The 40,669-nt window shown below is 66.7% G+C and carries 37 protein-coding genes; 23 read left to right on the top strand and 14 right to left on the bottom strand.

The features are described 5' to 3' along the window. Positions 1–117: 117 nt before the first annotated feature. Genes flgG through flgB form a run of 6 tightly spaced genes read right to left on the bottom strand, consistent with a single transcriptional unit; the run spans position 118 to position 3,616 of the window. Entirely contained in the window at positions 118–906 is a 789-nt protein-coding gene (flgG, locus tag ACI3K3_RS19400) for a flagellar basal-body rod protein FlgG (protein WP_404916640.1), read from the bottom strand. Between the two features lie 10 nt (positions 907–916). Next, positions 917–1,684, bottom strand: a complete 768-nt coding sequence (locus ACI3K3_RS19395) for a flagellar basal body rod protein FlgF (protein ID WP_404916638.1) — start codon at positions 1,682–1,684, stop codon at positions 917–919. A 29-nt stretch (positions 1,685–1,713) separates the two neighbouring features. Continuing rightward, positions 1,714–2,526, bottom strand: coding sequence for a flagellar hook-basal body complex protein (locus tag ACI3K3_RS19390; protein WP_404916636.1), 813 nt, complete (start codon positions 2,524–2,526; stop codon positions 1,714–1,716). A gap of 21 nt (positions 2,527–2,547) precedes the next feature. Then, positions 2,548–2,856, bottom strand: coding sequence for a flagellar hook assembly protein FlgD (locus ACI3K3_RS19385; protein ID WP_404916634.1), 309 nt, complete (start codon positions 2,854–2,856; stop codon positions 2,548–2,550). Next, positions 2,853–3,266, bottom strand: a complete 414-nt coding sequence (gene flgC / locus ACI3K3_RS19380) for a flagellar basal body rod protein FlgC (RefSeq protein ID WP_404916632.1) — start codon at positions 3,264–3,266, stop codon at positions 2,853–2,855. Before flgC ends, ACI3K3_RS19385 begins: the two co-directional genes overlap by 4 nt. A 2-nt stretch (positions 3,267–3,268) precedes the next feature. Then, positions 3,269–3,616 (bottom strand): flagellar basal body rod protein FlgB, encoded by a 348-nt coding sequence (gene flgB, locus ACI3K3_RS19375; protein WP_404916630.1) that lies wholly within the window; start codon positions 3,614–3,616, stop codon positions 3,269–3,271. A gap of 213 nt (positions 3,617–3,829) precedes the next feature. Here flgB and ACI3K3_RS19370 point away from each other — a divergent pair, with 213 nt between their 5' ends. From ACI3K3_RS19370 to ACI3K3_RS19335, 8 genes are all read left to right on the top strand, one after another. After that, on the top strand, positions 3,830–4,522 hold the full coding sequence (locus ACI3K3_RS19370; RefSeq protein ID WP_404916628.1) for a MotA/TolQ/ExbB proton channel family protein: 693 nt from the start codon (positions 3,830–3,832) through the stop codon (positions 4,520–4,522). Then, complete coding sequence (locus ACI3K3_RS19365; RefSeq protein WP_404916626.1) at positions 4,519–5,010, top strand: hypothetical protein; 492 nt, start codon at positions 4,519–4,521, stop codon at positions 5,008–5,010. The genes ACI3K3_RS19370 and ACI3K3_RS19365 overlap by 4 nt, the downstream gene beginning before the upstream one ends. Then, a complete protein-coding gene (locus tag ACI3K3_RS19360) occupies positions 5,007–5,516 on the top strand; it encodes a flagella basal body P-ring formation protein FlgA (protein WP_404916624.1) in 510 nt (169 codons plus the stop codon). Before ACI3K3_RS19365 ends, ACI3K3_RS19360 begins: the two co-directional genes overlap by 4 nt. A 113-nt stretch (positions 5,517–5,629) precedes the next feature. Then, positions 5,630–5,932: a flagellar biosynthesis anti-sigma factor FlgM gene (locus tag ACI3K3_RS19355; protein WP_404916622.1), complete on the top strand. Its 303-nt coding sequence runs from the start codon at positions 5,630–5,632 to the stop codon at positions 5,930–5,932. Beyond that, a complete protein-coding gene (locus ACI3K3_RS19350; protein ID WP_404916620.1) occupies positions 5,929–6,300 on the top strand; it encodes a flagellar protein FlgN in 372 nt (123 codons plus the stop codon). The genes ACI3K3_RS19355 and ACI3K3_RS19350 overlap by 4 nt, the downstream gene beginning before the upstream one ends. Positions 6,301–6,402: 102 nt before the next feature. Then, complete coding sequence (locus ACI3K3_RS19345) at positions 6,403–7,290, top strand: lytic transglycosylase domain-containing protein (RefSeq protein ID WP_404916618.1); 888 nt, start codon at positions 6,403–6,405, stop codon at positions 7,288–7,290. 35 nt (positions 7,291–7,325) lie between these two features. Further along, positions 7,326–9,422, top strand: coding sequence for a flagellar biosynthesis protein FlhA (locus tag ACI3K3_RS19340; RefSeq protein WP_404916644.1), 2,097 nt, complete (start codon positions 7,326–7,328; stop codon positions 9,420–9,422). Next, on the top strand, positions 9,419–10,165 hold the full coding sequence (locus tag ACI3K3_RS19335; protein ID WP_404916616.1) for a sigma-70 family RNA polymerase sigma factor: 747 nt from the start codon (positions 9,419–9,421) through the stop codon (positions 10,163–10,165). Before ACI3K3_RS19340 ends, ACI3K3_RS19335 begins: the two co-directional genes overlap by 4 nt. Before the next feature lie 154 nt (positions 10,166–10,319). On the opposite strand, the gene ACI3K3_RS19330 is transcribed toward ACI3K3_RS19335, so the two are convergent. From ACI3K3_RS19330 to ACI3K3_RS19320, 3 genes are all read right to left on the bottom strand, one after another. After that, positions 10,320–11,186 (bottom strand): SMP-30/gluconolactonase/LRE family protein, encoded by an 867-nt coding sequence (locus tag ACI3K3_RS19330; protein WP_404916614.1) that lies wholly within the window; start codon positions 11,184–11,186, stop codon positions 10,320–10,322. A gap of 113 nt (positions 11,187–11,299) precedes the next feature. Further along, on the bottom strand, positions 11,300–13,099 hold the full coding sequence (locus tag ACI3K3_RS19325; protein WP_404916612.1) for an IlvD/Edd family dehydratase: 1,800 nt from the start codon (positions 13,097–13,099) through the stop codon (positions 11,300–11,302). A 21-nt stretch (positions 13,100–13,120) separates the two neighbouring features. Then, positions 13,121–14,272 (bottom strand): aldose epimerase family protein, encoded by a 1,152-nt coding sequence (locus ACI3K3_RS19320; RefSeq protein WP_404916610.1) that lies wholly within the window; start codon positions 14,270–14,272, stop codon positions 13,121–13,123. Positions 14,273–14,450: 178 nt separating this feature from the next. Between ACI3K3_RS19320 and ACI3K3_RS19315 the strand changes: the two genes are divergently transcribed. Further along, a complete protein-coding gene (locus tag ACI3K3_RS19315; protein WP_404916608.1) occupies positions 14,451–15,767 on the top strand; it encodes a sugar MFS transporter in 1,317 nt (438 codons plus the stop codon). 207 nt (positions 15,768–15,974) lie between these two features. Here the strand turns inward: ACI3K3_RS19315 and ACI3K3_RS19310 are convergent, their stop codons facing one another. After that, the gene (locus ACI3K3_RS19310; protein WP_404916606.1) at positions 15,975–16,718 is read right to left on the bottom strand and encodes a FadR/GntR family transcriptional regulator; all 744 of its coding nucleotides are present in this window, start codon (positions 16,716–16,718) and stop codon (positions 15,975–15,977) included. A 130-nt stretch (positions 16,719–16,848) separates the two neighbouring features. Between ACI3K3_RS19310 and ACI3K3_RS19305 the strand changes: the two genes are divergently transcribed. From ACI3K3_RS19305 to ACI3K3_RS19255, 11 genes are all read left to right on the top strand, one after another. Further along, positions 16,849–18,375 (top strand): aldehyde dehydrogenase (NADP(+)), encoded by a 1,527-nt coding sequence (locus ACI3K3_RS19305; protein ID WP_404916604.1) that lies wholly within the window; start codon positions 16,849–16,851, stop codon positions 18,373–18,375. 81 nt (positions 18,376–18,456) lie between these two features. Beyond that, positions 18,457–19,461, top strand: coding sequence for an AraD1 family protein (gene araD1 / locus ACI3K3_RS19300; RefSeq protein WP_404916602.1), 1,005 nt, complete (start codon positions 18,457–18,459; stop codon positions 19,459–19,461). Between the two features lie 3 nt (positions 19,462–19,464). Continuing rightward, a complete protein-coding gene (locus tag ACI3K3_RS19295) occupies positions 19,465–20,391 on the top strand; it encodes a Gfo/Idh/MocA family protein (protein ID WP_404916599.1) in 927 nt (308 codons plus the stop codon). Positions 20,392–20,414: 23 nt separating this feature from the next. Continuing rightward, positions 20,415–21,980, top strand: coding sequence for an alpha-N-arabinofuranosidase (locus ACI3K3_RS19290; protein ID WP_404916597.1), 1,566 nt, complete (start codon positions 20,415–20,417; stop codon positions 21,978–21,980). Beyond that, positions 21,977–22,876 (top strand): 2-dehydro-3-deoxygalactonokinase, encoded by a 900-nt coding sequence (locus tag ACI3K3_RS19285; protein ID WP_404916595.1) that lies wholly within the window; start codon positions 21,977–21,979, stop codon positions 22,874–22,876. Before ACI3K3_RS19290 ends, ACI3K3_RS19285 begins: the two co-directional genes overlap by 4 nt. Next, on the top strand, positions 22,873–23,505 hold the full coding sequence (locus tag ACI3K3_RS19280; protein WP_404916593.1) for a 2-dehydro-3-deoxy-6-phosphogalactonate aldolase: 633 nt from the start codon (positions 22,873–22,875) through the stop codon (positions 23,503–23,505). The genes ACI3K3_RS19285 and ACI3K3_RS19280 overlap by 4 nt, the downstream gene beginning before the upstream one ends. Before the next feature lie 60 nt (positions 23,506–23,565). Next, positions 23,566–24,552, top strand: coding sequence for an arabinan endo-1,5-alpha-L-arabinosidase (locus ACI3K3_RS19275; RefSeq protein ID WP_404916642.1), 987 nt, complete (start codon positions 23,566–23,568; stop codon positions 24,550–24,552). Positions 24,553–24,654: 102 nt separating this feature from the next. Continuing rightward, positions 24,655–26,079: a family 43 glycosylhydrolase gene (locus tag ACI3K3_RS19270; protein WP_404916591.1), complete on the top strand. Its 1,425-nt coding sequence runs from the start codon at positions 24,655–24,657 to the stop codon at positions 26,077–26,079. Between the two features lie 203 nt (positions 26,080–26,282). Beyond that, positions 26,283–29,111 (top strand): TonB-dependent receptor, encoded by a 2,829-nt coding sequence (locus ACI3K3_RS19265; protein ID WP_404916589.1) that lies wholly within the window; start codon positions 26,283–26,285, stop codon positions 29,109–29,111. Between the two features lie 160 nt (positions 29,112–29,271). Beyond that, the gene (locus ACI3K3_RS19260; protein ID WP_404916587.1) at positions 29,272–31,347 is read left to right on the top strand and encodes an MGH1-like glycoside hydrolase domain-containing protein; all 2,076 of its coding nucleotides are present in this window, start codon (positions 29,272–29,274) and stop codon (positions 31,345–31,347) included. A 119-nt stretch (positions 31,348–31,466) separates the two neighbouring features. Beyond that, positions 31,467–31,622, top strand: a complete 156-nt coding sequence (locus tag ACI3K3_RS19255; protein WP_313441782.1) for a hypothetical protein — start codon at positions 31,467–31,469, stop codon at positions 31,620–31,622. Here ACI3K3_RS19255 and ACI3K3_RS19250 read toward each other — a convergent pair. Beyond that, positions 31,619–33,679: a protein-disulfide reductase DsbD family protein gene (locus ACI3K3_RS19250; RefSeq protein ID WP_404916585.1), complete on the bottom strand. Its 2,061-nt coding sequence runs from the start codon at positions 33,677–33,679 to the stop codon at positions 31,619–31,621. The genes ACI3K3_RS19255 and ACI3K3_RS19250 overlap by 4 nt on opposite strands. Positions 33,680–33,776: 97 nt before the next feature. Between ACI3K3_RS19250 and ACI3K3_RS19245 the strand changes: the two genes are divergently transcribed. Both ACI3K3_RS19245 and ACI3K3_RS19240 read left to right on the top strand, forming a co-directional pair. Next, positions 33,777–35,450 (top strand): alkaline phosphatase family protein, encoded by a 1,674-nt coding sequence (locus ACI3K3_RS19245; protein WP_404916583.1) that lies wholly within the window; start codon positions 33,777–33,779, stop codon positions 35,448–35,450. Next, a complete protein-coding gene (locus ACI3K3_RS19240; protein ID WP_404916581.1) occupies positions 35,447–36,691 on the top strand; it encodes a UbiH/UbiF/VisC/COQ6 family ubiquinone biosynthesis hydroxylase in 1,245 nt (414 codons plus the stop codon). The genes ACI3K3_RS19245 and ACI3K3_RS19240 overlap by 4 nt, the downstream gene beginning before the upstream one ends. A 263-nt stretch (positions 36,692–36,954) precedes the next feature. Here ACI3K3_RS19240 and ACI3K3_RS19235 read toward each other — a convergent pair whose 3' ends face one another. From ACI3K3_RS19235 to hemC, 3 genes are read right to left on the bottom strand one after another with little or no spacing between them, the layout of a single operon-like run. After that, positions 36,955–37,923, bottom strand: a complete 969-nt coding sequence (locus ACI3K3_RS19235; RefSeq protein ID WP_404916579.1) for a hypothetical protein — start codon at positions 37,921–37,923, stop codon at positions 36,955–36,957. Between the two features lie 19 nt (positions 37,924–37,942). Continuing rightward, positions 37,943–38,656, bottom strand: coding sequence for a uroporphyrinogen-III synthase (locus ACI3K3_RS19230; RefSeq protein WP_404916577.1), 714 nt, complete (start codon positions 38,654–38,656; stop codon positions 37,943–37,945). Positions 38,657–38,664: 8 nt separating this feature from the next. Then, complete coding sequence (gene hemC, locus ACI3K3_RS19225) at positions 38,665–39,609, bottom strand: hydroxymethylbilane synthase (RefSeq protein ID WP_404916575.1); 945 nt, start codon at positions 39,607–39,609, stop codon at positions 38,665–38,667. Between the two features lie 60 nt (positions 39,610–39,669). Here hemC and tsaD point away from each other — a divergent pair. After that, positions 39,670–40,669: tRNA (adenosine(37)-N6)-threonylcarbamoyltransferase complex transferase subunit TsaD (gene tsaD, locus ACI3K3_RS19220; RefSeq protein ID WP_404916573.1), on the top strand; the 1,000-nt coding region annotated here is incomplete at its 3' end.

Below are 40,669 nucleotides of genomic sequence, written 5' to 3'. Positions count from 1 at the left end.
GGGCGGGCAGGGTAGGCTCGAAGCCGGAAGGCTTGGGCGGCTTTTTCGCCAGCGCGGGGGGCGCAGCAAGCACTGTAAGCGCCGTCCCCGCCAGCAGGAGTGCGCGCGCGAGCATAGTCACAGCGTCTGGTTCGCGTTGCGCAGCATCTCGTCTACCGAGGAGATCATCTTCGAGTTGATCTCGTAGGCGCGCTGGGTCTCGATCATGTCCACCAGCTCCTCGACGATGTTGACGTTCGAGCCTTCGAGCATCCCCTGCCGGACCATCCCGCGCCCCTCTTCCCCGGCGATGCCGAGCTGCACCGGGCCACTGCCGGCGGTTTCGCGCAGGAAGTTGTCCGAAGCGGCCTGAAGCGCTGCCGGATTGGTGAAATTGGCGATGGTGATCTGGCCCAGTTCGGTCGGGTCGGTCTGCCCGTCCACTTGCGCCGATACGGTGCCGTTCTCGGCCACCGTGATCGCGGTCGCGCCTTCCGGCACGGTGATCGCGGGTTGCAGGAGGTAGCCCTGCGAGGTCACCAGCTCACCCTGCGGGGAGCGGGTGAAGTTCCCGGCGCGGGTATAGGCCAGCTCGCCGCCGGGCAGGGCGATCTGGAAATAGCCCTGCCCGTCCAGCGCGAGGTCGAAGGTATTGCCGGTGCTCTGGAGCGAGCCCTGCGTCTCCATGCGGCTGGTGGACTGCACGGCGACCCCGGTGCCCAGGTTGAGCCCGGTGGCATAAGTCGTCTCGCTGGAGGACTGCGCTCCCGCCACGCGCGAATCCTGATAGGCCAGGGTCGCGAAGTTGGCGCGGTCCTTCTTGAAGGCCGTGGTGCTGACGTTGGCCAGATTGTTGGCGATCACGCGCATCCGCGTGTCCTGCGCCTCCAGTCCGGTGCGGGCGACCTGTAGAGCGGAAGTGGGCATGTTCGGGTCCTCAGCTATCGATGCGCATCAGGCGCACGCTGCCCTCGTCGAGTTCGCGGGCGGTCTCGACGAGCTTGGTTCGCATTTCGAACAGGCGCTGGGCCGAGATCATCTCGGTCAGCACTTGCGAGGGAGAGACGTTCGAGCCTTCCAGTGAGCCGGGTATGACGCTGGCGTTTTCGTCCTGCGGCAGGACGCCGGGCGGGCCGCCGTCGGTGACGACGCGGAATACGCCGGTCAGGTCCTTGGCGATCCGCGATCCCGTCGGGTCCACCAGCTTGAGGCGGTCCACCCGTTGCGGCGGCTGGCCCGGCGTGGCGGGATCGGTGACGAGTATGCCGCCGTCCTGCGCGATCGTGACCACCGAACCCGGCGGCAGCGTGATCGGGCCACTTTCGCCCAGCACCGGCAGGCCCTCGCCGTTCTGGAGCACGCCGGTGACCGCGACCGACAGGTCGCCGCGCCGGGTATAGGCTTCGCCCCCGTCCCCGTCTCCTTCCGGGGCTTGCACCGCCAGCATCGCGTCGCCCTGCATGGCGACATCGAGCGGCTGGCCGGTGCGGTTGACTGAGCCGGACTTCATCGAGGCACCGATCACCTCGGTGCCGGAAAGTGCGCGCACTTCGATCTGCGGCCCTTCCAGCGTGTTCGGCGTGGCCTGGAGGATCTCGGCGCGGAAGCCGATGGTCTGGGCATTGGCCATGTTGCTGGCGGTCACGCGCTCGCGGTTGAGCGAGGCGTTCATGCCGGAGACGGCGGTGTAGATCAGGCGGTCCATGACGCGATGTCCATTCGGGCGGCTTTCGGTCAGGTCCGCAGGTTGATGATCGTCTGCGAGATCTGCGTCTCGGTATCGACCGCCTTGGCATTGGCCTGGAAATAGCGCTGCGCTGTGATCAGGCTGACCAGCTCTTCCGAAAGATCGACGTTGGAGCGCTCGATATTGCCCGAGAGCAGGCTGCCGTAGAGGCCGGAATCGGGCTGGCCATAGGAAGCCACGCCGGAGCGGCCGGTGGCCGACCACGAAGCATTGCCAAGCTGCTTCAACCCGTTGGGCGCGACGAAGGAGGCCAGCGCGACGACGCCGATCGTGACGTTCGAGGCATCGGCATAAGTCGCCACGACTTCGCCGGTGGGTTCGATGGTGATCCCGGCATATTCCGCACCGGCGGCGTTGGTCTGCGGGATGCGGGCCGACTGCGGCGTCGTGCCGGTGATCGCGCCATTGGCATCGACCGGGAAGACCTGAAGCCGCGACCCGTTGGTATTGTGGATGTAACCTTCGCCATCGGTCGCGAAAGATCCGGCGCGGGTATATTCGATCGAGCCGGACAGGGGCGAAGCGACGGTGAAGAAGCCCTCGCCGTTGATCGCCACGTCGAGCGCCGACCCGGTCTGCTCCATCGCGCCAAGCCCGAAGTTCTGCTGGATCGAGGCGACCCGCGCACCGATTCCGGTGGTCAGGGAGGGGTCGGTAAGGATCGAGGACGAGACGATGTCCGCGAAAGTGGTGTTGCTTTTCTTGAAGCCCGCCGTCTCGGCATTGGCGATGTTGTTGGAGATGACGTTGAGATCGGTCTGGGCACTCTTGAGCCCGGTGAGCGAGGTGTAGAAGGACATCGGATACTCCTGGAAATGGGCTTATTCGCGAGCCGCCAGCGCGGCGATCGCCGCCTGCGTGGCGGTCTGGGCGCTGACGAGAGTGTCGAGTTTGGAGGAGATGGTCTTGAGCGTGTCCGCCATCTCCGTGGTGCCGGCGAGGGCCGAGAACTGCGCCATCTGCGCAAGCATCTCGGTCTGGTCCATCGGGCTGAAGGGATCCTGCTGCTTCATCTGCGCGAGCATGAGCTTCAGGAAATCGCCCTGGTCGAGATCGCCCAAGGAGGTCTTGGAGTCCGTCGGTTTTGCGGTCCTGGCGGTGGATACGGCGGTGGTGTCGATAACGGTCATCTGAGCCTCATCGTGTCGAGCATGAGCTGCTTGGCGGTGGCGATGGCCTCGACCAGGTTCTGGTACTGGCGGGAGGCTTCGAGCATCTCGACCATCTCGGCGTTCTCATCGACGGGAGCGGTCCAGACATCGCCGTTGGCATCGGCGAGCGGGTGGTCGGGGCTGTGCTGGCGCACGGCGGCGGCGCCTTCCCGCATCACGCCCTGGACGCTGACCGAGGCAAGGCCGCTGGCCCGGTCCATGTCTTCGGCGAAGACGGCGCGGATCGGCTTGTAGGCCTGTTCCTCGGCGGCGGAGACGGTGCCTGCGTTGGCAAGGTTGGACGCCGCTGCGTTCATCCGCACGAGCTGGGCCGACATGCCGCGCTGGGCGAGCGTGAACAGGGTCATCGGTTCGCGGGGGGCCGGCATCGTCACTCGCCCTTGAGCGCGCGGGTGACGGTATCGACCCGCCCGCGGATGAATTCGAGGGTGGTCGAGTAGCCCACCGCGTTCTCCGAGAAGGCGAGCTGCTCGTTCTGGAGTTCCACCGTGTTGCCGTCGAGCGAGGGCATGACCGGCACGCGATAGAGCGCGGCGGTTTCGGCGGCATCGTCCGGACGCATGCCGCGCTGCGTGGAGCGCAGGGCAGCGGTGAAGTCGATGTCGCGCGCCTTGTATCCCGGCGTCGCGGCGTTGGCGATGTTCGAGGCGATCAGGCCCATGCGCTGCGAGCGAAGCTCCAGCGCGGCGGCGTGAATCCCGAACAGGTCGTGTGACATGGCGTTTCGGCTCCGACGAGTGTTCTTCATCCTGACATCGCAAAGGGCGTGCCAATCGATGCGACCCACGGATTTCCGCATGTTCGGGGGAAAATGGGGGGATTGCCGCGCAAGGCTGGCGGCAACGCCTTGCCGCTTTCCCGGCAAGCCGCGTCCGGGGCTGAAAACTCTCGAAATCCGCCGTTCTCCGGGTGAAAAGGAGTGCGCATCGCCATGCAGCCCGAACATCTTCTCGACCCCGCCAGCGCCCTGATCGTGGTGGGCGGCACGCTGCTCGCCACCGTCCTGCGATGCGGCGCGGGCGATTGCCTCACGACCGTCGTCGCGCTCGGCACCCTGTTGCGCCGCCCCTTCGACCCCGAGCGGGCGCGGTCGGACATGGCGGTGCAGGTGCAGGAGATCCGGCAGGACGGGGTGATCCGCTCACGCCCCGCACCGACCGGCGATGCCGAATTCGACGAGGCGACGGCGATGCTGATCGGCAGCCGTTCGCTCGGTGCGCTGCAACTGGCCCATGCCGCGCACAAGCGGCGCCGCATCGAGACCAGCCAGCGGGCGGTGCGCACCTTCATCCAGGCGGCCGACCTGTCGCCGGTGTTCGGGCTGGCCGGCACGCTGGTGGCGCTGAACCAGCTGCCGCCGCTCGACCAGCCGGGCGCGGACTTTGCCGCCGCTATCTCGATGGCAGTGCTGACCACTCTCTACGGGCTGCTGCTGGGCAACCTCCTGTTCACCCCCTTGGCCCGCGTGCTTGCCCGTCGCGCCGCCGACGAGGAACGCGACCGGCAGGCGGTGATCGACTGGCTGGAGCGGCAGGTCGCCGACGCGCTTCCGCATGACGAGCGGCTTCATGGTGAGCGGCCTCACGCCGAGCGGGCGCGCCATGCGGTGGAGGCCCCGGCATGAGCGCGCGCACGGCGGCCAGCTGGCAGACCTCGCTGGCCGATCTCTCGCTGATCCTCTTCATGATCGCCGCTGCCGCCCTCAACCGGCAACAGGGGCACCTGCGACAGGAAAGCCCGGCACGGGCTGCCGAACGGCGTCCGGCATCGCCTTCCTCGCCCGAGGGAACGCCGCTGGCGATCTACATCGCCGCGCCGGACGCCCCGCCCTTGGCCAGCTGGCTGGCCGGGCAGGCGAGAGACGCCCGGCAGCGCGTGACCGTCGCGGTGCCCTATGGACCGGCCGCCCAGGACCTGGAACGCGCGCTGTCGGAGGCCAGGCTGCTCGCAGCGGAAGCGGGGCGGGCGGGGCACAAGGCGCGGATCGTGGTGGAGCCGGGCATCCCGGCGCCTGCACGCGTGGTTCTCGCCTTCGACGATCCGGATGAAGGGCTGGCACGGAGCTTGCTGCCCCAAGCGCGAAACCTTCCTGAAGGAACGCGATCCCGATGAAGATGATGGGCCCGATCCTCGGAGCAGCGCTTTCTGCCGCTGCTCCTGCCGGCTTCGCCGATCTCGATGCGATTGACCGGCAGGTCGCCCTTTTTACCGGAGCGGCAGTGGGCGAGGAGGGGGGCGCCGCCACGCCGGTCGATCGCCGCCTTCGCCTTCAGCCCTGTCTAAGCGGACTGGCGCTCTCATGGCGCACGACCGCGCGAGACAGCGTGATCGTGCAATGCGGCGATGCGGGGGGCTGGCGTCTGTTCGTGCCGGTGCGCCGGGCGGCGGTTGTCGCGTCGACGGAAGCACCCGTCCCCCCGGCGGTGCGGCGCGGCGATGCGGTGGCGATCGCCGTGGAGGGAGAGGGCTTCGCGGTATCGCAAGCCGGAGAGGCGCTGGAAAGCGGGCCTGTCGGGGCATGGATCCGGGTGCGGCCACTGGCGCTCGGCAGGGGGCGGCCGGAGGAAATGCGTGCGAAGATCGAGAGGCCGGGTCTCGTTTCCCTACCTCTGCCTTAACCTTGCTGCCCGGCGGGGCGAGGCGGGTTTCCGTAAAATTCCGGGCCAGACCTCTTAACGTCCGTGCAGTGCCGCCGTCCTTCAGGAAAACGCCGCATCAACGGAGCCAGACAATGCCCCCCATCGAAGTGGGATCGACCACCCCCCTCGGAGCCACCCAGGCCCGGCTCTCCCGCGCCGGAAGCACGACTGGCGCTGCAACACCGAGTCTTTCAGCGCCCAATCTTTCCGGATGGTCGGAAAGCCCGACCGTGGACGCTTCCGCCGCGCTCGATCCCGGTGCCGTTCCCATCGATCTGGACCGCGTGGCGCTTATCCGCAAGGCCGTGGAGAACGGCACTTATCCGGTGATCCCCACCCAGATCGCGGACGCCATGATCGCCGCGGGCGTGCTGCTCAGGAGTCACCTCGAATGACGCGCGCCATCAGCCACGAGGGCGATCTTGGCGATACGCTGCGGCAGATGCTTGCCGTCCTTGAGGCAGAGCGGCAAGCGCTTGCCGGGCTGGACCTCGATGCGATCGTCGGCACCACCCGCGACAAGGACCGGCTCTGCGTCATGCTCGACGGGGCCGGAAAAGGTGCCGAGGCAGGCAGTCCGGGCATGGAGCTGGACGAGGAATGCCGGGGCCTGCTGGAAGCGGCGCGGCGATTGAACGAGATAAATCGGCAGGTTCGCAACATCATAGCCGCCAATGTCGCAACCCGGCTCAATACCCTGACCGGCGCCCCCCAGCTCTATCGGGCCGGGACCAACTACGCGCTCGTCGCCAATCGCGTCTGAAACGGGGCTGGACCCCGCGAACCGCCGAGTCCATCTGGTCCCTGTTTCTGGCATGGCCCTTGCTGAAGATCTCTCGAACCAACCGGATCGGGAGCCGCCACTTTGAGTGAGGCGCAAGGTACCATTGCAGCTACGGCCAATCCGCCGAAGGGCAGCGGCTCCGCTTCCGTAAACAGCGGGGGCATCCATGCCGCCATCGCGCGGGCGGCCCAGGCAACGGGCGTCGATTTCCAGTTTCTCCTCGCCCAGGCACGGATCGAATCGAGCCTTGATGCAGGGGCCCACGCCGATACGTCCAGCGCCGCCGGGCTCTTCCAGTTCACCAACGGCACCTGGCTTGATACGCTGGGCCGCCATGCCGCCGATCACGGCATGGGCTGGGTCCAGCAGGTGATCGCCGGAGGAGGGCTGTCCGATCCCGGCATGCGGGCGCGGATCATGGGCCTGCGCTATGACGCCCAGGCCTCGGCGCTGATGGCTGCCGAGCTTGCGCGCGACAATCGCGCCGAGCTGACCTCCCGCCTGGGACGCGAGCCGGACGCGGCCGAGCTTTACCTCGCGCATTTCCTGGGCTCTGGCGGAGCGGGGCAGTTCCTGACCGCATTGGCGACCGATCCGGGCCAGAGCGCCGCCTCGGTGCTGCCCGCCGCTGCGGTGGCCAATCGCGGGATATTCTACGAAGGCGCAAGCCCCCGCAGCCTCGGCGCCGTCATGGACCTGCTGCGCGGCAAGATGGCGGATGCCATGAGCGGCGACCACGACATCGCGATCCCCGGCCAGCCGCCTTCCTTCGCGGCCGTCGGGCAGGCATCCGCATGGTCCGGCGGTCCGGTTGCCCAGGCGTTCGGCGCAGCGGCATCCTCAACCCCGCCGAACGTCGCCCGCCTGTCCATGGCCGAAACCTTGCGGGGAACTTTCGATCTTTCCGGCGCAGCCGCTCCGGCTTCTGTACGCGCGGCGTATGACAGGCTTGCAGGGTTGGGCCTGTGAACCGGTTGCTCAGTCGCTTCGGCGAGCTTGGCACCATGGCGCTGCCGGCGGGTATCCTCACGCTGATCGTGCTGATGATCGTGCCGGTGCCGGCCTTCGTGCTGGACGTGTCCTTCGTGCTGAATATCGCGCTTTCGCTGGCCATCCTGATGGCGGCGATGAATGCGGAGAAGCCGCTGGACTTCTCCTCCTTCCCCTCGGTCCTGCTTTTCGCGACCCTGCTGCGCCTCGCGCTCAACGTGGCCTCTACCCGCGTGGTTCTGGTCCACGGGCACGAGGGCGAGGCGGCGGCGGGCGTCGTCATCGAATCCTTCGGCAAGTTCCTGATCGGCGGCAACTTCGCCGTGGGCATCTTCGTCTTCCTGATCCTGATGATCATCAACCTGGTGGTCGTGACCAAAGGGGCCGGGCGCGTTTCGGAAGTCTCGGCGCGCTTCACGCTGGACGCGCTGCCGGGCAAGCAGATGGCGATCGACGCCGATCTGGCCGCCGGGCTGATGACGGCGGACGAAGCCAAGGCCCGCCGCCGCGAAGTGGCGACCGAGGCGGATTTCTACGGCTCGATGGATGGCTCCAGCAAGTTCGTGAAGGGCGATGCCATTGCGGCGATACTGATTCTGGGGGTCAACATCGTCGCCGGTTTCTGCCTCGGCATGATCAGCCATGGCCTTTCGGCGGGCGAGGCGGCGCAGACCTACATCACCCTGGCCATCGGCGATGCGCTGGTGGCGCAAGTGCCCGCGCTGCTGCTCTCGATCGCCGCCGCCACCATCGTCACCCGCGTCTCCGACAGCCGTAACCTGACCGGACAGATCGGCGGACAATTCGCCGATCCGCGCACCTGGCTGCCTGTCGGCGTGGTCATGACGGCGATCGGCCTGATACCGGCAATGCCGCAGACGGTGTTCCTTCCCGCAGCGGCGCTGGCCTTCTGGCTCTGGCACGTCCTGCGGCAGCGCCGGAATCTGCAGGATTACATGCGGACGCCCGCCGTGGAGCCTCCGGCGTTCGCCGATCCCTCGCGTATCGTGCTGGAAGAGGTATCGGACCATACGCTGGTCACTATCGAACTGGGCTATGGCCTCGTGCAGCTTGTGGACGAGCGGCGGGGCGCGCCGCTGGTGAGCCGCGTCACCGGGGTGCGCAAGCAGCTGAGCCAGTCGTTCGGCTTCATCGTCCCGCAGTTTCGCGTCCGCGACGCGCTGGACATGCCGCCGCATGACTACCGCATCGCGCTCGGTGGGGTCACCCTGGGCAGTGCCACGATCCGCGCAGACCGCATTCTCGCCATCGATGCCGGAGAGGCACGCGCCAACCACGCCCTGCGCGGCGAAGAGACGCGCGATCCCAGTTTCGGCTGTCCCGCGCTGTGGATCGACCCGGCCGCGCGCGACCATGCGACGGCGGAAGGCTTCCTGACCGTGGACGCGGGCACGGTGATCGCCACCCATCTCAACCAGCTTCTGTCCGAACGCGCGCACGACCTGCTGGGACCGGACGAGGTCAAGGCCCTGCTCGACGGGATCCGGGAGCACGCGGCGGGGCTGGTCGAAACGATCCATCCGCAGCCGCTTTCGCTTGCCGCGATCACCCGGCTGCTGCGGGCCTTGCTGGAAGACGGCATCCCGATCTCCCATCCGCTGCCGATCCTCGCCAGCCTCGGCCGCGCCGTGCAGCAGACGCTGGACCACGAACGGCTGATCGAACTCGTGCGGGCCGATCTCGGCGCGTTGATCGTGGGACGCGTCTGCCCGCCTTACGAACGCCTGCCGGTGGTGACGCTGGACGCCGGGCTGGAAGCGTCGATCGTGCAGGGCATGGTCGATCCCGTCACCGGGCAGCCGGTGGTCGAGCCGGATCTTGCCCGCATGATCGGCGAGCGGATCGCGTTGCTCTGCGAAGAGCGTGGGCCGGATGCCATCCCATTGGCGCTCGTGGTTCAGCCGCGCGCACGCCGGGCGCTGGCGGCCCTGCTGCGGCTGCGGGCGCCGTCCTGCCTGGTGCTCTCGATAGCCGAACTGCCGCCGACCCAGCCCATCGAAGTGATCGACGTCGTCGGTGCCGCCGTCCATCCGGAAGGCAGGCCGCCCGCGCTTCCGCAATCCCATCCCGTGGAGAGCATGGCCGCATGAAACAGGACCAGAGGGGCTTCAACACTTATGCCGGCAGGATCGCCGGGGCCTATCAGGGCGATGTCGGTGATCGGGTCCGTCGGTTCCTGCCGATGGTCCGGCGGCTCGCATGGCATGTCCATGGCAGCGGACGTCCGGGGATAGAGCTGGAGGATCTGCTCCAGGCGGGCCTCGTGGCGCTTACCGAATGCGCGCAGAAGCACCAGGGGCCGACCGAGGACGGCTTCGCGGCATATGCCAAGATGCGGGTGCGCGGGGCCATGGTGGACCTCATCCGCCGCACGGTGCCGATGTCTCGCGGGGCCAGCGAGCGCCGCCGCCAGCTTGCGGCGAAGGAAACGCAACTGCGCGGCGTGCTGGGGCGTGATCCGCTGCCGCATGAACTGGCAGGTGCGCTGGGCATCGAGGAGGGCGAACTCGCGGCGCTGCGCGGCAACAGCCAGCCGCTGCACTTCGAGCCGATCGACGAGGCCTATTCGGACCAGAACATGGCCTTCGCGGACGATCGGCCCGACAGCCATGCCCTGCTGGCCGACGAGGAACTGCGCGGGGCGGTGGTGGAGGCGGTGGCGGACCTGCCCGACCGGCTCAAGCTGGTGGTGCAGCTCTACTTCGTCGAGGAACTGAACCTGGCGGAGATCGCGCAAGTGCTTCAGGTCTCGATCCCACGCGTCCACCAGTTGAAGGCGCAAGCCCTGGGCAAGCTGCGCGAGAGGCTGGAGGACGTGGCGGATATCCTGTGAACGGCCGGTCGGATCGCGCGCCCTTTCCATCGGCCCCCACGGTTCGTCATTGCGAGGAGGCGAAGCCGACGCGGCAATCCAGAGCGGTGCGGCACTGCTCTGGATTGCTTCGCTGCGCTCGCAATGACGAGGGAATGGGGGCAACCGGCCTCAATCAGCCTAGGTAAATGCCTGCTGGATTGCCGGTAACGCCGGACTCGACCTCGAACAGGGCGCCATCGAATTCGGAATCGGGCAACCCGGTCGCCGCCGAAGTCACGAACATGCGGTCCAGCTTCTCGCCCGCGAAGGCGATGTTGGTGATGCGCTTTGCCGGGAGTTCGATCGAGCGTTCGCGGGTGCCGTCCGGGGCGAAGCGGCTGATCTTGCCGCCGTCCCAGTGGGCGGTCCAGAGATAGCCTTCCGCGTCCGTGGTCATGCCGTCCGGATAGCCGTCTTCCTCGGAAAAGCGGATGAATTCCTCGCGGTCCTGTGCGCCGTTTTCGTCCACCGCGAAGCGATAGATCACGCGGCGGCCCGAATCGGCGTGGTACATCCACTTGCCGCAGGGCGAGAAGGCCGGGCCGTTGGGCACGGTGTAGTCGGTGTCGATCACCTGCCATTCGCCCGAGGGGGCAAGGCGGTAGAGCGAGCCGGTCACTTCCTCCTCGGCCATGTCCATGGTGCCGCACCAGATCGCGCCGTGGCGGTCGGCCTTGCCGTCGTTCATGCGGTTGCCGGGCAGGTGCGGCTCGGGATCGTTGCGCTCCGAGATGGTCAGCGGATCGAGCGTGATATTGGCGACGCCGTCCTGGAAGCCGCCGATCAGGCCGCCTTCCGCGCGCGGGGCGACCCAGCCGAGGCGGGCGGGCATGTCCCAGCGGGTCACGGTATTGTCGGCGCCATCGCTTCCAAGGCTCAGGCGATTGAGGGCAGGGGCGAGGATGTCGACCCAGTAGAAGGCATTGTCGCGCTCGCTCCAGAGCGCGCCTTCGCCCAGGGTATCGCGCACGTCGCGATCGATCTTGCGCCAAAGGGTCATGAAACTCTCCCGTAAAAGTAAATCGGCCCCCGCCCCGTCCTTTCCCTTGGGGGGACAGGCAGGGACGAGGGCCGAAAGGTCATCCGACGGCTAGATCGGACAGGATGTCGATCTTAGTGGTTATCGCGCGGCAGACCCATGGTCTGGGCGATGCGCTGGTACTTCTCGGCGCCTTCGAGAATCGCGCCGGTGTCCATCTGGCCGACGACCGAGCGCTGGATTTCCTGCCACGGGGTCTGCGAGGCCGGGTAGGGGTAACCGCCCTTGGCTTCCAGAGCGGCGCGGCGTGCGGCCAGTTCCTCGTCGGAGATCAGCACGTCCACGCGGCCCTTCTTGAGGTCCATGCGCACGCGGTCACCCGATTCCAGCAGGGCGAGGCCGCCCATGGCTGCGGCTTCAGGCGAAGCGTTGAGGATCGAGGGGCTGCCCGAAGTGCCCGACTGGCGACCGTCGCCGATGCAGGGCAGCGAGTGCACGCCTTCGGTGATGAGGTACGAAGGCGGACGCATGTTGACGACTTCCGCCGCGCCCGGATAGCCGATCGGGCCGGCGCCGCGCATGAACAGCAGGGTTTCGGGGGTGATGCCGGTCGCCGGATCGTCGATGCGGTGATGGTAGTCTTCCGGACCGTCGAACACCACGGCATTGCCTTCGAAGGCGTCCAGGTCGTCCGGGTTCGAAAGGTAGCGGTCGCGGAACTCCTTGGAGATCACGCTGGTCTTCATGATCGCGGCGTCGAACAGGTTGCCCGACAGGACCAGGAAACCGGCTTCCTCGACCAGCGGCTGGTCGAAAGTCTTGATGACCTTCTCGTCCTCGATCGTGGCGTCGCGGCAGTTGTCGCCCATGGTCTGGCCGTTGACCGTCATCGCGCCCTCGTGGATGAGGCCCTGCTTGATCAGCTGGGCGACCACGGCGGGGACGCCGCCGGCACGGTAGTAGTCTTCGCCCAGGTATTCGCCGGCGGGCTGGAGGTTCACCAGCAGCGGGATTTTGTGGCCGATGCGTTCCCAGTCCTTCAGCGGCAGGTCGACGCCGATGTGGCGGGCGATCGCGGCGAGGTGGATCGGGGCATTGGTCGAACCGCCGATCGCGGCGTTGACGGCGATGGCGTTATGGAACGCGTCGAGCGTCAGGATGTCCGAGGGCTTGAGGTCCTCGTGCACCATGTCGACGATGCGCTTGCCGGTGCGCCATGCGCATTCCTGGCGGTCGCGGTAAGGCGCGGGGATCGCGGCCGAGCCGGGCAGCATCATGCCGAGCGCTTCGGCGAGCGAGTTCATCGTCGTCGCCGTGCCCATGGTGTTGCAGTAGCCGGTCGACGGCGCCGACGAGGCGACGAGCTTGATGAAGCCGTCGGCGTCGAGTTCGCCGGCAGCCATCATCTCGCGGCCCTTCCAGACGATCGTGCCCGAACCGGTGCGCTCGCCCTTGTGCCAGCCGTTGAGCATCGGGCCGACCGAAAGCGCGATCGCCGGGATGTTCACGGTTGCGGCCGCCATGAGCAGCGCCGGGGTGGTCTTGTCGCAGCCGGTGGTCAGCACCACGCCGTCGAGCGGGTAGCCGTAGATCGCTTCGACCAGGCCCAGGTAGGCCAAGTTGCGGTCGAGGCCGGCGGTGGGGCGCTTGCCGGTTTCCTGGATCGGGTGGACCGGGAATTCCAGCGCGATGCCGCCGGCTTCGCGAATGCCCTCGCGAATGCGCTCGGCCAGCACGATGTGGTGCCGGTTGCAGGGCGACAGGTCGCTGCCGGTCTGAGCGATACCGATGATCGGCTTGCCCGAGCGGAGCTCTTCAAGGCTGATGCCGAAGTTCAGGTAACGCTCCAGGTAGAGTGAGGTCATGTCGATGTTGTCGGGATTGTCGAACCAGGCGCGTGAACGCAGCTTGGGGGGGGTCTTGTTGTCGGTCATGGTCGATCGTTTCTTTTCAGGTCAGCGCGAAGACGTGGAAACGCGGTAGATCATGACATGCTTGTAGGGCTTGCCCGGATCGACGCGGGTGGACGGGAAATTCGAGTGGTTCGGCGAGTCCGGGAACTTCTGCGGTTCCAGCGCGATCCCGTCGCCCATGCGGTAGAGGTGGCCGTTCTTGCCGATGAAGGTGCCGTCCAGGAAGTTGCCCGCATAGAACTGCACGCCGGGCTCGGTCGTCAGCAGTTCGAGCACGCGGCCCGAGACGGGGTCTTCCAGGCGCGCGGCCAGTTCGGGGGTCTTGGTGACACCCTTGTCGAGCGCGAAGTTGTGGTCGTAGCCGCGGCCCATGACGATCTGCTCGTCCTTGCCGTCGCGGATGCCTTCGCCCACCAGGCGGCCCTTGCGGAAGTCGAACACGGTGCCGGTGACGTCGCGCAGTTCGCCGGTGGGGATCAGCTTTTCGTTGACCGGGGTGTAGTGGCCGGCGGGGATCGTCAGCACTTCCTGCATGGCGTCGCGCGGGCTGCCTTCACCGGCCATGTTGAAGATGGCGTGGTTGGTCATGTTGAGCACGGTCGGCTTGTCGGTGGTCGCATCGAACACGATCTGGAGGTTGCCCTTCTCGTCCAGCGAGTAGGTGACCTTGGTCTTCACGGTGCCGGGATAGCCCGAAGCGCCGTCCGGGCTGACGAGCGAGAACACCGCCGTCGCCACGGGGCCGGACTTGATCGATTCGATCTTCCAGTTCTGCACGTCGAAGCCCTTGCCGCCGCCGTGGAGCGACTGGCCGTGGTCGTTCTGGGGAAGCTGGTAGGTCTTGCCGTCGAGCGTGAACTTGCCATCGGCAATGCGGTTGCCGTAGCGGCCGATGGTGGCGCCCCAGTAGTTCGGGCGCTTTTCATAGCTGGCGACATCGTCGTAGCCGAGCAGGATGTCGGCCGTCTTGCCGTCGCGATCGGGGGCCATCATCTTCCAGAGCGTGGCGCCGTAAGTGAGGATCGTGGCCGAAACGCCGTTGGCGGCCTTCAGGGTGACGGCAGTGACCTGGGTGCCGTCGGAAAGCGCGCCTGCCGCAGCTTGCGAGGCATCGGCGGCGAGTGCCGGACTGGAAAGCGCCAGGGTTGAGGCGGATACCGCCATCGTTACAAACGCCTTGCGCAGTTTCCTCATTGCCCTAGCTCCCATATCTAACCTGTAATAAGTCGTTTCCGCATCGTTCAACCGGGCGCCGCCCGACGACGACGACCATTGACGATATTGCTTCCTGCATATAGTCCGACAAATAGAAAGAGCGCAAGCCGGTTTGCCGCAGGGCACGGCGCGGTTCTCTGGTTTAGAGAGGATAGTCATGCCCCCAGTGGTTTCATCTGGAGATGCCCCAGTGCTTCACGCGCAGCCAGCGGGCGTCCGCTACGGCCCGGCGCTGACGCTGCTTGCCAGCCTGTTTTTCATGTGGGGCTTCATCACCGTCATCAATAACACGCTGCTGCCGCACCTGCGCAGCGTGTTCGACCTGAGCTACACCCAGACGACGCTGATCGAATCGGTGTGGTTCATCGCCTATTTCGTCGCCTCGATTCCCTCGGCCAAGCTGATCGAGCGAGTCGGCTACCAGAAGTCCCTGGTCATCGGTCTGCTGATCATGGCTGCCGGCGCGCTGGGTATGATGCTGGCTGCCAGCATCCCGTCCTACGGCGTCACGCTGCTCATGCTCTTCGTAATCGCCAGCGGCATCACCCTGCTTCAGGTTGCGGCCAACCCCTATGTCGCCGTCGTCGGCAAGCCCGAAACCGCGTCCTCGCGCCTCAACCTGGTGCAGGCGCTCAACTCCGCCGGCACCATGCTGGCCCCGCTTTTCGGCGCCTACCTGATCCTCGGCCGTTCCAAGAGCGGCACCTCGGCCGCCGGCACGGTGCTGACCGATGCCGAGCGCCTGGCCGATGCCCACTCGGTGATCCTGCCCTACGCGCTCGTTGCCGTGGTGCTGGTGATCCTGGCGGTGGTGATCGCCAAGTTTCCGCTGCCGTCGATGGGCTCGGCCAACTCGCGCCTCGCCAAGGAGCAGCGCAAGCATCTCTCGCTGTGGAACCACCGCAACCTCGTGTTCGGCATTCCCGCGATCTTCATCTACCTGATCGCCGAGATCGGCGTGGCGAACCTCTTCGTGAACTTCGTCAGCCAGCCGGACATCGCCAACCTGACGCACGAGCAGGCGGGCAAGTACCTCACCTTCCTGTGGGGCGGCATGATGGTCGGCCGTTTCGCCGGTTCCGCGATCATGCAGCGCTTCGACGCGGGCAAGGTGCTGGCGTTCTTCTCGGTCGGCGCGTTCATCGTGATGATCGTGACGGTCTTCGCCAGTGGCCCGGTCGCCATGTGGTCGCTGATCCTGGTGGGCCTGTTCCACTCGATCATGTTCCCGACGATCTTCACCCTCGGCATCAAGGGTCTCGGCCCGCTGACCGAGGAAGGCTCGGGCCTGCTCGTCATGGCGATCGCCGGTGGCGCGCTGGTGATCGTACAGGGCTGGCTGGCCGATAACTTCGGTCTCCAGAACTCCTTCATCCTGACGGCGGTATGCGAACTCTACGTGCTGTTCTACGCGCTGTGGGGGAGCAAGGTGACCAACGCTGAGCCGGATCTGGTTCCCGAGCCTGCCGAGTAGTCCGGCGGCCTCAGGCTAAACGAAAAAGGCCCCGGCGAGCGATCGCCGGGGCCTTTTGATTTGGAGCGGTGAAGAAACTCGTCGTCCCGGACTTGATCCGGGACCGCTGGCAAATCTTTAGGCGCGACCAATAGGGCAGGGCGCCCAGCCGAGGGTTGGGTGGGACACGGCCAGCGGTCCCGGATCAAGTCCGGGACGACGGGGCCGTTACCCCTTCTTCTCCATCGCGCTGCGGGTATCCTCCAGCGCCAGGTCCACAAGCACGTTCATCGCCTCGGCCGCCGCCGGCGCATCCCCGGCGGCAATGGCGTCATAGACCCTCACATGATCCGGGATCGGATTGCGGGGCAGGGCGCGGGCGCGTTGCTTGAACTGGGTGGTCCAGTTCACCGCCGCGCCGATCGAGGCGCTGAGGACCAGCAGGGCGTCGTTGCGCGTCGCCTGGAGGATCGCGTTGTGAAAATCGCGGTCCGCCGCGCGGCCGGCCTCGGTGGTGAGGGTGTGGCGGCGCATGGCCGCCAGCGCATCTTTCATCGCCTTGAGGTCGTTCTTGTCGCGGCGCTGTGCGGCAAGGCGCGCGGCGGCAGGTTCGACGATGGCGCGCAGTTCGAACAGGCTGCGCACGAACTCGATGTCCGGCTCTCCGGCAAAGGCCCAGCCGAGCACTTCGGGATCGAGCAGGTTCCAGCGCTCACGTGGGAGTACGCGGGTTCCGGCCTTGGGGCGACTCGCCACCAGACCCTTCGCACTCAGGACTTGAATGGCCTCGCGATAGGCGCTGCGCGAGACTTGCAGCTCCTCGGCAAAGGCCACTTCGCCAGAAAGAATGTCTCCCGGTGCATATTTGCCGGACAAGATGGCCGTTCCCAGTTTATGGGCAATGGCGCCGTGCAGGCGGCGGCCCGGACCACGGGCTTCGTCGGCCGGCCTTGCACTTTCTTCTTCGTTCACGAAATTGGCTTCTGACACTGTTATTGGCACCTCTCCGATGGAACCTAACAGTCCTTCTCACGCGAAGGAACGACAAACATTGCGTTTCTGATGCGCTGGGAATATGTCGGAGTAAATAGGGAGATCCCAAATGACCGAATTCCGTTCCATCGTGGCCGCAACCGGCGAACCTCAGGGTGAGCCGCTGGCCGTGAACGGCCCTGCCGACGTCGCCGCCGCCTGTGCCGCAGCGGCTGCCGCTTTCGACACCTACCGTGCCACCGACCGTGAAACCCGCGCCGCCTTCCTGGAGCGAATCGCGGACGAGATCGTCGCCATCGGTGATTCGCTGATCGAAGCCTACATTGCCGAGAGCGGCCTGCCCCGTGGTCGCGGCGAAGGCGAGCGTGGCCGTACCGTCGGCCAGCTGCGTCTCTTCGCGGACGTCGTTCGCAAGGGCCAGTGGCAGCAGCTGCGCATCGATCCGGCGCTGCCGGACCGCGCCCCGCTGCCCCGTCCCGACCTGCGCCTGCGCATGATCCCGGTCGGTCCGGTCGCCGTGTTCGGCGCCTCGAACTTCCCGCTCGCTTTCTCGACCGCCGGTGGTGACACCGCTTCGGCGCTCGCCGCCGGTTGCCCGGTCGTGGTCAAGGGCCACCCGGCCCACCCGATCACCGGCAGCCTGATTGCCGCCGCGATCACCAAGGCCGTCAAGGATGCCGGTCTTCCCGAAGGCGTCTTCCAGCACCTCGTCGGCCCGTCGAACGAACTCGGCGCCGCGCTCGTGCAGGATCCGCGCATCATGGCGGTCGGCTTCACCGGCTCGCGCGGTGGCGGTCTTGCCCTCGCCAAGCTGGCCCAGGCCCGCGAAGTGCCGATCCCGGTCTATGCCGAAATGTCGAGCATCAACCCGGTCCTGCTGCTTCCCGAAGCGCTCAAGGCGCGCGGCGAAGCCCTCGGCACCGCTTTCGTCGGTTCGCTGACGATGGGCGCCGGCCAGTTCTGCACCAACCCCGGCCTGATCCTGGCCGTCGAGGGTGAAGGCCTGGACGCTTTCGTCGCCGCCGCCACCGGCAGCGTTTCGGAAGCAAAGCCGCAGACCATGCTCACCACCGGCATCGCCGCCGCTTATGCCAAGGGCGTCGAAGCGCTTGAAGGCAATGCTGGCGTCGAAACCATCGCCAAGGGCCAAGAGGGCAGCAAGACCACGGGCGGCGCGATCCTGTTCCAGACCACCGCGGAACAGTTCCTCGCCGACAAGGCGATCGGCCACGAAGTGTTCGGCGCTGCGTCGATCGTCGTGCGCTGTAAGGACGAAGCCGAACTCGCCAGCCTGCTGGAAGGCCTGGAAGGCCAGCTGACCGCTACCCTGCACATGGACGATGCCGACGAAGCCGCCGCTTCGCGTCTTCTCCCGGTGCTTGAGCGCAGGGTCGGCCGCATCCTCGTCAACGGCTGGCCGACCGGCGTCGAAGTGTGCCACGCGATGGTCCACGGCGGCCCGTTCCCCTCGACCTCCGACCCGCGCACCACGTCGGTCGGCAGCATGGCGATCGACCGCTTCCTGCGTCCGGTCAGCTACCAGAACTTCGCGCAGGGCCTGCTTCCGGCAGAACTGCGCGACGCAGCCTACGGTGACGGCGCCCCCCGCCTGATCGACGGCGCGCTTACCCTCTAACCAGTCCAACCCAATCCCCGCGGCGCGCTCCCCCAAGAAGGCGCGCCGCGGTTAGGGCCAAGTCCCTTCCGGGAGAGATCCATGACCTACCTTCGCCTGCTCCAGCATCGCGCGCCCGATGGCGTGCGCTCCGTCATCCTTGCCGAGGGCGATGCCGCCCACTTCCTCCAGGGCGTCACCACCACGCGTGAACTCGCCCAGCGCGCCATCGCCGAAGGCGTGACGCTGGCCGATGCCGCCAAGGCTGCCGGGCAGGGCGAAGCGGTCGACATCAAGGTCGAATTCGCGGCGGGCAACCTGCTCACCCCGATCGACCACGACGATTCCGCCCACCTGCTGATGACCGGCACGGGCCTGACGCACCTCGGTTCGGCCGAAGGCCGCAACAAGATGCACCAGGCCGCCGCCTCGGGTGAGCACGTCACCGATTCCATGCGCATGTTCCTGGAAGGCCTCGAAGGCGGCAAGCCCGCCGCCGGCACCGAAGGCCAGCAGCCGGAATGGTTCTACAAGGGCGACGGCCAGCTGCTCGTCGGCCCCGGCGAAGCGCTGACCATGCCTGCCTTCGCCAAGGACGGCGGCGAAGAGCCCGAACTGGCCGGCATCTACCTGGTCGGTGAAGACGGTAACGTCTACCGCCTCGGCCTCGCGCTCGCCAACGAGTTCTCGGACCACATTACCGAGCGTCACAACTACCTGTGGCTCGCCCACTCGAAGCTGCGCCAGGCCGCGCTCGGCCCGGAACTGCTCCTCGGCACCCCGCCGGAGAAGATCGAAGGCACCAGCAAGATCGTGCGCGGTGGCGAAACGATCTGGGAAAAGCCCTTCCTCTCGGGCGAAGGCAACATGTCGCACACGTTCGCGAACCTTGAGCATCACCACTTCAAGTACGACCTGTTCCGCCGCGCCGGCGACGTGCACGTCCACTTCTTCGGCACCGCCACGCTTTCCTTCGCGGATGGCGTGACCACGCAGGAAGGCGACGTGTTCGAGATCGACGCCGCGCCCTTCACCCTGCCGGTTTCCAACCCGCTCGCCCGCGCTGCCGCTTCGGCAGAGGCGACCACGACCGTCAAGGCGCTCTGAGCCATGGATCCGATCCGCATCGCCATCGTCGGCGTGGGCAAGATCGCCCGCGACCAGCACATCCCCGCGATCGAGGGCAACCCGAACTTCAGCATCGGCGCCACGGTCAGCCCGAATCATCGCGGCCCTGAAGGCATCCCGCACTTCAGCAGCCTTGAAGAGCTGATCGAGAGCGGCCCGGCGATCGACGCCGTGGCGCTCTGCACCCCGCCGCAGGTCCGCTACGACCTCGCCGCGCTGGCGCTGTCGAAGGGCATGCACGTGTTCCTCGAAAAGCCGCCCGGCGCCACGCTGGCCGAAGTGGCCGCGCTGGAAAGCCGCGCCGACAAGGTGGGCGTCACCCTGTTCGCCTCATGGCACTCGCGCTACGCCGCCGGTGTTGCCCCGGCGCGCGCCTGGCTGGCCGAGCGCACCATCCTCAGCGCCAAGATCGTCTGGCGCGAGGACGTGCGCGTCTGGCATCCGGGTCAGGACTGGATCTGGGAGCCGGGCGGTCTTGGCGTGTTCGATCCGGGCATCAATGCCCTCTCGATCGCCACGCACATCATGCCGCGCCCGTTCTTCCTCAAGGAAGCGACGCTCAGCCTGCCCGCCAACCGCGCCGCGCCGATCGCCGCCGATATCGAGTTCCGCGACACCGCTGGGGCCGAGATCCACATGGACCTCGACTGGCGCCAGACCGGCCCGCAATCGTGGGACATCATCGTCGAGACCGATGCGGGCACGCTGAAGCTTTCGAACGGCGGCGCCGTGCTCACCCTGCCGACCGGCACCGAGCACAATGAAGACCTGGAATATCCGGGCCTTTATTCGCGCTTCGCCAACCTGATCCGCGGCGGCCGCAGCGATGTGGACATCGCGCCGCTGCGCCTCGTCGCCGACGCGTTCCTGCGCGGCAAGCGCGACATGGTTGAAGAATTCCACGACTGATTTCCCAGGGAGGGGACTAGACTATGATGAAGGCAATTCGCCTTACTGCCGCTGCCGTCCTGCTGAGCGCCACTGCGCTCGCAGGCACGGCGCACGCTGATACCGACGGCCAGCCGACCACGGCGACGATCGACGCCGCCAAGCCTGGCGCGGTCTACCACAAGGAAGTCTTCACCCAGTTCGCCGAGCACCTCGGCACGGGCATCTACGGCGGCCTCTGGGTCGGCAAGAACAGCAAGATCCCGAACACCAACGGCTTCCGCAACGACGTGATCGGCGCGCTGCGCGATCTCTCGGTGCCGGTGATCCGCTGGCCGGGCGGCTGCTTCGCAGACGAATACAACTGGCGCGAAGGCATCGGCCCGCAGAACAAGCGTCCGGTGAAGATCAACACCCATTGGGGCGGCGTGACCGAGCCGAACACCGTGGGCACGCACGAATTCTTCGAACTGATCCGCCAGGTAGGCGCAGAAGCCTATGTCGCCGGCAACGTCGGCAACGGCACCCCGCGCGAAATGGCCGAATGGGTCGAATACATGACCTCTCCCGCCGGCTCGCTGGCGGACGAACGCGCCCGCAACGGCCACAAGGAACCCTGGAAGGTCGCCTACTTCGGCGTGGGTAACGAGCTTTGGGGCTGCGGCGGGAACATGCGTCCCGAATTCGCGGCCGACGAGACCCGTCGCTATGCCACCTTCGTGAAGGCGCCCGCCGGCACCAAGATCCTGAAGGTCGCCGCCGGCGCCAATGTCGACGACTATAACTGGACCGAGACGATGATGCGCGTCGCGGCTCCGCAGCTCGACGGCGTTTCGCTGCACTACTACGTCCACCCCGCCGGTGGCTGGCCGCCGCGTGCGCCTGCCGTCGACTTCGACGAGAACGGCTGGGCCGATGCGCTGAACGGCGCCCGCAAGATGGACGAGCTGATCACCAAGCACTCGGCGATCATGGACAAGTACGACCCCGAGAAGCGGGTCTTCCTGGCCGTGGACGAATGGGGTTCGTGGTATGCCCAGGATCCGGGCACGCATCCGGGCTTCCTGCGCCAGCAGAACACCCTGCGTGATGCCCTTATCGCCTCGATCCACCTGGATATCTTCGCCAAGCATGCCGACCGCGTGCGCATGACCGCCATCGCCCAGATGGTGAACGTGCTCCAGGCGATGATCTTCACCGAAGGCAACAAGATGGTGCTCACGCCCACCTACCATGTCTTCGAGATGTACAAGCCCTGGCAGGACGCGACCGTGCTGCCGCTCGACATCAAAACGCCCTGGTACAACAAGGGCCAGTACACGATGCCGGCGGTCAGCGGTTCGGCGGTGAAGGCGAAGGACGGCAAGATCCATGTCGGCCTGTCCAACCTCGATCCGAACCAGTCGAACACGGTGACGATCAAGCTCGACGGCGTGAACGCTGCAGCGGTCACGGGCCGTATCCTGACGGCACCGGCGATCAATTCGCACAACACCTTCGACACTCCGAACGCGGTCAAGCCCGAGGCCTTCTCCGGCGCGACCGTGCAGGGCGGCAACCTCGTCGTCACCCTGCCGGCCAAGTCGGTCGTGGTGCTCGAACTGCAATGAGCGTGAACCACGTTCTCGGAGATTGGGGGACCACCCGGCTTCGGCTGTTCCGCCTCGACGGCGAGGACGTGGTCGCCCGGCTCAGCGGGCCGGGCGCCCTCGAAGGCGATGCCGAAGCGGCCCTGGCCGAACGGCTCGACCTCTGGAAGGCCGAGGGGCCGCTCTCCGAAGTCGTGCTTTGCGGCATGGCCGGGGCACCCGGCGCGCTCGTCGCGGCAGGCTATGCGGCCTGCCCGGCGGACGCGGCGAGGTGGCTTTCCTCGCGGGCGCGGGTGGAAGTCGCGGGCATTCCGGTCTCGGTCCTGCCGGGGCTGAGCTGCAAGGATTCCGAGGGCGTACCCGAAGTGATGCGGGGCGAGGAGGCGCAAGTCTTCGGCGCCCTGGCGCTCCACCCCGAACTCGGTTCCGGCGAGCATCTCATCGCGCTGCCGGGCACCCACTGCAAGTGGGTCTCGGTGGTGAACGGCACGATCGTGGGCTTCCGTACCCATCCGACCGGCGAACTCTTCGCCTTGCTGGCAGGCCAGTCGACGCTGACCGGGCCGGAAAAGCTCCCTGACGGTACGCCGGGTGAGGGCACTTTCGACGAGGGCTTCGCTCGCGGCCTCGACCGCTGCGAGGATTCGCTGACCGGCGCCCTGTTCGAAGCCCGCGCCGCGCGCATGCTCGATGGACGCTCGAAAGACTGGTCGCGCGGGTATATCTCGGGGCTGCTGATCGGCGGTGAAGTCGCCGCGCAAGTGCCGACCGGCATTTCCGTCGTGCTGATCGGCGACCCGGCGCTTTCCGCGCTCTATGATCGCGCGCTGGCGGCCCGTGGCTGCACCTCGCGCAAGATCGATGGCGATGCGGCGGTTCTCGCCGGACTCGCGATCGCGAAAGGACAGAAGGCATGAAGATCGAACAGGTTCTGGCAGAAGGCGCTGCCCCGGTCGTCGCGATCCTGCGCGGCATCCAGACCCACGAAGCGGTCGAAATCGGCCACGCGCTGGTCGAGGCAGGCGTGCGCATCATCGAAGTGCCGTTCAACTCGCCCGATCCGGCAGGCTCGATCGGCGCCATGGCCGAGGCCCTGGGTGATCGCGCTGCGATCGGCGGCGGCACCGTGATCGGCACCGATCTGGCCGAGACGCTCGCGGGCGTCGGCGGCACCTTCATGGTCTCGCCCAATGTCGATCCCGCCGTCATCCGGCGCTCGATCGAACTCGGCATGGACGTGCTCCCCGGCTTCCTGACCCCGACCGAGGCTTTCGCCGCCGTCGCGGCAGGCGCCAGCGACCTCAAGCTGTTCCCCGGCTCGGTGCTGGGCAGCAGCTACATCAAGGCCATCCGCGAAGTCCTGCCCAAGACCAGCCGCGTCTGGGCCGTGGGCGGCGTCGGTGCCGCCAATGTCGCGGAATACCGTGCGGCAGGCGTCTTCGGCATCGGCGTCGGCGGCAGTGTCTACAAGCCCGGCTTCGATGCCGCGACGGTCGGCGCCAAGGCGGCCGAGATCGTCGCCGCGTGGAATGCCTGCGCAGCATAAAACGAATTTTGGAGAGTTAACGTGTTCAGGAAATTCCTTGGCGTCGCCAGCCTTGCGGTCATGGCGATGACGAGTGCAGCCGATGCGCAAGTGCAGGTGGGAGAGAAGGGCGCCGGTACGCTCAACTCCCAGCTGACGGGCGATCTTACGGTGCACGATCCGGTGATCATCCGCGAAGGCGATACCTATTACGTCTTCAGCACCGTGGGCCGCTACATCGGCATCAAGACCTCGAAGGACCTGAAGTCCTGGAAGGACGCCGGTTCGGTCTTTGCCGAGATCCCGGCCTGGGCCAAGCAGGCGATCCCCGGAACCGACGGCATCTGGGCGCCCGACATTTCCTATGTGAACGGCGAATACCGGCTCTACTATTCGATCTCGACGTTCGGCTCCAACCGTTCGGCCATCGGTCTGGCGACCAGCAAGACGCTGGACCCCAAGGCCAAGGGCTACGGCTGGAAGGACCAAGGCCTCGTCGTGATGTCGACCCACGATGACGACTTCAACGCCATTGATCCCAACTACGTCGAGGACGCGCAGGGGCGCCAGTGGCTGTCGCTCGGCAGCTTCTGGACCGGCCTGAAGCTGTTCCCGCTCGACGCGAAGACCGGCAAGGTCGCTTCCGGCACCGAACCCTATTCAATCGCCCGCCGCCTGGCCCCCGCAGGCGGTCCGGCACCGGTCGAGGCGCCGTTCATCATCCCGCATGGCGGCTACTACTACCTGCTCGCCAGCTACGACTATTGCTGCAAGGGCGTGAACAGCACCTACTACACCGTGGTCGGGCGCTCGAAGAAGATCACCGGACCTTACCTCGGCAAGGACGGCAGTTCGCTGATGGACGGTCGCGGCACGATCTTCCTGCGCGCCGACCTCGAAGAGCAGCAGCGCTTCCGCGGCCCCGGCCACGCGGGCGCCTTCACCGACAAGGACGGCACCACCTATGTCGTCTACCACGCCTACGACAAGCAGGCGAACGGAGCGCCCACCTTGCGCATCGCCCCGATCCGCTGGGATGCGGACGGCTGGCCCGTCGCCCAATACTGAACCCACCTGACGGCACCCCGGTCCCCCGACCGGGGTGCCCTTTTTTCCTATCGCCGGCCAGAATACCCGGCGCCACGAATCAAGAATCTCGGAGAGGATGACATGAACTTTTCCCTTTCGCGCCGCGCCTTCGCGGCCAGTGCCGCCCTTCTTCCCATCGCCTGTTCCAAGGCTGGCGACGCCGTTTCGGAGTCCGACAAGGAAGCCGCTGCCGCCGCGCCCAAGCCGATCAACCCGCTGGTGCAGCAGCGCGCCGACCCCTACATCGTCCGCGCCGAGGACGGCTGGTACTACATGACGGGCTCGGTGCCCGAGTACGACCGCCTCGTCCTGCGCCGCTCGAAGACCATCGCCGGCCTCGCCGATGCCGAGGAGCGCGTGCTGTGGCGCCATGAGAAGAGCGGCCCGATGTCGGGCTATCTCTGGGCGCCCGAGATGCACTATGTCGATGGTCGCTGGATCGTCTACTTCGCTGCGGGCCCGAGCGGCGGTGGCGCCGACGTGTTCCGCATCCGCACTTATGCGGTGGTCTGCGACGGTCAGGATCCGATGGCCGGCAAGTGGACCGTGCTGGGCGAACTGAAGACGCCGTGGGACAGCTTCAACCTCGATTCGACCTCGTTCCACCACAAGGGCGTGCGCTACATGGCCTGGGCGCAGCGCGAGCCGGGCATCGAGACCAATTCGAACCTCTACCTTGCGCCGATGAAGGACGCGTTGACCCCGGCCGCCAAGGCGATCCGCCTGACCATCCCGACGCTCGACTGGGAAATCCAGCAGTACAAGGTTGCCGAAGGCCCCTCGGTGATCGTGCGCAACGGGCAGGTGCTGATGACCTATTCGGCCAGCGGCACCGGCGCGGTCTATTGCATGGGCCTGCTCACCGCCGCCGACGATGCCGACCTCATGGACCCGCGCGCCTGGACCAAGTCGCAGAAGCCGGTCTTCGCCACCAGCGTGGAAACCTCGATCTACGGTCCAGGCCACAACAGCTTCACGGTGGACGAGAAGGGCCGCGACATGTTGGTCTATCACGGCCGCGATTACGAGAAGATCGAAGGCGATCCGCTCCTCAATCCGGACCGCCATGCGCGCGTGCAGCGTCTCTATTACGATGCCCAGGGCCGTCCCGATTTCGGCGTTCCGGTCGGTAACGGCGCGCTTCCCGAACGCTTCAGCCCGGCCGTACGCCGCGACGTGATGCTCGGCCATGACGGCACCAAGCTGGTCCTCGCCAAGGGCACGCCGCTGCCGCAGACGCAGTTCCGCCAGATCGCCGGAGCCGACGGGGCGGTGCAGCTTTCGCCGATCCTCAAGCGCGACCAGGGTTTCAAGGTCGGCCAGGATGGCGCGGTCGCGCTTGCCGCGCTGGGCAGCGCCGATCTTTTCCTGCGCGAGGCGGGCGAGGCGAAAGACACGGTGCGCTTCGTTTCGAAGGCCGACTCGAAGAAGGCGCTGGCCTTCTCGGGCGACGCAATCACGCTGGCCGACAAGAACGACCCCGCGACGAGCTGGCTGGTCGACTGACGAGCAACAAGTCAGACAAGAATACTAACGAGCCGGCCGGAAAGCGCGCTTTCCGGCCGGCTCTGCGTCCATTCTGCCACACCTCTTGCAGGTTTTTGACGGGCCGTCCGCTTTTCCGCTTGCAAGGTAATAGTCAGACTAATAATTAGTCCGAGTAATTGAAGGGGCATGGTATGGGCCAGCCCCAACGGGAGGGTTGATCCATGGCATTCAAGCCATTCGCTTTCTGCACAGCATCGGTATTCGCACTTAGCCTCGCCTCCGTCGCGCAGGCACAGGAAGCCGCGCCGCAGGCTACCGACGATACCGAGACGTCTGCCGAAGACATCATCGTCACCGGCGTCCGCGCGTCGATCGTCGGCGCCATCAACAGCCGCAAGGACAACATCCAGATCGTTGACTCGATCGTGGCTGAAGACGTCGGCAAGCTGCCCGACAACAACGTGGTCGAAGCGCTCCAGCGCGTGACCGGCATCCAGGTTACCGACCGCGCCGGCGGCGAATCCGCCGTGATCACGATCCGTGGTCTGTCCGATCCTGTCACCACCTGGAACGGCCGCAACGTCTTCACGGCCGCCGGCACTTCGTTCGCGCTGCAGGACGTTTCGGCGAACCTCGTCCGCAAGATCGACGTCTACAAGACCCGCTCGGCAGACCAGCTCGAATTCGGCCTTGCCGGCCAGATCGACGTGGCGACCCGTCGTCCGTTCGACTTCGACGGTTTCACCGTTTCCGGCCTGGCGCGCGGCATCTACAGCGAGCTGGCGGACGAGTTCAATCCGAACGTCGCGCTGCTCGTCAGCGATCGCTGGGAAACCGGCATCGGCGAGATGGGCTTCCTGATCAACGGCAGCTACACCCGCACCAAGTACCGCAACATGAACGTGCAGGCCGGCGCGCTCGTGCCGTTCGCGACGGAAACGCCGCCTTCGGACACCTGGCTCACGCCGCTCCAGCGCATCTTCCCGAACACGGACCCGAACAACCCTTACTGGACGCCGGGCCTCAACGCCGGCTTGCCCACCACGCCGGGTTCGACGCTGAACATCGACGGCGTCGAGGTGCCTTACTACCTGTCGCGCGATGCCGTCATCAGCTCCGACCTTTACGGCAAGCGTGAGCGTCCCTCGATCAATGCCGCCTTCCAGTGGGCGCCGAACGATCGTTCGACCTACACTGCCGAATTCTACTATTCGGGCTTCCGTGGCAGCACGTCGAACGCGATGATGTTCAGCTACGCCGACTGGTGGGGCAACCTGGGTGCCAATCCGGGCTCGACGTTCGAGCTTTACGACGGCACCAACATCATCAAGTCGCGCCGGATGGGTGCAGTCGCGGGCTTCAACAGCGCCGACTATGCCACCAACAAGACCGACAGCTACGTTTATGCCCTGAACGCCGACTGGGACGTGGGCGATCGCGGCAAGATCACGGCCGACCTGACCTACCAGGACAGCAAGAACGAAACCTCGTTCTTCGCCATGCGCACCAATCGTGGTCCGCTGGACCTCGACGTCGACTTCAATGCCGGCGGCGGTATCCCATCCTACAGCTTCGGCACGCCTGAAGTCCTGACCGATCCCAATGCCTGGACCGTCGGCGACCTGTTCGACAACGGCAACAAGAGCACCGGCAGCTCGTGGACCTTCATGCTTGACGGTCACTACGACTGGGACGAAGGCTTCCTGCGCCGCGTTAAGGCGGGCTTCCGCTACGACAACCGCAAGGCCGCCACGTTCGTTCGCGAACAGAGCTCCGGCGCCCTGAACACTTCGCTGGCTTCGCTGGGTGACGATTACATCTTCACGAACAGCGGCTTCTTCGACGGCCGCGCGGACGTGCCGACCAGCTGGGTTCTGGCCAACGGCTCGGCTCTCTACAAGAATGCCGATGCCATCCGCTCGATGTACCAGGCGGTGAACCCGAACCTGCTGCTGTCCGACGACCTGTCGTTCGGCCGCGTGTTCGACATCAACGAAGTCACGCTCTCGGCCTATTTGCTGGCCGATGGCGAAGTTGAGATCTTCGGTCGTCCGCTGATGGTGGAAGGTGGCGTTCGTCTTGTCGCGATCGATACCGACTACAATTACTTCGATCGTTACAACGGTTTCGCTCGGACCGGCGTTTCGACCGGCCAGGTGAAGTTCCTGCCGAGCTTCACCGCGCGCTACGAGATCACGCCGAACCTGCGCTTGCGCTTCAACTATGGCGAAACCCTGCGCCGTCCGGCGTTCGGCGATCTCAACCCGAACGTAACGCTCGTGGGTGACCTGTCGAACCTCGGCTTCGGCACGGGCAGCGCCGGCAACGCGGCGCTTCGCGCCACGACTTCGAAGAACTTCGACGTCGCGCTGGAGTGGTATTTCGAGCGCAACAGCGCGATCTACGTGACCGGTTTCCGCCGCGAAATCCAGGGTCTCGTCGTTCCGCTCACCACGCTTGAGTACATCCCGAACAACACGATCGAGGGCAGCACCGCCACCGATTACTTCCAGGTCACTCGTCCGACCAACGCTTCGGACGGCGTGCTGAAGGGCGTGGAAATCGGTCTCACCTACTTCCCGACCTATCTGCCGAGCGTCCTTGACGGCCTGGGCTTCCAGGGCAGTGCAACGATCCTGGATTCGGAACAAACGATCCCCGAAACCGACGCGGCCGGCAACACGGTCCTGACCAAGTCGGCCTTCTTCGCGGTTTCGAAGTTCTCGTACAACGCGACGCTCGCCTATGAGCGCGGTCCGGTCGGTGCACGTCTCTCCTACGTGTGGCGCAAGGGCTTCCTCAACAACAACGAGGCGCGTGCCTTCGCCAACCCGATCGGCATGTGGCGCAAGCCCGAGAAGAGCCTCGACTTCCAGCTCACCTTGAACGTAACCAAGGACATCGGCCTGACCTTCGACGCGGTGAACATCACCAAGGCGAAGCAGCAGAACTACTACAAGTTCGAGGATGCCGGTGGCCCGGTGACCATGAACTCCAGCACGCTGCTGATCGACCGCACCTTCGCGGCGGGCGTTCGCTTCAAGTTCTAATCTGACTAAGGCACCCCGCGACACACGCCATTCCGTGTCGCGGGTTGCCATGGGCGGCCGTTTCTTGCCGGGTTCCTCTCCCAACACAGGCCCGGCAAGGACGGCCGCCTCTTTATTTTCCTGCCTTTACTGACGCTCGCCAGACCATGAAGGGGTAACGATGCGCGGATATATCCGGACGATTCTCGCCTCCGCGGCACTTCTTGCGGGCGGCGCCAGTCCGCTCACCGCCGCATCCTCCCCTCCGGCCGCGTCCGCCAAGCCGGCAGCGGCCTTGCCCCGGCTCGATGGCGGCGCCATCGCCAGGGCCCGCTTCGGCAACGATGCCGCCTGGTACGCCGAGCGCATTCCTTTCTTCGAAAGCGCCGATCCGCAGATTGATGCGGTCTACTACTACCGCTGGGGCCTGTTCCGCGCCCACCAGCGCGATCTCGGCGCGCAAGGCTACATCACCACCGAGTTCGCGGACGACGTGGACTGGCAGCGCCATCCCTTCGCCAGCCTCAACGACGCCAGCGGCTTCCACATCGCCGAGGGACGCTGGCTGAACGACCGCCGCTTCACTGACGACTACATCAATTTCATGTACGAGGGCGGCAACGACCGCCACTTCACCGACCATATGGCGGACTCGGTCTGGGGCCGCTACCTGGTGGACGGCGACCGCGATGCCGTGCTCGCGCACCTCAAGACGATGCGCCACATCTACCGTCTCTGGGACGAGAAGTTCGACTTCACCAAGGGCCTCTACTTCGTGGAGCCGCTGCTGGACGCAACCGAATACACGGTCTCGTCCATCGATGCGTCCGGCGGCAAGGATGGGTTCCGGGGCGGGGATTCCTTCCGGCCCTCGGTCAACAGCTACATGTTCGCCAATGCCCGCGCGCTTTCGCGCATGGCGGAGATGGCCGGCGATACCGCCATGGCCAAGGAATATGCCGACCGCGCCGAAGCGCTGCGCACGCGCGTGCTGGAAGACCTGTGGAGCCCGAAACTCGGCCATTTCGTCGATCGCTACCAGGTGTCCAACGAGTATGTGAAATACTGGGACCAGATCCGCAATCGCGAGCTGGTCGGCTATCTGCCGTGGATGTTCGACCTCGTTCCGGATGACGCGAAGTATTCCGCCGCCTGGGCGCACCTGCTTGATCCGAATTCGCTCGCCGGAAAAGCGGGCATGCGGACGGTGGAACAGAACTACGAATATTACATGCGCCAGTACCGCTACCTCGGGACTGCGCCGGAGTGCCAGTGGAACGGCCCGATCTGGCCATACCAGACCACGCAGGTGCTGACGGGCATGGCCAATCTGCTCGATCACTATGGCCGGAAGGGCTCGGTGACACGCAGCGACTATATGCGCCTGCTGCGCCAGTATACGCAGATGCACTATCAGGGCGCTGCCAAGGATGGGCGTCTGGACCTGGAGGAGGACTACCATCCCGAGACCGGCAAGCCGATCGTCGGGCTGGACCGCAGCCATCACTACTTCCACTCGGGCTATCTCGACCTCGTGATGACCGGCCTCGTCGGCATCCGCCCGCGCGCGGACGACGTGCTGGAAGTGAACCCGCTGCTTCCCGCCGCCGGTGACGCGCAGGCGCTGGGCTGGTTCCATATCGAGCGCGTGCCCTATCACGGGCACGAGGTTTCGGTGACTTGGGACGTCGACGGCAAGCGCTATGGTCGCAAGGGGCTAACGATCGCGGTGGACGGTGTGGAAGTGGCGCATCGCGACGATCTCGGCCGCATCGAAGTGCCGCTGGCGCGAAAGGCCAATGCGCCTGTCGTGCGGGAAACGAACCTGGCCGTGCAGCTCGTGCGTGGGAACTTCCCCAAGGCCAGCGCCTCGTCCGGTGTCGAGGCCGAGAACCTTCACGATGGCATCGACGGTCGCGCCTGGTTCTATCCCGAGCTGCCGAACGGCTGGGACTCCGCGCCGGGCGGCGTTGAGCAGTGGTACGCCGTGGACTTCGGAAAGACAGTGGCGCTGGGAGCCGCCGAACTCGCCTTCTTCGCGGATGGCGGCAAGTTCGCCGCGCCGCGCAAGTTCCGGGTGGAGGCCTGGCGCGATGGCCGCTGGCAGACCGTGGCGGCACCGGCCGCTGCGCCCCTTGCCAACGGGGTCACGCGGCTGACCTGGGCCCCGGTGCAGGCCGATCGCATTCGCGTGGTCATGACGCCGGCGGGCAAGAAAGCGATCCGGCTCGCGGAGCTCAAAGCCTTCGCGCGATAAACGTGTTTCCCGGCAGCCTGTCGTTATCGCGACAGGGCTGCCGGAATTTTCTTTCGTTAAGCCGAAGGAAACCCTTTCCGGCTAACTGGAATTAACCGCGGGAACAGCCTTCTCAGGGCATGTCCCACGGCTATCCCTTTGCTTCGTTCGCTGCGGCCACTTCGTGCTTCGCAGGCCTTTCCACCCTGATGCCCGGCTGGATGGCCGGGATCGCCGCTGCGCACATTGCCTGCGCGGTGCTGTTCATGGGCCTGTTCAAGCACGAGACGCGTTAAAGGCCTGCTTTCTCCGCCAGCAGCTCGGGCGTCAGCACTTGCGGCAATTGCTCCGCCTTGGCCGCGCCGCCCGCGTACCAGACGTAGAGCGGCACCCCGGCGGCGCCCTGCGCGGTGAGATAGCGGGTGATCTCGGGATCACGCCGCGTCCAGTCTCCGCGCAGCACGATCACGCCCGCTTTCTCGAAGGCCGCGCGGGTGTCCTCGCGCTCGATGGCGACCTGTTCGTTGACCTTGCAGGTCAGGCACCAGTCGGCGGTCAACCACACGAATACCGGTTTGCCGGAAGCGCGCGCCTCGGCCAGGGCCTTTTCGCTGAAGGGCTTGGTGGCCAGCAGCGAATCCGCGCTTGCGGCAGGCGGTGTCGGCGCGGGCAGCAGGACAAGCGCAAGAGCCGCGATAGCCCCGGCGGCCAGTGCGGCGGCTCTTGCGGACTTACCCCGGCGCTGGGCCTGCCCTGCTGCGAAGAGGGCGGCAAGCACGAGCAGCAGTGCCGCCGCGGCTGCCAATGCGAAGCCGGGGCCTCCGACTTTCCAGGTCAGCCAGCCTAGCGCCAGCGCCGTGAGTCCCATGGGGATCGCCATCCAGCGGCGGAAAGTGACCATCCAGCGGCCAGGCCTGGGCAGGCGCTTCCGGAGCGCGGGAACGAAGGCGACGGCGAGGAACGGCAGCGCGATGCCCAGGCCGAGCGCGGCGAACAGGCTCATCGCGGGGAGCACCGGCAGTAGCAGTGCCGCGCCCATGGCGCTTGCCATGAACGGCCCGGTGCAGGGGGTCGCCACGAAGGCGGCGAGCAGCCCGGTGGCGAAGGCGCCTCTCGTGAAGCTGGAGGGCGAATTGCCCGATGCGAAGCCCGGTATGGCGAATTCGAACAGGCCCAGGAGGTTGGCGGTGATCGCCGTCGCCAGGAACAGCAGGCCGACGACGACCAGCGGCTCCTGCAACTGAAAGGCCCAGCCGACCTGTTCGCCGCCCGCGCGCAAGGCCAGCAGCACGCCGCCGAGACCGAGGCAGGCGAGGATGACGCCCGCCGCATAGGCCAGGCCTTCGATCCGCGCGTGGCTCTCGCTCTCGCCCGCGCGGGCAAGGCTCAGTGCCTTCAGGCTAAGGATCGGGAAGACGCAGGGCATGATGTTCAGCAGCAACCCGCCCGCCAGCGCCGCCAGCAGAAGCAGCGGCAGCGATGGCAACGCGGCTGCGGCGGTATCGTCGACGATCGGCGTTCCCCCTGTGGGAACCGTGCCGGGGCGGGCCGAGAAGGCGATGCCGTCCCCGGCTCCGCTCAGGCGCAGCACGCCGGTCAGGCTGTCCGACCCGCGCGGATCCAGTTTGACGCGGGGCAGGGTGACGATCAGCATGTCCCCCTTCCAGGCGAACTGCTGGGCGCCTGCGTAGTCGATCAGCTTGTCCTCGCCCACGAAGACATGCGGTGCGTCCAGTGCCGTGGTGGCGGGCAGGGGAATGGCGAGGCGGACGGTCCGATCGTCGAGGCTGAACGTGCCCGTCGCATCGAGCGGAGCGGGGAGGCGGCGCTGCCATTCGGCGAAGCGGGGATCGCGGTCCGGCGCCGTGGCGGCGGCCACCGGCACTTCCACGGCCAGATCGGCCTGTTCGGGTACGCAGATCTGTTCGGTGCAGGCCAGCCATTGCGCGCGCAGGTGGACCGGCAGGCGGCTGCCCGGCGCGGCCCCGGCCGGAACCGTGAACGGCACCAGTACCGCGTAGTCGCTCTCGTAGACGTGGTTCATGAGCCCGGAGACGACCAGCGTCTGCGGCACCGGGTAGCGCGGGGTTCCGGCCTTGGCGCCGTCCGGCAGGGTCCAGTCCAGCTGCATGCCGAGGCCCGCGTCGCCGGGGTTGGACCAATAGCCATGCCAGCCCTTTTCAGGCGTCATGTGGATGGCGATCGTCGTCTCGCCGCCCGGCGTGGCGGGGGGACCGGCCACTAGCTCGGCGGCGATGTGGGCAGGCGCCGCCTCAGCAAGGGCAGGCGAAAGCACGAGCGCCAGCAATTGACACATGAGTGCCATAAACAGACGATAGCGGCGCTTTTCCATGAGACTCCCGTGCGTTGGGTGGCGCTTGCGTCGCACGCGCATTCCAGACATCGCTGCATCTGCGCCGATTGCACCCAGATTTCAAGGAAGACCCCCGATGCGCCTGCTCTCCCTGTCGCTTGCTCCGTTGGCACTCGCGGCCGCACTCGCGGCCTCGGCCCCCGCCGCTGTGGCGCAGGAAGCGCCCGCCGAGCCTGCTCCGGCACCGCAGGCTCCCCCGAAGCTGATCGTCGCGATCTCGGTGGACCAGTTCTCCGCCGATCTCTTCGCGCAGTATCGCCAGCACTTCACCAAGGGCTTCACCCGGTTGCTGCAAGGCGCGGTCTTCCCTTCGGGCTTCCAGTCGCACGCGGCGACCGAGACCTGCCCCGGCCACTCCACGCTGCTGACCGGCGTCCATCCGGCACGCACCGGCATCACCGCGAACTCGTGGTATCAGCCCGGCATCGCCCGCGCCGACAAGGAAGTCTACTGCGTCGAGGACGAGACCAACCCGAAATCCACGCCCGACAACCCGGTGGTCAGCCCCATGCATCTCAAGTCGCCGACGCTGGGCGATCTCATGAGGAAGCGTAATCCGAAGACCATCAATGCCGCCGTCTCCGCCAAGGACCGCGCCGCCGTGATGATGAGCGGGCACGATACCGATGCCGTCTACTGGATCGGCGCCAAGGGCTTCACCACGTTCGAGAATCGCAGGATCAGCAAGGCTGTCGAGGCGCAGAACGCGGTCATGGCCAGGCGCGTTGCCGCCGGCGAAGGCGATCTGCCGGTGCCGGGCTGGTGCGGCAGGGTCGATCGGGCGACGCCGATCAAGGATTTCACCATCGGCACCTACCGCTTCCCGCAGGCCGCCGGTGACTTCAAGTCCTATGCCAATGGCCCCCGCATCGACACTGCCACCGCCGAAATGGCCGTGCGCATGGTGGACGAACTGGGCATGGGCAAGGATGCCGTGCCCGACGTGCTCTCGGTCAGCTTCTCCGCCACCGACAAGGTCGGCCATGCCTTCGGCACCGAGGGCGTGGAGATGTGCATCCAGATGAACGTCCTGGACGAGGCGCTGGCCACCCTGTTCGATGGGCTCGACGCGCGCGGGATCGATTACGAGGTCGTGCTCAGCGCCGACCACGGCGGTTTCGACGCGCCCGAGCGCCAGCAGCTGCGCGGCAATCCTGAAGCGACCCGCATCGATCCGGCGCTTTCGGCCGATAAGCTCGCCGCCGCCGTCTCGCAGGATACCGGCGTGACCGTGAAGAACGGCCCGGTGTTCTACGGCGCGGGCGAGGCGGGCAGCGTCTGGTTCTCGTCCGAACTGACGGCGGAGCAGAAGCAGAAGGTCATGGCGGCGCTCGTTGCGCGTCTGAAGGCCAATCCGCAGATCGCGGCGGTCTATACCCAGGACCAGATCATGCAGTGGCCCGAACCGAAGGGCAGCCCGCAGGACTGGACCATGGAGCAGAAGGTCCGCGCTTCCTTCGTGCCGGGCCGCTCGGGCGAAGTGCAGATGCTGACAGTGCGCGGCGTCGTCCCCGGTGCGGCCAAGCCGTTCAAGGTCGCCTCGCACGGCAGCCCGTGGGACTATGACCGCCGCGTGCCGATGCTGTTCTGGCGGAGGGGCATGGTCGGCTTCGAACAGCCGACCCCGGTTGAAACGGTGGATATCGCCCCGACCCTCGCCGCGACGGTCGGCCTGGCCGCGCCCGCCGGCACCTGGGACGGAAGGTGTCTCGACATCCAGGCCGGAGAGGCCGATAGCTGCGGTCGATGAACGACTCTGTAGCGACGCAAGACCAAAAGGCGGAATACCGCGACCTGATCATCCTGGGCGGCGGCCTCGTCGGCATGACGCTGGCGCTTGCCGCCGCCCGGGCCGGGATCACCAGCCATGTCATCGATCGCGCCGATCCGGCCGATCTGACGGCCGAGGGCGCGGACGGCCGCGCCTCGGCCATCTCGACGGCGAGCTGGAACCTGTTCACCAACATCGGTCTGGCGTCCGCGCTCAAGGATCTCGGCTGCCCGATCGATTCGATCGCCGTCACCGATTCGATGAAGCCGGGCCGGATCGATTTCACGCCCAAGCCCGAGGAAGGCTCGCTGGGCCGTATGTTCGCCAACCGCGACTTGCGCCTCGCCCTCTTCGCCGCCGCCCGTGAGGAAAAGAACATCGCCTGGCACGTCCGCACCGAGGCCGTGCGCCGGGATCGCGGGCCCCACGGCGTGGAGGTGGAGCTTTCCGATGGGCGCGTGCTCAAGGCCAGCCTGCTGGTCGCCGCCGAGGGGCGCCAGTCGCCTACCCGCGACGAGGCCCGCTTCGCCCTCGCCAAGTGGGACTACAAGCACCGCGCCATGGTGACGGGCCTTTTCCACGAGAAATCGCACGACAACACGGCCTGGGAAATCTTCTATCCAGCCGGCCCCTTCGCACTGCTGCCGCTGCGCGATGACGACCAGGGCCGTCACCGCAGCGCGCTTGTCTGGACCGTGGCGGAAAAGGACGCGGCCGGGATCATCGCCATGCCGGATGCGATGTTCGTGAACGAAGTAGAGAGCCGCATGCACGGCGTGCTCGGCAAGATCACGCTTTCCGCGCCGCGCATGAGCTATCCCCTGCGCTTCCATCACGCCGGCCATGTCATCGACGAGCGCCTCGCGGTGATCGGTGACGCGGCCCACGGCATGCATCCGATCGCCGGGCAGGGGCTCAATCTGGGCCTGCGCGATGTCGGCGCCCTGGTGGAAGTGCTCACCGAAGGCATGCGCCTGGGGTTGGAGCCGGGCGACGCGCAGCTTCTTGCGCGCTACGAGAAGTGGCGCAGCCTCGATACGTTCATGGTCATGTCGGTGACGGATGGGCTTACCCGCCTGTTCGGCATCCCCGGCCGCCTGCCCAGCGCCGCGCGCCGCCTCGGCATGGGCGCGGTCCAGCGCCTGCCCAGCCTCAAGCGCTTCTTCATGGATGAGGCGAGGGGGATGTCGGGGAAGCTGCCTGAGTTGTTGCAAGGGTAGCGCGGCAGGATAACATCGCCTTGATGCAGGGCGCGAGGCGGCAGTTAGCAATCCACGTCATCCTGAACTTGTTTAGCTGCGCTGGCCTTCGGCTCAGGATCCATTTCTGACCATCGACAGCCGGGCCATCGGCGCGATGGATCCTGAAACAAGTTCAGGATGACGGTGGTGTGGGGGGCAACGGAGCGAGCCTGGGCCCGACCTCGACCCACCGTGACAGTCTTGGAGTGCGAGTGTTTCGACCCTCGCGATCACCCTTCGGCTCACTCCATAGGAACCGCTTCCGACGCATCCGCAGAGGGGACGTCGGTTGGCAGCACGCCGGGCGTCGCCAGAGGGCTGGGCTGATCGACGACATGCCCTTCCGCATCCGTCAGGCGGCGCGGTTCGAGCATGGCGGTGGTTTCCAGCAGGTTCAGCGCTTCCTGCACGTCCTGGAAGCGGCGCGCGTCGGCGATCCAGGTCTGTGCGGCCTGGGCATTGGGCAGGCGCTCGACTTCGCTGATGGCATTGCCGATGCGGCGCGCGGTCAGCATCAGGCGGGCCCGGTCGATGCGCGCGGTGGGCGTCAGCAAGGTCGAGGATTCGCGGCGTACCACGAAGAGGCTGGAGAGTTCGCGGCGGGCCTTCTGCCACAGGCTCTCGTCGCTCTGGTTTTCGCTGAGTTCGGGCGAGAGCGCTTCGAGGCGCGCGGAAAGTTCGTCGATGGTGACGGGATTCTTCGAAAATTCGATCACCGTCTGCACCGCGCGCGGCTGGGCATTGGTGAAGCGCAGGCGCAGCTGGTCGGCCACGTAGCTGAGTGGCTCGCCCCGATCGACCATGCGGCGCGCGGCGAAGGAGATCAGCAGCCCTTCGGCGCGGGCCGCATTGCCCGAGGCCGCGTCCGTCTGGAAATCGATCCGCGAGAGGCGGTCTTCCAGCAGCGCCAGCCGTCCTTCCACCGAGCTGAGCGAGGACAGCTGTTCGGGAGAGGCTGGCGTGGTGGCGGCGGGCAGCATGCGGGAAGGCGCTGGCACCGGTTCGGCCTGCGGCGGTTCCTGATTTCCGGCCTGTTCCTCCGCACGTTGCGGCAGCAGCTTGCCCAGCAGCCCGTCCTGCGCGGCCCAGACGACAAGCGCGCCGCCCAGCAGGAAGGCAATGAAGGCGACGAAGAACAGCCCACCGCGGGAACGCGTCCTGGCGGGCGCGCCCATGGTCGAAGGATTTTGCGGCGAGGTGAAGTCCTGCATCGAATATGGTTCTGTCAGTTTACGATCCGGAAGGGAAGTCTTGGCCCGAGGGGAAGTCTTTGCACATCTCTGCGGCCAAGGCCAGCAGCGCGGCATCCTCGGGCGTTGGGGCGCTGCGGACGAGAAGCCAATGATTTCCGGCCCGTTGTTCCACGCGGGAACCGATGCAGGCCAGCGCGATGCGGCTCCGGTCGATCGAGAGCCGCGCGCATTCGGCGGCGAAATGCGCGGCGGCCTCGCCCGAATGGAGCAGCACCACGGCCGGCTTTTCCAGCATAGCGGCCAGTTCCGGCGGGAGGGGGCGGGGCCTGCTGGCATAGACCTCGCGGGTGATCATCGTGTGGCCGGGGGGCAGCGAAAGTTCGACCCGCTCGCGCCCGGCCAGGCGCAGGAGGCGATGATGGCCCGGTTGCAGGCACGACATCGCGGATTGCAGGCCGCCCTTCGCAATGCCGGCGACCTCCAGCCCGACACCGCGCGCAGCCTCGGCGGTCTTCGTGCCCACGACATAGGCGGGAAGGCCGCGATAGCGGGCAAGATCCTCGCCGCCATGGCGCAGAGCATTGGCGCTGCCGAGCAGTACCGCGTCGACGTCCTCCCGTTCCACCGGCGCCCATGCCAGCGGCGCCACCTCGAACAGCGGGAAGCCGAGGGCGACTAGGCCCAGCCGTTCCGCCGATGCGACCGTGGCCGAAGCGCCGGGTTCGGGGCGGATGACGAGGATCGGCGGCATCGCGGCGCTCAGGCAGCGCCGGTGAAATGCACCGCGATGGCCGGAACCGCGCGGGCGAGTAGGTCGGCTGCGAGGCGCGCCGGACCGTCGAGGTCGTGGGCGTCGAAGCGGGCCTCGCCCTCGACCTTTTCCGCGCCGTCGGGACTGTAGAGCGCGGCGCGCATGGTCAGTGCCTCACCCTCGTGGCGGGTGAGCACGGCGATCGGGCTGTGGCAATTGCCGCCGAGCCCCGCCAGCAACGCGCGTTCGGCGAGGACCGAGGCGCGGCTCTCCGCGTGGTCGACGGCGGCCAGGAAGGCCAGCGTGCGCGCATCGTCGGCGCGGCATTCCACCATGATCGCGGCCTGGGCGGGGGCGGGAAGCCAGTCCTGCTCGTCCAGCGGATGGCCGGTTCCGGTTTCGCCCAGTCGCTTGAGCCCCGCAGCGGCGAGGAAAGTCGCGTCGGCCTCTCCGGCAGCGAGCTTGGCAAGACGCGTGGCGACGTTCCCTCGGAACGTTATCACCTTGCAGTCCGGCCGGGCATGCAGAAGCTGCGCGGCGCGGCGTGGGGCGCTGGTGCCGACCACGGCCCCCTGCGGCAAGGCCCGGATGCTTTCAGCCCCGACCAGCACGTCGCGCACGTCTTCTCTGGGAAGGATGGCGCCGATGGTGAAGCTTTCTGGGCGAATCGTCTCCACGTCCTTGGCGGAATGGACCGCGAAGTCGATCTCGCCGGTCGCCAGCCAGGCATCCAGCTCCTTCGTCCACAGCGCCTTTCCGCCGATTTCGGCCAATGCGCGGTCCTGGATGCGATCGCCGCTGGCGGTAACCGCAACGATCTCTATATGCGCCGGATCGATTCCATGCGCGGCGGCCAGCCGGTCGCGCGTTTCCTCGGCCTGAGCCATCGCCAGCGGCGAACGGCGGGTACCGAGGCGGAAGCCTAGTTTTTGCGTGTCTGTTTGCGTCGTCATCGGCGGGTTGTGCTACCCGGCAATGTCGTCCAGTGGAAGGGTCGTTCAGGGAAAGAAAGAATGCGGACGGTACTGGGCATCGAAAGCTCGTGCGACGAGACGGCGGCGGCACTGGTCACCAGCGATCGGGTGATCCTTGCCCAGCGCATCGCGTCGCAGGACGAGGCGCATCGCCCGTACGGCGGTGTCGTGCCCGAAATCGCCGCGCGCGCCCATGCCGAGCGGATCGCTCCGCTGATCGAGGGCACCCTGGCCGATGCCGGCATGACTTTGGATGATGTGGACGCCATCGCCGCCACCGCCGGGCCCGGACTGATCGGCGGCGTGATGGTCGGCCTGGTCACTGCCAAGGCGCTGGCCATGGCGACCGGCAAGCCGCTGATCGCCGTCAACCATCTGGAAGGCCACGCGCTTTCGCCTCGTCTGGCCGATGGCGGGCTGGAATATCCCTATCTTCTGCTGCTGGTTTCCGGCGGCCATTGCCAGATCCTGCTGGTGGAAGGCGTCGGCAAGTTTCGCCGGCTGGCCACGACCATCGACGACGCGCTGGGCGAGGCGTTCGACAAGTCGGCCAAGTTGCTGGGCCTAGGCTATCCGGGCGGTCCGGCGATGGAGCGGCTGGCGCTGGAGGGTAATCCCAAGGCGGTGCCGCTGCCGCGCCCGCTGAAGGGTTCGGATGAGCCGCATTTCTCCTTCGCGGGGCTGAAAAGCGCGGTCATGCGCGCCAAGCAATCCGGCCAATATGCCGATGCCGATATCGCCGCCTCGTTCCAGCAGGCGGCGATCGACTGCCTGATCGATCGGACGCGGCGGGCGCTGGATTCGGTGGGTAAGGTCAATGCGCTGGTCGTGGCGGGGGGCGTCGCCGCCAACAAGGCGATTCGCGGCGCGCTCGAAGCCCTGGCAGCCGAGCATGGCCTCGATTTCGTGGCGCCGCCGCTGGGGCTCTGCACCGACAACGCGGCGATGATCGCCTGGGCGGGCGTGGAGCGCTTCGCCATGGGCCAGTCCGACCCGCTCGACGTGGCGGCGCGTCCGCGATGGCCGCTCGACCCCGAGG

This window comes from Novosphingobium sp. ZW T3_23, from assembly GCF_044987305.1.
Classification (GTDB): domain Bacteria; phylum Pseudomonadota; class Alphaproteobacteria; order Sphingomonadales; family Sphingomonadaceae; genus Novosphingobium.
This window is presented reverse-complemented; position numbering and strand designations above follow the sequence as displayed.

Excerpts from the sequence above, each read along its gene's own strand:
- flgG (WP_404916640.1), bottom strand. The coding sequence starts at position 906 with ATGCCCACTTCCGCTCTACAGGTCGCCCGCACCGGACTGGAGGCGCAG.
- ACI3K3_RS19395 (WP_404916638.1), bottom strand. The coding sequence starts at position 1,684 with ATGGACCGCCTGATCTACACCGCCGTCTCCGGCATGAACGCCTCGCTC.
- ACI3K3_RS19390 (WP_404916636.1), bottom strand. The coding sequence starts at position 2,526 with ATGTCCTTCTACACCTCGCTCACCGGGCTCAAGAGTGCCCAGACCGAT.
- ACI3K3_RS19385 (WP_404916634.1), bottom strand. The coding sequence starts at position 2,856 with ATGACCGTTATCGACACCACCGCCGTATCCACCGCCAGGACCGCAAAA.
- flgC (WP_404916632.1), bottom strand. The coding sequence starts at position 3,266 with ATGCCGGCCCCCCGCGAACCGATGACCCTGTTCACGCTCGCCCAGCGC.
- flgB (WP_404916630.1), bottom strand. The coding sequence starts at position 3,616 with ATGTCACACGACCTGTTCGGGATTCACGCCGCCGCGCTGGAGCTTCGC.
- ACI3K3_RS19370 (WP_404916628.1), top strand. The coding sequence starts at position 3,830 with ATGCAGCCCGAACATCTTCTCGACCCCGCCAGCGCCCTGATCGTGGTG.
- ACI3K3_RS19365 (WP_404916626.1), top strand. The coding sequence starts at position 4,519 with ATGAGCGCGCGCACGGCGGCCAGCTGGCAGACCTCGCTGGCCGATCTC.
- ACI3K3_RS19360 (WP_404916624.1), top strand. The coding sequence starts at position 5,007 with ATGAAGATGATGGGCCCGATCCTCGGAGCAGCGCTTTCTGCCGCTGCT.
- ACI3K3_RS19355 (WP_404916622.1), top strand. The coding sequence starts at position 5,630 with ATGCCCCCCATCGAAGTGGGATCGACCACCCCCCTCGGAGCCACCCAG.
- ACI3K3_RS19350 (WP_404916620.1), top strand. The coding sequence starts at position 5,929 with ATGACGCGCGCCATCAGCCACGAGGGCGATCTTGGCGATACGCTGCGG.
- ACI3K3_RS19340 (WP_404916644.1), top strand. The coding sequence starts at position 7,326 with ATGGCGCTGCCGGCGGGTATCCTCACGCTGATCGTGCTGATGATCGTG.
- ACI3K3_RS19335 (WP_404916616.1), top strand. The coding sequence starts at position 9,419 with ATGAAACAGGACCAGAGGGGCTTCAACACTTATGCCGGCAGGATCGCC.
- ACI3K3_RS19330 (WP_404916614.1), bottom strand. The coding sequence starts at position 11,186 with ATGACCCTTTGGCGCAAGATCGATCGCGACGTGCGCGATACCCTGGGC.
- ACI3K3_RS19325 (WP_404916612.1), bottom strand. The coding sequence starts at position 13,099 with ATGACCGACAACAAGACCCCCCCCAAGCTGCGTTCACGCGCCTGGTTC.
- ACI3K3_RS19320 (WP_404916610.1), bottom strand. The coding sequence starts at position 14,272 with ATGAGGAAACTGCGCAAGGCGTTTGTAACGATGGCGGTATCCGCCTCA.
- ACI3K3_RS19315 (WP_404916608.1), top strand. The coding sequence starts at position 14,451 with ATGCCCCCAGTGGTTTCATCTGGAGATGCCCCAGTGCTTCACGCGCAG.
- ACI3K3_RS19305 (WP_404916604.1), top strand. The coding sequence starts at position 16,849 with ATGACCGAATTCCGTTCCATCGTGGCCGCAACCGGCGAACCTCAGGGT.
- araD1 (WP_404916602.1), top strand. The coding sequence starts at position 18,457 with ATGACCTACCTTCGCCTGCTCCAGCATCGCGCGCCCGATGGCGTGCGC.
- ACI3K3_RS19295 (WP_404916599.1), top strand. The coding sequence starts at position 19,465 with ATGGATCCGATCCGCATCGCCATCGTCGGCGTGGGCAAGATCGCCCGC.
- ACI3K3_RS19290 (WP_404916597.1), top strand. The coding sequence starts at position 20,415 with ATGATGAAGGCAATTCGCCTTACTGCCGCTGCCGTCCTGCTGAGCGCC.
- ACI3K3_RS19285 (WP_404916595.1), top strand. The coding sequence starts at position 21,977 with ATGAGCGTGAACCACGTTCTCGGAGATTGGGGGACCACCCGGCTTCGG.
- ACI3K3_RS19280 (WP_404916593.1), top strand. The coding sequence starts at position 22,873 with ATGAAGATCGAACAGGTTCTGGCAGAAGGCGCTGCCCCGGTCGTCGCG.
- ACI3K3_RS19275 (WP_404916642.1), top strand. The coding sequence starts at position 23,566 with ATGGCGATGACGAGTGCAGCCGATGCGCAAGTGCAGGTGGGAGAGAAG.
- ACI3K3_RS19270 (WP_404916591.1), top strand. The coding sequence starts at position 24,655 with ATGAACTTTTCCCTTTCGCGCCGCGCCTTCGCGGCCAGTGCCGCCCTT.
- ACI3K3_RS19265 (WP_404916589.1), top strand. The coding sequence starts at position 26,283 with ATGGCATTCAAGCCATTCGCTTTCTGCACAGCATCGGTATTCGCACTT.
- ACI3K3_RS19260 (WP_404916587.1), top strand. The coding sequence starts at position 29,272 with ATGCGCGGATATATCCGGACGATTCTCGCCTCCGCGGCACTTCTTGCG.
- ACI3K3_RS19255 (WP_313441782.1), top strand. The coding sequence starts at position 31,467 with ATGTCCCACGGCTATCCCTTTGCTTCGTTCGCTGCGGCCACTTCGTGC.
- ACI3K3_RS19250 (WP_404916585.1), bottom strand. The coding sequence starts at position 33,679 with ATGGAAAAGCGCCGCTATCGTCTGTTTATGGCACTCATGTGTCAATTG.
- ACI3K3_RS19245 (WP_404916583.1), top strand. The coding sequence starts at position 33,777 with ATGCGCCTGCTCTCCCTGTCGCTTGCTCCGTTGGCACTCGCGGCCGCA.
- ACI3K3_RS19240 (WP_404916581.1), top strand. The coding sequence starts at position 35,447 with ATGAACGACTCTGTAGCGACGCAAGACCAAAAGGCGGAATACCGCGAC.
- ACI3K3_RS19235 (WP_404916579.1), bottom strand. The coding sequence starts at position 37,923 with ATGCAGGACTTCACCTCGCCGCAAAATCCTTCGACCATGGGCGCGCCC.
- ACI3K3_RS19230 (WP_404916577.1), bottom strand. The coding sequence starts at position 38,656 with ATGCCGCCGATCCTCGTCATCCGCCCCGAACCCGGCGCTTCGGCCACG.
- hemC (WP_404916575.1), bottom strand. The coding sequence starts at position 39,609 with ATGACGACGCAAACAGACACGCAAAAACTAGGCTTCCGCCTCGGTACC.